Raw genomic sequence first — 55,961 nt, 5'->3', positions numbered from 1 at the left:
AGGGCGGCGTGGACGGCGCGGCCTGCGACGGGATCGCCGACCGCGATGCGGGCGCTACCGTCGGGGTAGGCCTTTGCCTTGATACCGGCGCGGCGCAGGGCGGTGGCGACGCCGGGACCGGGCAGGTAGAGGAAGTTCGCGTAGCTGCGGGGAACATCGATTCCGCAGGCACGCAATGTCATTCGCAGGAGTTCTCGTTCGCGGTTGATGTGGTCGACACGGTCGCGGAGTTCGGTGCCCGCCGCGTAGGCGGCGCGCACCGCGGCGATGGAGGTGGTGGGGATGCCGAAGGGCAACTGCTGGTGGCGGATTCGTTCGATCAGCTTGCCGCGGCCGAGGCAGTAGCCGATCCGCAGCCCGGCCAATCCGTACGCCTTGGAGAAGGTGCGCAGGATCAGCAGGTTCGGGTGCTGGTGCAGCAGGGTGTGGATGTCGAGACGGTCAGCCGGATCGAGGAATTCGACGTAGGCCTCGTCGAGGAGTACTGGCACACGGCGGGGGATCGCGGCGAGGAAGGATCGGACCGCCGCCGCGTCGAGGACGGTTCCGGTGGGGTTGTGCGGTCGGCACAGCACGACCAGGCCGGTGCGCCGGTTCACCGAGCGGCGCATGGCGGTCAGGTCCTGATTGCCGCCGGTGTCGAGCGGGACCGGGACCAGCGTCATCCCGGCCATGTCGGCCATGATCGGGTAGCCGTCGAAAGTTGGTGTACTGGTCAGGAGTTCACCACCGCCGAGCGCCCGCATCACCTGCATCGCGACACCGGTGGCCCCCGCACCGACCACCACGTCGTCGGGCGAGACGCCGAGATGATCGGCGATGACCCGCGGCAATTCCTCGGGAAGGAATTCCGGATACCGGTTGGCTTGGGTCAGTGCGGTATTCACGGCTACCAGAATGGAAGGTAGTGGCGGGAAAGGGTTCTCACTGAGACCGAGGTCGAACAGCGTGGGTGTCGCCGTGGTGTGGAACCGACGGGAAGGAATAGTCGGTTCCACCAGCCGCACAGTCATCGCGCCGCGCCCCAGCGAATGGCCGCCGCACCGGCGAAATCGCCCGCGTGCGCGAACGCCGACAGCAGCACCACCGACCCGTTGCGCAACCGGCCTGCCTGGTTCTCCGCGTCGAGCGTCACGGGAATGCCTGCGGCGAACAGGTTTCCGCACTGATCGAAGGTATCGGGATGACGTTCGGCGGGGAGCTCCAGCGCGTCGTGCCAGTTGCGCAGGAACAGCCGGTTCGGCTGATTGGTGACGAAAGTGTCGATATCGCTGCTCTTCACCCCGATCCGCTTGCATACCTCCAGCGCCACCTCGGGCACCAGCCGATTGCCACGTGCGAACACCTTGGTGATCTTGGATTCGGAGAAGCTCACGCAGCCCTGACCCTCGCCCGGCTCCCAGTACTTGCGCGGACCATTCGTGGAGAAGTCCATATCACCGGCGAATTCGGGATAGGTCCGGGTTTCGATATCGAGAATCGGGCCCGAATCATCCTTGCGCAGCAAGCCGATTCCGCACCCGTCGCCGGGCACCGGCGCCTGTGCCAGTTTCCGGATGTCGGGCTGGGTGAACACCGGTCCCGCGCAATTCTGCGCGGCGACGATCAGCGCCGTCTTCGCGTCGCTGGTGGCCATCATCATCCGGGCGATCGCCATCATCTGGACGAACGCCGCGCAACCACTGTTGTGCACGTCGAGCACCTGCGACGGTTTCGCGCCGAGCCGGCGAGCCAGCTCGGGGCCTGCGCCGAGCACCGGATTATCGGGCAGCTGGGTGTGGGTGATGATGATGTCGATCTCGGCGGCGAGGTCGGCGCCGTGGCGTTCGCGCAGCACGGCGAAGGCCTGCTCGGCCATGTCGACGGCGGTTTCGTCGCGGCCGATGTGGTGGCGACCGGTCGGCGAACGGAACATCACGTTCTTCGCCATCCGCTCCGAACGCGAGAACTGGGTGAAGTAGTCGGTCGGGACGGGGTCACCGGGCAGATAGCTCGCGACATCGACCAGACTCACCTGCGGCATATTCACTGCATCCACTCCGGCTTGATCGGCAGCCCATTGGCCGCGCGGTATTCACAAATGGCTTTGAGGTTGTCGAGCTCGAGCTGGTGTCCGGCGGAGAACATCTCCCAGAAATCGCCGACCCAGACCGGGCGCTTCGGCGGAGCTGTTTCGGGATAACCGTTTTCGTCGTAGAAGGGGTGCTTGCAGTTGACCCACGTCACCACCGAGCCGGGCTTGTTGAACACCACCTCGGCGTCGATCACCCGCATCAGATAGATCATCCAGAGGTGCTCGGACTGGTCCCACGCGCAGTGATAGTCGACGGTCATCGCGTCGGGATGGGCGACGGTGCGGGTGAAACATTTGGTCGCGTCACCGAGACGGTCGTAGGACAGCCACAGGCCGGGCTCGTCGGTTTCGGTGAATCCGCGCAGGCTGTAGGTCCACTCCTCCAGCGAGCGAGTGTCGGCGAGGTATTCGTAGACCTCCCGTGGCGGGGCCGCGATGTAGGTCTGCACGGGGCAGTAATCGCCGAAGATCTGGTCGTGCGGATACACCGAACGCAGCATGTCCATGATGATCGGCGTGGTGGTCTCCCGGTCGGAGTTCTCGATTCTGATCACGCCGGGCACCACCTCCTCGGGGATGTCGGACAGGGCAGGCAGGGCGCTGGTCGTCACGGGGTGCTCCTGGATGATTCGAGGGCGGACAAGAAGGGCAGAAATGGCGGGACTTCGTCGGGGTCACAGAGGATTTCGAGAAACGAGGGTCCGGTGGCGGTGAAGCTGTGGTCCAGTGCGTCGGGCAACCGGTGGGCGTCGGAGACGGTGCGGGCGGGTAGCCCCGGGAACATGGCCGCGATGCCTGCTCCCAGATGGGACGATTGAAAGCGGTTGAAGCTGTAGCGATCCCGGTAATAGAGCTGTTCGCGGGTGACGCACATGGCGTGCGCGTTGTTGTTGAACACCACGAAGGTGATGGGCAGGTCGTGTTCGATCGCGGTGTGCATCTCCATGCCGTGCATGAAGAACGAGCCGTCACCCGCGATGACGACGGTGCGGTGCGGGCCGTCGGGCGCGGCGCGGCGGGCGAACGCGGAACCGATACCCGCGCCGAAGGCGTAACCCATTCCGCCCATCCCGAGTGCGACCGTGAAACGTCCGCGCTCGGGTACCCGTAGGTAATGCACCACCGAGGCGCCGGTGTTACCCGCGTCGGCGAAAACATCGGCGCCATCGGGCAGCGCGCGCTCGATGGCCTCGACGACGGTGCGATAGCGCAGGCCGGGCCCCGCGGCTTCGGGGACGGTCATCGCGGTGATCCCGGTGGAGCGCGCGCTCGTGACCGGCGCCGCGCCGAGGCCTGCCAGCAGGGTGGTGATGGTTTCCGCGAGATCCGCACTGGTGGTGTGGGTTGTCGCCAGGTAGGGCGGTAATGCGCCGACGCTGAGTACCGGCAGGTCGGCGAGGGCGGCATCGAGGCCGGCGCGCGCGGTGACCGGCAGGCGGGTGCCGATCAGCAGGCAGGCGCTCGCCGCCGCCAAAGCCTCGACCAGCTCGGCGTGGCCCATAGTGCCCGCGACACCGCAGTAGCCGGGGCCGGTGTTGGAGTACACGTCCTTGGCATCGGGGGCTAGGCCGATGGAGGCGTCGAGCGCGGCGACCAGTTCGGCGAGTTCGTCGCGGGCATTGTCGCGCGCGATCTGATCACCGGCGATGATCACCACCTTTCCGATGCGGCGGGCGTCGGCGAGTTCGGCCGCGAAGCTGCGCGCGGAGATGCCGGGCGCCAGTGGGGACATCGAGGAGTCCCGGCCCGCCTCGGCAGTCGGCACGGCTGAGATATCCGGCATCGCCTGTTGCTGAACATCTTTCGGAATCAGCAGCACCGCGGGTCCACCGCCCTCGGCCGCGGCGATCGCCGCCTCGAGCTGGGCGGGTAGCTCGGCCGGATCGGTCACGCGGGCGCAGTATCGGCTCACCGCGGCGAACAGTGCTGCCGCATCGATGGATTCGGCCAGGCCGCTCGAATCCTGAAATGCGCCGATCCCTTCGAGGTTGGTGGGAGCCTGTCCGACCAAGGCCAGTACCGGTACTCGCGAAGTGAACGACTCGGCAAGTCCGGCAACGAGATTCATGGCGCCGCCGCCCGAAGTGGCAGCCACGACTCCCATTCCGCCGGTGCTGCGCGCGTACCCGTCAGCCATGGTGGCCGCGGAGAACTCGTGCTTGGCGACGATTCCGGCAGGCGAACCGCCCGCGTCGAAGATCGCGTCGTACAGGTCCTCGATATTGGCGCCGTCGACGCCGAAGATCTGGGTGATTCCCCGGTCGGCTACCGTTCGTACCAGGTAGTCGACCACTCTGTCCGGCATCGGCCCTCCTTCTCCGCGACGAAATGTGACGCCGCTGTGCACCGCGTCTGCCTGGATTACGAGGCGCACCGGGTGGGGGTTCAGAGGGTGGGCGAAAACTAACCCTTGTGTGTACGTACACATATACGTATAGTGAGTTCATGCCCAACAAGACCATCTACGTATCCGACGACGATCTCCCCGTGTTCCAGCGGGCGCAGGAGCTCGTCGGCGGCAACCTCTCCAGCACGGTGGTCAGCGCGCTGCGCAGGCTGATCGAGCTGGAAGAAGGCCGCGAGGCCGGCTTCGAGGAGGTCGTCTTGCAGGTGGGTCGCGACGGTGTCCGGCAGGTGCGCTTCCAGGGCGTGCTGCTGGGCGAATGGCGCGATGTCGGCGATAAGCGGGTGCTGCACCAGCAGGTTTACCGCAGCCGCAAGGGCAAGCTCGTGCTCCACACGCACTCGGCGCTGTGGTCGGACTATCCGACCGGGGACGCTGCGGGCGACCTGAAGGACTGGAAATACTGGCGCCGCATGTTCGGCATCGGTGACCGGCCGTGGGACTGGGGCGACTACGAGTACGAGATCCTCGACGACCTGAAAGACCTGAAGGATCGCGTGCCCGACAAGCTCTATCGCAAGGTCGAAGACATCACCGCGCACCCGCAGATCGAGGAACTCGACATCTAACTCCTCGACCACAACCACACACCGAACACCCGAACCGCAGCCCCTGGGGGCTGTGTGGATAACTCATGCATTTATTCGCACCATTGAATGTAATCCTCTGGAAAGGGACGACCATGGTCAACTCGGCCATCACCGCACGCGGCCTGCACAAGGCCTACGGCGACAAAACAGTTCTCGACGGCATCGACATCACCGTCGCCGAGGGCACTGTTTTCTCCCTGCTCGGCCCCAACGGCGCGGGCAAGACCACCACCGTGCAGATCCTCACCACGCTGATCGCAGGCGATGCGGGGGAGTGCACGGTGGGCGGCCACGATGTGGTGACCGACCGTGGCGGGGTGCGCGAGCTGATCGGCGTCACCGGGCAGTTCGCCGCGGTCGACGAGCTACTGACCGGCCGGGAGAACCTGCACATGATGGGCGACCTCAACCATCTACCGCGCCGCGAAACCCGCACTCTGGCAGCGGAACTGCTGGAACGCTTCGACCTGGTCGAGGCCGCCGACAAGCCCGCGAGCACCTACTCCGGCGGCATGACCCGCAGGCTCGATCTGGCGATGACGCTGGTCGGCAATCCGCGGGTGATCTTCCTCGACGAACCGACCACCGGCCTCGACCCGCGCAGTCGCCGCTCCATCTGGGAGATCATCCGCGGCCTGGTCGACGATCTCGGCGTCACCGTCTTCCTCACCACCCAGTACCTCGAGGAGGCCGACCACCTGGCCGATCGCATCGCGGTGCTCGACAACGGCCGAATCGTCGCCGAAGGCACCGCGGCAGAACTGAAGCGACTGATTCCCGGCGGCCATATCCGCATAGATTTCACCGATCAGCCCGACGTGGTCGCCGCCCAGCGGGCGTTCGGCTCGACGGCGAAGGTGGTCGAGGGCGCCGACGGGCTCACTCTCGCCGTGCCGAGCGACGGCGGTGTGCGTTCGCTGCGCGCCGTACTCGACCTGCTCGATGCCGAGAACATCGAAGCGGGTGGCATTTCCGTGCACACCCCGAATCTCGACGACGTCTTCCTCACCCTCACCGGCATGAGCGGTCAGCGGCCGGAGGCGGAAGCGGAGCGTGACCACGCGGGCCGCCCGCGCATGACCGATGTCAAAAGCCACGCCACCATCGAGCAGGAGTCACTGCGATGAGCACTCTGACCAAGTCCAAGTCCTATGTTTTCGCCGACACGATGACGATGTTGCGGCGCAACATGATTCACGTCAAGCGCTACCCGAGCATGACATTCAGCATCATCATCATGCCGATCGTGCTGATGCTCGTGTTCAAGTACGTCTTCGGTGGGGCGCTCGAGAAGTCCTCGGGCGGTAGCTATATCGACTATCTGGCACCGGGCATGATGTTGCTGTTGCCCGCCTATCTGACGGTGTCGGTAGCGGTCTCGATCGCCACCGACGCGAGCAAGGGGATCGTGAATCGCTTTCGGGTGATGGCGATTTCGCAGTCCTCGGTGCTCACCGGGCACGTGCTCGGAGCGCTCATCCAGGCGATGGCGGGTGTTGTCGTGATGACCGCCGTCGCGGTGCTGGTCGGCTTCCGGCCGAACGCGAACGTCGTCGAGTGGGTCGGCGCGTTCGGGCTGCTCGCACTGGTGACGTTCGCCTTCACCTGGCTCGCCATCGCGCTCGGCCTGCTCTCGCCCACTCCCGAAAGTGCCAGCAACGCACCATTTCCCATCGTGCTGCTGCCCTTCCTCGGCAGTGGCCTCGTCGCCACCGACACGATGCCGGTCGGGATGCGCCAGTTCGCCGAATACCAGCCCTTCACGCCCATCACCGAGACGCTGCGTGGGCTGCTGATGGGCACCGAGATCGGCGCCAACGGCTGGATCTCGCTGGCCTGGTGCGCGGTCATCGCAGGCGGCGGCTTCCTGTGGTCAACCCGCCTCTCCGCGAATTACAGCCGGACTCACGCGGGCGGCTAGTCAGGTAGGCGGCCGCCGGTCGAGAACGTGGGGGCTTACCCCGTACCCGGTGAGTTACCCATGTTCTCGCTAAATCTGTTGAACGGTCCCGGATTGCGATCCGGGACCGTTCTGTGTTCAGACCTGGGCGACCAGGACGGTCCGGCCGGAATCGATGGAGGTGATCTCCACCTTGCTGATCGAATCCGGCGGGGCGTCGATGGTGCGATCCACCGTCAGTTCGGTGCCGGGGCCCGCGGGCCACTGATCGAGTTCGAACCGCTGCTCACCCGCGGTGACCACCAGCCCGTACGTTTGGGTGTAGCTGGAGCCGTAGGCGCTCGGCGCATAGCGGCAGGTCATTACCAGGCGCGTGCGGTCACCATCACGGACCAGCTTCACCTGCGCGCTCACCGGTGTCTGCTCCACCGCCTGCATCTGCTGCTCCGCGACGATCTGTTCGGTCGAAGTCTGCGAGCGCGTCACGGTGAACGTCACCGGAATCGCGATCGCCACCGCGGCCGCGGCAGCGGCCACCGCGCTCCCGGCACTCACCCAGCGCCGCCGCTTCCTGCGTCGTTCGGCGGCCGCGGCCAGCGCCGGGATCAGGTCGGGGACCTGCGGGGCAATCGACTCCGGCGATTCGATCATCGACAGCGCGGTATCGCGGTCGACCAGACCGAGCATGCCCGGCATCCCGGACAGTTCGGCGACCGCCTGCCGGCAGTGCGCGCAATCGAGCAGGTGCGTCTCGTATTCGCGCCGCTCAGCGGCACCGAGCGAACCGAGGACATAGGCAGCGTCCCAGGTGCTGTACTCGTCGGCGAGGTCGGTCATCGGTTCGTCACCCCCATCTCCTGTAGCGCCAGCCGCATGGCGCGCATGCCGTAATGCAGGCGCGATTTCACCGTCCCCGGTGGGATGCCCAGTTCGTCGGCGATCTGGGCCATGCCGAGGCCGCGATAGTAGGCCCGCACGATCACCTCGCGATGGTCCGGGCTCAGCGTGCTCAGTGCGTCGGCGACCAGCCAACCGTCGAGTGCCCGATCCGATTGGTCGGGGCTCACCTGCTCCGGCGGGGTGTCGGTGCCGAACTCGCGGCGGTGCCTCGCGCTGCGATGTTCGTCGACCGCGAGATTACGAGCCACGGTGAACAACCATGCGCGCGGCGAGGTTTCGGTTTGTTCCAGGACGGCGGGGCGCTGCCAGGCGCGCAGCAGCGTCTCCTGCACGATGTCCTCGGCCCGGCCGGGATCGCGCACCAGCCCGAGGGTGAAACGCCACAGTGCGGGTGCGTGCTCGGCGTAGAGCGCGCGCATCAATTCGTCGCGACCATCGTTCATCGGCGGCCCTGGTCACTGCTCGTCGTAATTCATGAGTCACTCCTGCTCGTCGAAGGAGTAACGGTGTCAGTTGCGTTCGAGTTCAATCGGGTGTGTCGCCAGCAGTGCCAGCGGCAACGGCTGACGCCGCAATACCGCGGCCCACAGGTCATGGCGGTCGGTGGCGATCGGGTCCGAGGGCAGCGCCGAGACCACGATCCAGTCGTCGTTGTCGAGTTCGCCGTCGAGCTGGCCCATCGACCAGCCCGCGTACCCGGCGAAGATCCGGATCTGCTCGATGAGCGGGCCGATCTCGGCGGGGTCGGCGTCCAGATCGACCAGCACCACCCGGCCGTCGACCCGGCGCAGCCCGCGGATATCGGAAATGTCGGCGCCCGCGCGCAGCACCCCCAGGCACAGCGCCGCATCGCGTTTGACCGGGCCGCCGATGTAGAGGTCGGTCGGGGCGGCGGCCAGGTCGGCCCAGGCGGGCAGCACATCGACGACCGGGGTCTCGCTCGGCCGGTTCAGCACCACGCCGAGGCTGCCCGCGTCGTTGTGCTCGATCACGTACACCACGGTGCGCCGGAAAGTAGGTTCCACCAGGTCGATCGCGGACACCAGCAGGTTGCCCGCCCGCACGTTCACCGCGGGCTGACCGCGCCGCCGATCGTCGCCGTGCCCGTCGCGAGTCCGGCGCTCGTCCGGGTCGTCTCCGCCTGCCACCGAGCCATCATCGCATTGGAGCGGCGGTACGCGCTTCCCGCGGACCGGATCGGAACCGGAATTTCTTCCCGCGCGGGCCCGTGGGATCGCCCGGTAGGGTCGCGCTATGCATTTGCCCGAGGTCCTGCTCGACGACAGCGACGCCGTGTACGACTACTACCTGCGGCATCAGCAGAACAGGTGGAAGGCGCTGGCCTCGTACGCGGTGCTGGCCCGGCGGTTCCGGCCGCGCGTGATGTTCGCCGATGGCGCGAAACAGCAGCTGAAAGCGCTGGTCCGCAGTGGCCGTCCGGTGATCTTCGCGATCAACCATCTGTCCACCAGCGACCCGTACACGATCGCGGCGACGGCGTGGCGCTCACCGTTGCGCTCGAAGATCGGGCGGATTCGGGTGCTGGCCAAGGACGAGCTCTTCATCGATCCCGAGCAGCGGCGCAAGGTGGACATGATGGGCGGGATTCCGGTGTTCCGCGGCAAGGACCATGGGATTCGGGCGGTCAACGCCGCAGGTCAGCGCATGATGGATGTGTGCGCGCAGCGGTTGGCCGCCGGTGATCACCTCGCGATTTTCCCCGAGGGGACCTGCAATGAGGTAGATCACACCATGGTGCAGGCGGTCGGTAGCGGGATCGGCCATATCGCGTTCCGGGCGGCCAAACTGGCTGCCGCGCCCGCGCTGGTCGCCATCGGGATGAACTACGGGAACCGTGACGCTACCGTGGCAACGACCGCTGCCGAGGCGGTGTCCGGGGTCGCGTACTTCCGGGCGCCGATTCTCGAATTGCCGCAGCGGCCCGCCGACATCGCCAGGCTCGTCAAAGAAGAGCTGCAACTGGCTGTCGACGGGGCCGTCGCGCACTACTGAGGTAGGCCGAACAACTCTCTGGCTCGCTGCGGGACGTAGGCGATGTAATCGGGGTGGGTGGTGATGAAATGCAGAACCACCGGGCACATCGGCAACACGCTGAAGCCTTGGTCGCGGCTGGCGTCGAGTGCGGACTCGACCAGGATGTTCGCCAAGCCGCGGCCTTCGAATCGGGGGTAGATCTCGGTGTGGACGAGCGCGCGTTCGTCGCCGGTGTCCTGGTATTCGATGTAGCCGGCGGGTTGACCGTCGGCGGTGAGTTCGAACCGCTCGAGCGCGGTGTTGTTGCGGACCTCGGTCGCCATAGGTTGACGCTACCGTGTTGGCTGGTTTCGGCCCTTATTGTTCGGTGGTCATTGTTCGGTGGTCCTGGGCGTTGAGGGATGACCGGGGTTTGGTAGTCCCAGGCAGGTTTGACGCTGTGTTTATTGGAGCGCTGGCGCGCTCGAGTCCGCGGCCCGAGGGGCCGCCGATCAGGCGCCGCGGAATCGCTCCTTCGTCGCATCTCCGCGGCGCCTGATCGGCGACCCGCCGCGGACCGGCCACTTCGTGGCCGCCGCTCCCCAGGGGTCGCGGGTGTGGGTTGGGAGTGCGGTCATGGCGGTTTTGGGGTGTGCGGTGTGGGTTGGGAGTGCGGTCATGGCGGTTTTGGGGTGTGCGGTGTGGGGTGGGAGTGCGGTCATGGCGGTTTTAGGGTGAACGGTGTGGCTGGAACTGCGGGGATGCGGGTTTTGGTCTCAGGGCGGAAGATGTCGGGATGACTCGTGGACCGCTCGTTGTGCTTGCACCGGACAAGTTCAAGGGTTCGCTGTCGGCACCTGAGGTCGCGCAGGCGTTGGGGCGGGGGATTGCTCGGCGGGCGCCGCAGGCGCAGGTGCGGTGTGTGCCGGTGGCCGATGGCGGCGATGGGATGGTCGACGCTTTCGTGGCGTCGGGGTGGCAGCGCGTGGAGCTCGCCGCGCCCGGGCCGACCGGGGAGGTCTCGACGGCGGTGTACGCGGTGCGCGGCGATACCGCGGTGGTGGAGTTGGCGGCTGCCGTGGGGCTGGTGAAATTGCCGGGTGGGCGGCTGGATCCGCTGCGGTCCGACACGTTCGGGTTGGGGGTGGCTATCGCGCACGCGCTCGACGCGGGGGCTCGCGAGATCGTGCTCGGGCTCGGTGGGAGTGCATCGACCGATGGCGGGGCGGGATTGTTGCGGGCGCTCGGATTGCGGCTGCTCGATCGGGAGGGCCGGGAATTGGCCGGGGTCGCGGATGTGGCCGTGATGCTCGAGCAGGTTGCCTCGGTGGATCGAGGCGGGCTGCATCCGGCGGTCGCGACGGCTCAGTTCACGCTTGCCTGCGATGTGGACAATCCGTTGCTCGGACCCGCCGGGGCGGTGGCGGTGTACGCGCCCCAGAAGGGTGCCGATCCTCGACAGATGCTGAAACTCGAAGCAGGACTTACCAATTGGGCCGCGGTCCTGGGTACGGGCTACGCCGAGATCGGTGGGGCAGGCGCGGCGGGTGGTACCGGATTCGGGGTGCTCGCGGTGCTCGGGGCGCAGGTGCGCAGCGGGATCGATGTGCTGCTCGAGCTGCTGGAATTCACGACGCTGATCGACGGGGCCACACTGGTTGTCACCGGTGAGGGCTCGCTGGATCATCAGAGCATGCACGGGAAGGCGCCGGTCGGGGTCGCGGCCGCGGCCAAGAAGGCCGGCGTGCCGGTGGTCGCGGCGGTGGGCCGAACTCTGTTGTCGCCCGGCGAGATTCGCGCCGCGGGGTTCGCCGCTTGCTACCCGCTCAGCGACCTGGAGCCCGATCCCGCGCGCTCGATGATGGCCGCGGCGAACCTGCTCGAGCGCATCGGCGAGCGAATCGCCGTGGAACACTTGCTATGACGCGCTGATATTCACCGCGCGATTCGCCGAGGGCGCAGGGTTGGACGTATGGGCGGCGGCACTCAACGCCGCGCGGTGCTCATCGCCCCAGGATTCGAGCGGCTCCAATGCGAGGCGAAGGGTCTCGCCCAGCTGGGTGAGCGAGTACTCCACCCGCGGGGGGATCTCGGGGAAGATCTCGCGGTGCACCACGCCGGCGCTCTCCAGATGACGCAGGTTCTCGGCGAGCACCTTCTCGCTCACGCCGTCGAGCAGCCGCCGGATCTGGCCGAACCGCTGCGGCCCGGCGCCGAGCACCCACATCAGGTGCAGTTTCCATTTACCGCCGACGACATCGATGGCCAGGCTCATGCCACACACAGTGTGATCTGCATCACTACTCATCTTCGGCGCACCCTTCTGACCGTATTTCGAACCTCTAGGTAAGCAACCACACCCGAACGTTCGGTCTTCCCGACGATACCCGCGCCGACCACCATGGAAAGCGGCGCCGAACCGTCCAGTTCCGAGTATCGAAGGGCCTCACTATGTCCCAGCACACCGCATCCATTTCCGTTCTCGGCCTCGGCCCGATGGGTCAGGCCATGGTCAAGGCCTTCCTCGAAGCAGGCGTCGAGGTAACGGTATGGAATCGCAGCACCGCCAAGGTCGACGCGATGGTGGCGCTGGGTGCCAAGCGCGCAGGCACCGTCGCCGAGGCGCTCGCCGCCAACGAGGTCTGCGTGCTCAGCCTGACCCACTACGACGCCATGTACGACGTGCTCGGTCAGGCCGTCGACCAGCTGCCCGGCAAGGTCATCGCCAACCTGTCCTCCGATTCACCGGACAAGGCGCGGGCGGGCGCGAAGTGGGTTCGTGAGCGCGGCGCCGAATTCATCTCCGGCGGCGTGATGTCGGCCGGCGACAATATCGTCCATCCCTCGTCCTACATCTTCTACAGCGGCCCGAAGGCGGTCTTCGACGCGCACGCCGAACTGCTGCGCCCGCTCAGCCCGCAGGAATACCTCGGCGCGGACGACGGCTTGGCCCAGATCTTCTACCAGGCACTGTTGATCACCTTCCACCCCTGGTTGCTGGCGTTCGACCAGGCATCGGCGATGATCGCGAACTCCGGCCACAGCATCGACCAGTTCGTACCGTTCGCCGTCCGCTCCGCCGGCGCCTACCCGTTCTTCATCGAACAGTTCGCCGAGGCGAACAAGGCGGGCGGGTTCGTGGAGCTCGCGCACCTGAAGATGATGGATGCGGGCGCCCAGCACATCATCGACGCCAGCGAAGAGGCAGGCGTCGACGCGAGCTTGTCCCACCTCGCACAGTCGTTCTGGCGCAAGGCTGTCGCAGCCTCCGAGGCGACCGGCAAGCAGATCTCGCCGTACGCCCTGTTCCGCGGCGAGGCGTCCTGATGCTGACCTCGGGCCGGGCGCCCGCGCCCGAATCGACGTTCCCGGTATTTCGCGGATGACACACCGAAACCGTTCGGCGCGGTGCCGAACGGTTTCGGGTGTTCACGCGGTCTCGGCGCCTGATCCCAATCTCGGGAACGGCTCGGTGGAGAACACCACTTCCACCGCTACCTCGAAATAGGCCGCGAGTCGCAGGGCGAGGTGCAGGCTTGGGCTGTATTCGCCGCGTTCGAGATAGCCGACGGTTTGGTAGTGCACGCCGAGCGCTTCGGCCAGGTCCCGCCGCGAGATGCCGCGCTCGGCGCGCAGCATCGCGATGCGGTTGTAGATGACTTCAGAAGGCACGCTGCATCGCCTTGTCCCTTCGCTGTGCCATCACGGACCCGGACTCGTTGTTCGCCATGCGCCGCAGGATGAACGGTGCGATCATCAGGCCGACAATTGCCCAAAGGCCCAGCACCCCAATGGTTTCCAGGTGCCGCCACGACTGGTCGAGTTCGATCGTGACCGCGTCGGCGGGCAGCAGTGCCGAACGCATTCCGAGGCCGAGCCAGTAGATCGGAAACACCTGGGCGAGTCCCTGCAACCAGCCGGGCATGGCGGTGATCGGGTAGAAGATGCCGGAGATGGCGATAATGCCCATCAGCGGCATGGTCAGCAGGAAGCCGGTGCGCGCGTCAAGGACGCTGCCGAGTATCGCGCCGAACGGCAACACCGCGAGCAGACCGAGCGCGACCACCCACGCGAAGGTCGCCACCGCGCCCGGGCCACTCAGTGAGAAGCCACCGATGATCACCATGCTCACGCCGAGCACGATAGCCAGCTGCACGATGACAGCGCCCGCCGTGGTCACGATCTTGCCGACGAAGTAGCCGGCCATCCCCTTGGGGACCGCCTTGGCGCGCAACAACGTGCCGTCTTCGCGATCCAGTACCAGCACGTTGAGCAGGGCATACATGCCGTTGAACGAGATGATGGTCGAGAGCATGCCCGGCACGGCCAACTCGGCGATCGAAAGCCCGCTGTCGCCGTAGGTCTTGTTTCGAAGCAGGAACAGCACGCCGAGGGTGATGGCGGGCGTGAGGAACTGGCCGATCAGATCGACGGGGTTGGTGTAGGCCTGGCGCAGTTCGATGAGACCGCGGCTGATGCCTGCCCGGGTGCCGCTCATTCGGTGACCTCCGCGAGAGTGTGGACGGCAGCGGTTTCCTCGCCGGATTCCGCGCGCCGAACCAGGGTCATATAGGTGTCTTCGAGCGAGGCTCGACGTACCTCCAGATCACCGATGGAGTCGCCGTGCTGCTTGAACAGTTCGTGCACGAACTTGGTGGACTCGGTGGTGGTGTGCACGAAGAGCTGGTCATCGATAGACCAGCTGACCTGGGCTTCGCCCGCGATCGACCGGGACAGTTCGTCGGGGGACCCGTCGGCGATTATTCGCCCGCCCGCCAGGATCAGTATCCGGTCGGCGAGTTTCTCGGCCTCGTCGAGGTCGTGCGTGGTGAGTAGGACGGTGGTTTCGTCGAGATCGGCCAAACGGTGCACCAGGTCGTGGAAGTCGCGTCGGGCTGCCGGGTCGAAACCGGCGGTCGGTTCGTCCATGAACAGCAGTTCGGGCTTTCCGACGATGCCGATCGCCACGTCCAACCGTCGGCGTTGACCACCCGACAGTGTCGAGATCTTGGTGTCGGCCTGGTCGGTCAGTCCGACCAGATCGATGAGTTCGCCTGTGTCCCAAGGCCGTTGAACTCGATCCGTGGCGTACGGGGCGTAGTAGGTGCCGAGGTGCCGAAGTAGTTCGGCCACTCGCCATTTCGCGTGGTCACGCCAGGATTGGAGCACCACACCGATGCGGGCGCGCCAGAGTTCGTCACCGTGTTCGGGATCGGTCCCCAGCACGTCGACCCGGCCGGCCGACTTCCTGCGGAACCCCTCGAGGATCTCGATCGTGGTGGTTTTGCCCGCGCCGTTCGGCCCGAGCATGACGAGCACTTCCCCGCGCTTCGCTTGAAATGTCACATCGTGCAGGACGTCGGTCTCGTCGTATCGCATCCGTAGTTGCGCGACATCGAGAACGACGTTGTTGTTCGAAGCCATGAGTCCTCCCAGTCATCGACCTTCGATGACATGTAGCATACGTACTACATTCTATCGCGGCAATACTTCGCCGAAACGGAGGCAACTCGAAACTGGGAGCACTGCTCTTGACTTGAAGTCCCGCTTCGCGCATGCTTGTACTCAACAGAGAGCAGTGCTCACGGTTACAGGAGTGATCAACATGGACAACGCGACCCGCCACCTCCCCCCGACCGGCATCGACCCGATCGTCAACAAGATCGCCAACCTGCTGCCCAAGCTGGGGATCAGCATCATGGGTTCGCGGCTGCTGGCCGTGCGCGGCCGCAAGAGCGGTGAATGGCGCACCACCATGGTCAACGTGATGACGGCCGCCGACGGCGAGCGCTACCTGGTCGCGCCGCGCGGGCACGTCCAGTGGGTGCGCAATCTGCGGGTGGCGGGCGACGGCGAACTGCGCCTCGGCCGCAAAACCGAACAGTTCACCGCCACCGAGGTCGCCGACGCCGACAAGGTGCCGCTGCTCCGGCTGTACCTGGAGAAGTGGGGCTGGGAAGTCGGGAAGTTCTTCGACGGCGTCACCAAGGACGCGACCGATGCCGAATTGATCGCCATCGCGCCGGGTTTCCCCGTTTTCCGACTCTCCTAGGGCTTGCTCAAGAACTCGATCGCGGCGGCATAGCCGTGGATTCCCAGCCCCGCGATGACCGCGGTGGCGATCGGGGAGACGAACGAGTGGTGCCGGAACTCCTCGCGCGCGTGCACATTGCTGATGTGCACCTCGACGATCGGCACCTCCGGGATCACCAGGGCGTCGCGCAGCGCGACCGAGGTGTGGGTGAGGCCGCCGGGGTTGATGACGATGGCCGACACCTCGCCGCGGGCCTGCTGGATCCGATCGATCAGCGCGCCTTCGTGATTGGACTGGAACGTGATGACCTTGCGGCCGAATCGGGTGGCGGTCTGTTCGCACAGTGCGACGACATCGTCGAGGGTGTCGGCGCCGTAGACCTCGGGCTGACGGGTGCCGAGCATGTTGAGGTTCGGTCCGTTGATGATCAGGATCGGACCAGTGGCCTGCTCGGTTTCCATGCATGCCAGTGTATCTAGGTGTACCCGCACCGGTGTATCTAGGTGTACCCGCACCGGTGTATCTAGGTGTACCCGCACCGGGTCGTATTGTGGCTGTGTTTTTGGAGCGCTGGCGCGCTCGAGCGGGGCCCTGGAGGCCCCGATCTTCCCTCCCTCCGGGCACTCCTTCGTCGCACCCTCCGGTCAGTCCAGATCGGGGCGGGCCCCTTTGGGTAGGGACATACAGGGTGTGCCCGGCCGGTTGGGTTACAGGCCGGTGGGTTACAGGCCGGTTGGGTTACAGGCCGGTGGGTTACAGGCCGGTTGGGTTACAGGCCGGTGGGTTACAGGCCGGTTGGGTTACAGGCCGGTGGGTTACAGGCCGGTTGGGTTACAGGCCGGTGGGTTACAGGCCGGTTGGGTTACAGGCCGGTTGGTCCCTCCGAGCGCAGGTCGTCGACCTTGCGCATGGCTTCGCGGAGTTCGGCCAGCCAGGTTTCTGCGTGTTTGCCCGCGAGTTTGACCGTCCAGGCCAGTGCGTCGGCGCGGGAGCGGGCTACGCCTGCGTCGATGAGGGTGTCGAGGACCTGGCGTTCGGGCTGGCGTAGGCGGGTCATCACGGGGACGGCCAAGTGGGTGAAGATGATTCGCTCGCCGTCTACTTTCACCCCCCAGGCGACGCTGCGGCCATAACGGCGCTGGGCCTCGTCGGCGATCTGCATGCGCGCGGGGCGGGTCGACTCGCGGAAGCGGGCGAGTGCGCCTTCTTTGGTGGCTGCTGGGGTGCTCGCGTCGCCGGAGACGGGCAGTTCGCCGACCACGACGATCTCGTCGCGGTCGATCTCGATCTCCACCGGGCCGGTGAACCAGTCGGCGGGCAATCGTCCGGCGAACCAGTCGGGGGCGTCGGCGGGATCGGGAAGGTCGGCTTGCTGCCAACCGCCGGGTCGGCCGAATCCGCGTCCGCGTCGGTCGTTCCGCATGGAAATCACCTGCTATCTCTGTTGCGCACTTTGCGTTGATTACAAGATTACGCCGATATCAGCGTGTTGGATTTCACTCTGCGTGAACGGGTGCGCACCGGCCCGGCACGGCCGACGCCCTGCGGTTGGACGAAGATGGCCTGGGTACCCTCGCGTTGAATCGCCGGACAAATGCGAGATCCGCACCACGCGGCGCGGCTGTCGGTACGGTTGACACAGCAGTTGTTGCCGCTTACAGGGCGAGGTTGGAAAACGGACCTTCATTCGGGCGAGATTTCCGGCACAATCGAGGCGTCGAGGTCGGGCAGTGGCCCGGCGTACCGGGGCATTGGAGACGGGTCAACTTCGGGTACGGTGGATTTGTTACCGGAGTGGCAAGAGTGAAGAGTGGGCGATATGGATGTGTGGGGATCCCGCCGCTTTCGCGTCCGGGGCGCAATGGCGATCGCGGGGGTTGCGACCCTCGCCATCGCACTGTGCTCGTGCGGAGTGGGTGGGAAGACGAGTGAGTCGGAGACGGTGGTCCAGCGGTTCACCGAGCTTCTCGATGTGCAGGACTACGGCAAGGCCGCCGACCTGACCTCCTACCCCGCTGCCGCATCGGCAACCATGAAGCAAATGTTCGAGGGCCTGCAATCGGGCACCGTCGACTACGAGGCATCACAGGTCATCGACCTCGACAAGCAATCGGCGATCTTCAGCATGGAGGTCGCCTGGAACTTCGGCGAGAATAAGGACTGGACCTACACACTGCAGGGCACCGTCCGCAAGCTCGCCATCGGCTGGCGGATCTCCTGGGAGCCCGCGGTGGTGATGCCGCAGCTGGAGAACAATCGCACCGTCAAGCTCGTGCGCACGACCGCGAAGCCGCCGCCGAAGGTTGTCGACCTGCCGGGTGAGGCGCTGATGACCGAGCAGACACTCAACGTCATCAAGATCGACCCGAGCCGTACCGGCGATCTCGTCGGCACCACCAACGCGCTCGCCGACGCCATCGAACCGGTCGCGCCGCTGATCACCGGGCCGTCCCTGATGCAGCAGCTGGCGGGCTCGCAGGGCAAGCCGATCGTCGCGGTGAATCTGCGCGAGGGGGATTTCGCGATCCTGGAACCGCGGATGGCCAGGGTGCCGGGCGTGGTGATGGAGAAGCAGCCCAAACTGATCTCGGCCGACCGGCGCACGCGCTCGCCGATGCTCGACGCGTTGCGCAAGGTGTGGCAGGACAGTCTCGAGGCCACCTCGGGCTGGGGCGTGCAGATCTTCGAGGCCGACGGCAGGTTCGTCAACCAGGTGGCCGGATATCAGGGGCCCGCCGGGCCGGATATCGCCGCGACCATGGATCAGCGGTTACAGCGTGCCGCCGAGGACGCGGTGGTGAGCGCGGGGACCCCGGCCACGGTCGTGGCCATCCAGCCCTCGACCGGCGCGGTTGTCGCGGTGGCGCAGAACTCCTACGCCACCGAGAAGGGTCCGATCGCCTTCACCGGGCTGTTCCCGGCGGGCGGCACGATGGAGCTGTTCCGCGCCGTCGCCGCGGCGACCAAGAACAAGCCGCCGCAGGACGTCACGGTGCAGGAAGCGGCCGAGGCGGCCACCGCGCTCGGCGTCGGCGTCGACTTCAAGGTGGCCGGGCTCGACGAGGTGACCGGGCGGATCAGCGCGCCCGGCCGCAGCACCGAACAGGTGCGCCAGGGCGCGGGTGCCGATGCGGTGCAGGTCAGCCCCTTCGGCATGGCTATCGCGGCTGCCGCGATTTGGCGTGGCTCGGTGGTGCCGCCGATGATCGTGGCGGGCAATCCGGGCACAACCGATACGCCCGCTCCCGCGCTGCCCCAGCCCGCGGTGGACCGGTTGCGCGCGATGATGCACGAGGGCATCGGTAAGCCGGAAACGGCTGCGCTGCGTGGATTCCGCGACATCACCGCGTTCGCCGCCACCGGCGACACCGACGGGTGGCTGCTGGCCACGATGGGCGATCTGGTCTTCGCGGTGCACATCGCCGACGTCGACAGTAGCGACGCCACGTCACGACTGGCGGCCGTCTTGCTGAAATCGCTGTCGACGCCGGAGCCGTAGGCGCGGGGTCAGCACTGCTCAGTGGGCACGAACCCGGTCTCGAAGGCGATCTCGAGCGGTTACGCTACGTCCGTGAAAAGGTACGCGCCGTTCGGTATCGATGCTCTCTTGGTGATCGTCTTCTGCGCGATCGGGAGGCGCAGTCACGACGAGGCTGTCCTCGCCGGTCTGCTGAAAACGGTGTGGCCCTTCGGTTTAGGGCTGATCCTCGGCTGGGGGTTAGCTGTGCTCGTCGCGCGGAGTACACGGTTCGACGCAACGGCGTTGTGGCCGAGCGGAATCCTGATCTGGGCAGGCACCTTCGCCGGCGGGATGGTCTTTCGCACCATCAGCGGACAGGGTGTCGCGCTGAGTTTCATGATCGTCGCGGCGAGCGTGCTCGCGCTGTTCCTCTTGGGCTGGCGCGCCGCGATACGCGCGCTGCGGTGACACCGATGGATAGTCAGTACATGGGTAACTCACCGGGTACGGGCTAACCGGACTCCATTGTTCCGCCGGCCGCGTCCCCGGATTCCCCGCGCCTACGTCTGGCCTGAATACGCGGAGAGGCGGAATAGAATTCCTGCTCGTACTCTTCGTCGTCGGCCTGGGGCGTGCGGAACAGGAACGCGAAGACGATCCAGCCGACGACGGCGACCAGAATGAAGCTGACCAGCCGGTAGACGAACGCGGCCGCGACGGCCTGCGCGGCAGGCAAGCCAGCGCCGACCGTGAGACCGTAGATCAGCGTCGCATCCACGTAGACGATGCCGCCCGGCGCGAACGGAATAGACCCCACCGCCTTGCCCGCCGCGAACGCGATGAGCAGCCCGGACAGCTTGGGATCGGCACCCACCGCGAAACAGGCGGCGCCGAGACACGCCACATCGGCGAACCGGTGCACCAGCGCCCACGCCCCGACGAGCGCCGCGTCCTTCTTCCCCAGATCGACCGACTCGAGCTGCGCCCGGATCTCGGCCAGGTTGGCGATGCCGTGATCGGCGGGCTTCTTCCGCAGGCGGTTGACCAGCCCGAGCACCCGGCGCAGCATGGCCTCGAGCGTGCCGGGATGGCGGGCGAGATAGTTGCCGATGAACACGACCAGCCCGAGCACCACCAGCGAGACGACGAATTTGAACCCGATCCCCTGCCCGACCAGCGCGGCGCCGCCGATTCCGAGCAGCGCCAGCCCGGCGGCGGCGACCACACCCGAGAAGACCAGCTGCCAGGAGGCGACGATCGGGCTCGCGCCCCAGCGGCGGGTCTGGCGGTAGGTGAACGCGGTGGAGAAGACCTGGCCCGCGGGCAGCGTCAGCGACATCGCGGTCGCGCCGTAGACCACCGAGACCGATTTTCCCTGGCTGACATCCACCCCGCCCGCGTGCAGCAGTTGCTTCTGCACGCGCCCGAAACCGCTCATCGACATCGCCTGCAAGACGATGCACAGCACCAGCCACCCCCAGTGGATCTCGGTGAGCGTGCGCCAGGATTCGTGCAGGCGGGGCCACAGATACACGCCTTCGCCGACGAGCAGCGCGAGGATCACCGCGCCGAGCACCCACTTGACCCACCTGAACCGGCGGCGGCGCTCGGCCGGTGCCCCTGTTAGGTCGCCGTCGGCCGTCACGGTCTCAGCCTAACGAACGCATCTGTTCTCCCTCGTCCTCGCGCGGCGCGGCGATCGCGGACTTCGGCCAGGCCAGGCGGGTTTTTCTGCGTCTGCCGCGCAATTGGACCTCGTCTCCGGTTATCCAATGTTCTTGCTCGCTTTCGTCGGCGAAGTAGAGCGCGCTGCCCGAAGCGAGAACGCGGCCGGGATGATCTTTGGCCAATTCGGTGAGCCGCGACGCCTCGTTGACGGGGTCGCCGATCACGGTGTACTCGAAACGATTCGCGGCACCGATGTTTCCGGCGACCGCCAGGCCCGCCGAGACGCCGATGCCGATGTCGAGGCTGGTCACCTCGCGCAGGGCCTCGCGCAGATCGCGGGCCGCGGCGAGTGCGGCACTCGGTGCGTCGGGGCGATCCAGCGGGGCGCCGAAGATGGCCAGCGCCGCGTCGCCGACGAACTTGTTGACGAACCCGTGATGGCTGTCGATCACGTCGACCACCACCCGGAAGAACTCGTTGAGCAGGCTGACCACCTCGGTCGGCGGGCGTTCGGCCGCGGCGGCGGTGGAGCCGACCATGTCCACGAACAGCACCGCCACGAATCGGGTCTCACCGCCGAGTTCGGTGCCGTAGTCCAGTGCCCGTTGCGCCACGTCCTCACCCACGTGCTGGCCGAACAGCTCTTGCAGCTTGCGCCGCTTGGCCGCCTCGTCCATCATCCGGTTGAAGCCGACCTGCAACAGCCCGATCTCGCTGCCGTCGTAGACCTCCACCTGCACATCACGCGAGCCGCCCTGCACCTTGTTGATGGCTTGGGACAACTGGCGCACCGGGTCCGAGATCGACGAACCGGTCAGCATCGACAGCGCCAGCGCCTGCAGGATCACCACGCCACACAGCAGCAGGATCGAGATCGCCAGGGACTTCGCCGAGAACTTCACATCCGAGGAGATCTGGGTCACGCACAGCAGCACGATCGCGATGGTCGGCGCGAAGGTGCCCATGCCCCAGGTCATCGCCATGCGCGTGCCGACGCCGGGCGTCAGCGTGTGGTCGAAGGAGCCCTCGGTCAGCGCCTCGGCGGCGACCGGGCGCAGGATGCGTTCGCCGAGCATGTAGGTGAAACCGAACACGATGGTGGCGGCCATACACTCGGTGACGATCACCGCGCCCGCCAGCTCGGGCGATTCGGTGATGATCATTGCGGCCAGGATCCCACCGCCGATGATCCACAGCACCAGGTGCACGATCGACTGCCGCAGCGGCACGTGCAGCGCCGCCATCTGCTCGCGTCGGCTCGGCGGCCCGCCGCGCATCTGCCAGCGCATCACCGGCCGCAGCATGAGCGCGGCGGCGCCGATGCTCAGCACCGCGGCGACACCGAAAACGAGCAGGGGAGCGAGCAGACCGGTCTGGCGCACCCCACCCGGATCGCCTTCGGGAACCGGCAGGCCGTATTGGATGAACGCCCACACCAGCACCGCGCCGAAGGCATTGGCCAACAGCACCGACGTCAGATACAGCGGCCAGCGCGTTCGCATGGTCTGTTTGACCGCTTCCAAGGGCGCCGACACGACCACCAATCTAGCGTTCGGACCGATAGGCTCTGTCGGGTGACCGACCAGAAGGTAGTTTCGGGGCCCACGTCATTGCCGTGGAGCGCGGATGCCGAGGCAGTTCATCCCCTGGTCCGTAAAGCCGCGGCATGGAGCTGGCGGCTGCTGATCATCTTCGGCGCGTTGCTCGCGGTGGGGATGCTTGTGCAGAAGTTCGCCACGGTGGTGATCCCGCTGGCGATCGCGTTGCTCGCTGCGGCGCTGCTCGCGCCGCTGGTCGATTGGATGCAGCGGGTCGGGATCCCGCGTTCGCTCGGCGTGTTCGTCGCGCTGCTCGGGTCGATCGGGCTGCTCGCGGGGGTGCTGACCTTTGTCGTCGAACAGTTCGTCGACGGTGTGCCCGGTCTGTCCAACGAGGTCACCAACAGCGTGCACAAGGTGCAGGACTGGTTGATCAACGGTCCGCCGCACCTGAGCGATCAGCAGATCCGCAGCGCGGGCGACACCATCGTGCGCACCATTCAGGACAACCGCGAGAGCCTGACCAGCGGCGCGCTGACCACCGCCACCGCCATCGGCCACATTCTCACCGGCGCGTTCCTGATCTTGTTCATCCTCATCTTCTTCCTCTACGGCGGGGATCAGATCTGGAACTTCATCACCCGGATCATCCCCACCGTGCACCGCGAAAAGGTCCGCACCGCAGGCGAATTGGGTTTCGGGACGTTGGTCGGGTTCGTGCGTGCCACCGTCGTGGTGGCGGCGGTCGACGCGATCGGTATAGGAGCCGGGCTGGCGATTCTGCATGTGCCACTCGCGCTGCCGCTGGCCTCGCTGGTGTTCATCAGTGCGTTCATCCCGATCATCGGCGCGTTCTTCGCCGGGTTCGTCGCGGTGTTCATCGCGCTGGTCACCAAGGGTTTGGTGACCGCGCTGATCGTGCTCGGCATCATCATCGCGGTGATGCAGCTGGAAGGCCATGTGCTGCAACCGCTGCTGCTCGGCCGGGCCGTGAGCATCCATCCGCTGGCCGTGGTGCTGGCCATCACCGCCGGTTTGGTCGTGGGCGGGATCGCGGGGGCGCTGCTCGCGGTGCCGTTGATCGCGGTGGGCAACACCGCGATTCGGTACCTGCTCGCCGACAGCCCGGCGGAGGCCTTCGGGGAACTGGTCGCCACCGAAGAACGAAAACGGTTCACCGCCGAGCCCGACAAACCGGAGCCCCCAGGTCGCTTCGACGTGGCGAAGCGGCTGCGCAAGGAAGAAGCCGAGTCCGGCGATGCGGACCCACACAGCTGAGCTGAGCTCGGCCGATGCCGCGACCGCGCCGCTGTGGCGGGCCGCGCAGGCGTTTCGGCTGGTCACGCTGCTGTACGCGATCGGGCAGCAGATCGCTTCGGTGTCGTATTACGAGCATCCGCGACTGAGCTGGATGCTGATCGCGGTGATGGCGATCTGGTCGGGAAGTTCCGCGCTGCTGTTGTCGCAGTGGTACTTCCCGGAAGCGACCGGGAAGATCCGTGGCTGGGTGGTGTTCGGCGATCAGGTGGTGACGATCGCGCTGATCGCCTCGACTCGGCTTGTCGCGGATTACGATTGGTACCACGGGCATCAGACCCTGCCGACGACGTTGTGGATCGCGAACTCGGTGATCTCGATGGCGATTCTGCGCGGTCCGGTCGCGGGTGTCGTTGCCGGACTTGCCATGTCGGCTGTGGTGGTGACCGTGCGGGATCAGTGGGGGCAGGACGTGTGGGGCGATGCGACCGCGCCGGTACTCGTTTCGGTGGGGTTGGCGCTCGGGCTTGCGGCCAACACCGCCCGGCGGGCGCAGGGACAGCTGGAGCGGGCATTGCGGATCACGGCGGCGGCGCAGGAGCGCGAGCGGTTGGCGCGCGAGGTGCACGACGGGGTGTTGCAGGTGCTCGCGTTCATCAAGCGGCGCGGTGGCGAGATAGGCGGGCCCGCACAGGAACTCGCGCAGCGGGCGGGGGAGCAGGAGGTGGCGTTGCGGGTGCTGTTGTCCGAACAGGCGCAGCTGCCCGACTCCGGTTCGGGGGAAGTGGATCTGCGTCCGCTGCTCACCGCGCGTGCTACGCCGACGGTGTCGGTGGCCACGCCGGGCGATCCGGTGCGCGTCGGACGGGTGGTCGCGCAGGAGATCGCGGCGGCGGTGACCACCGCGCTGTCGAATGTCTCGCTGCATGCCGGTCCCGACGCGAAAGCCTATGTGCTGCTGGAAGACACCGGCGACGTGCTGGTGGTGAGTGTGCGTGACGACGGTGTGGGGATCGCGGCGGGCCGCCTGCAAGCGGCCGAAGCCGAAGGGCGGATGGGGGTTTCGCGGTCGATCGTCGGGCGCGTCGAGGCGCTGGGCGGTAGTGCCGAGTTGCTCACCGAGGGCGAGGACCTCGGTACCGAGTGGGAATTCCGGATTCCGCGCCACCCGGCGCGCTGAGAAGAGGAGCTGGGCGATGCCGGTCATTACGGTGATGGTGGTCGACGACCATCCGATGTGGCGTGAGGGAGTATCCCGCGATCTCGCCGAAGCCGGTTTCGAGGTGCTGGCCACCGCCGACGGCGTCGGGACGGCTGCTCGGCGCGCCGCGGCCGTGCAGCCGGATGTGGTGCTGATGGATATGCAGCTCACCGACGGGAACGGGGCCGCGGCGACCGCCGAGGTGTTGCGGGTTTCGCCGCACAGCCGGGTGCTGGTGCTGTCGGCTTCGGCAGAGCGCGACGATGTGCTCGACGCGATCAAGGCCGGGGCCAGCGGGTACCTGGTGAAGAGCGCTTCAGCCGCCGAGTTGATCGATGCTGTCAAGGCTACCGCCGCAGGTCAGCCGGTGTTCACGCCCGGGCTGGCCGGGTTGGTGCTCGGGGAGTATCGGCGGATGGCGACCGCGCCGGTGGCCGCCGATCAGCCGCATCGGCCGTCGTTGACCGAGCGGGAGACGGAGGTTCTGCGGATGGTGGCCAAGGGCTTGTCGGCCAAACAGATCGCTACTCGGTTGAACCTCTCGCATCGGACGGTGGAGAACCATGTGCAGGCCACGTTGCGCAAGTTGCAGCTCGCGAATCGGGTCGAGCTCACGCGCTATGCGATCGAGCAGGGGCTCGAGTAGCGGTTCTCGGCGCGCCTTCGCCGATGGACTGACTGGAGGGTGCGACGAAGGAGTACCCGGAGGGAGGGAAGAGGTGGAGTTCGGCGCCGAGAACCCGCGGCGCCAGCCGCAAAAAATACGGGTTTGCCCTGATGTGCTGAACGGGTCCGTCTGGTTACCCTCGATGACATGGGCGGTCCTGAATCCCTCTTCGTACCCGGCGCCGCTACGGCAGGCCCCGTCGGTGATCGTGAGCTGCGTGTCTCCGATGCCGAACGGGAGCATGTCGGTCAGTTGCTCCAGCGTGCCGTCGGGCTCGGCATGCTCTCGCTCGGGGAGTTCACCGAGCGGATGGATACCGCGCTGGCCGCCAAAACTCGGGGTGAGCTCAACGCCGTGCTGGTCGACCTGCCAGGGATGCGGGTGGCGGGTACGCCGCAGCCCGCGGCTATGCCCCGCCCACGACACATCCCGGTCCCGGCCGGTGGTTCCAATCCGAGTGCGATCCGTAGCCGGTTGTCGGGGGTCCATCGACGGGGACCGTGGCAGGTGCCGCCGGTGCTGCATCTCAACAACCTGATGTCCGGGGTGACCTTGGACTTCACCGAGGCGGTCATGCAGACGCAGATCGTCGAGATTCAGGTCGACGATTACTGCACGAGTCTGACGTTGCTTGTTCCGGCGGCCGCAACTGTCGACCTCAATGGTCTGGATCTGGTGGGGTCTTCGGCCAATAACAAGGTCCGCACGGGGCCGCCGATCGGGCCGTTGCATCTTGTTGTGCACGGGCGTATTCGGTTCGGGTCGGTGACCGCGAAGTATCCGTTGATGGTTCAGTGGAGACGGTTCCTGGGTTCGTAAGCGGGGTTCACCGGGCGGGGCGCGGTCGGGACACACCAGGATTCAGGGCTACCGGCTCGGGCGGTATTGCGGCTGTTCGGGGTGTGAGGTTTGAATTCGGGTAAGAACAGTGGGTAGGGCAGGGGTTTCTACTCATGTTCGGCGTTCCTTGCGCGCCGACTATGGGGTTATGAGTACTGCTATCGATCCCGCGCTGGTTGCGCGACTATCGGGGGAGTTCACCGCGCTCGGCGCCCGGATGGGGCAGTTGGCGGGCGATCTGGATCTGTTGTCCGCGCAGTTGCGGGTGGAGGTGTCGCGCGCGGGGGGTGCGGTCGCTATGTCGTCGGCCGCTGAGCGGCCTGACTCGGATTCGGATGCTGTTTCCGGGGCGCCTGAGATCGGTGTGGGCGAGAGCGGGGGGCGAGCCGAGGTGCCGACTGTCGCGGGTGGGGCTCCTGGCGATGGAGGCGCGCAAAGTATTGCGCGGCAGGCAGTTCCAGGTGCAGGTCGTGGGTATGTGGGTCCGGTTGGGGGCGTGGCGTACGGGCCCGCGGGATGGTCGGCGGGTGTGCGGCATGGCGGGCCGGTGGGTGTTGGGCCGTACGGGCCGAGTGGGGTGCCTGCGAATTGGGTGGGTCCGGCTGGGCCGCACGGTGGCCGTGCCGCGCCGTACGGGTCGGGAGGGGCGCCTACGAGTTGGGTGAGCTCGACTGGGCCGCATGCTGCGCCATACGGGCAGGTAGGGCAGCCGACCGGTTGGCCGGCCGGCCGGCCTGGTGCTGCGGGGCGAGTTGGGCCGACGCGGGCGGCCCGGGTGCCGTGGTGGCAGCGGGAAGGGGTGATTTCTCGGGTGCTTGCGGTGGCCGGGGTCGGGGTGACCTTGGTCGGGGTGGTGATGCTGTTGGTGTTGGCCGCGCAGGCGGGGTTCTTCGGGCCGGTATCGAGAGTTGTTGCCGGAGCCGGACTGTCGGTGGTGTTGGTCGGACTCGGCTGGCGGGTGTTCGGGCGGCCGGGTGGTCGCGTTGGTGGAATTGCCTTGGTGGCCACCGGTATTGCCGGGTTGTATCTGGATGTTGTCGCGGTCACCGGGTATTACCGGTGGATTCCGGGTGTTGTCGGGCTTGCGGTGGCACTGGTGGTGGCGTTGGCCGGGGTGGGGATCGCGGTGCGGTGGCAGTCTCAGCCGTTGGCGGTGGGAGTGGTGTTGGGGGCGGCGGTGTTGTCACCGGCGTTGACCACCGAATTGATGTTGCTCGGGTTCCTGGTGGTGTTGCAGGCGGCGGGGGTTCCGGTGCAGATGCGCAGGGATTGGCCGGTGCTGCACGTGGCGCGCACCTTGCCGGTGGTGCTCGCCGTGCTGGGGATGGTGGCGCTGCGCGGGATCGAAGGGGCGATCTCCGGCGCGGCGGCGGAGCAGCGGCAGGGGCTGCTGCTTGCCGCGATCGCCGGTGCGGTGGTCGGGCTGGTCGGTGCGCTGCTCGCCGTGCGGCGCAGGCCCGGCGACATCACCGCGAGCATCACGGTCGCGCTGACCGCACTTGCGGTACTCGCCGCCGCCGTGCTGTTCGACCGCGTGGTGAGCGCCTCGATCACCGCAGTACTGGCCACCGTCCTACTCTGCCTCGCGGCCACCGCGCTGACCCCGCGCCTTTCGGCTGAGATCCGTAGGCACGCGCAGTCTCCAGGAGTCCCCGCGACAGTTCCCGGTCCCGTGAATGCCGCGGGAGTTCCTGGTCCCGTGAATGCCGCGGGAGTTCCTGGTCCCGTGAATGCCGCGGGAGTTCCTGGTCCCGTGAATGCCGCGGGAGTTCCTGGTCCCGTGAATGCCGCGGGAGTTCCTGGTCCCGTGAATGCCGCGGGAGTTCCTGGTCCCGTGAATGCCGCGGGAGTTCCTGGTCCCGTGAATGCCGCGGGAGTTCCTGGTCCCGCGATTGCCGCGGGAGTTCCTGGTCCCGTGAATGTCGCGGGAGTTCCCGGCTACACGGCTGCCGATGGACTTCCCGGCCCCGCGAATGCTGCGGCACTTGTCGACCTCGCGAGGGCCGCAGTAGTTCCTGGTCTCGAGGGTCCTGGGATTGTCGGACCGTTGCGGATTGCGCGGCACACAGCGTTGGTGGCGGGATTGACCGGCGCCGTTGCCCTGTTGCAGACCTGCACCATCGCGGCGGGCGGTCACCCTCGACTGCTCCCGACCATGCTGTTCGCGGTCGGCCTCGCCTTCCTCGCGGTTGCCGCGGCGACTCGCACGCGGGTGGCCGCTGGGTTCGGTATCGCGTTCGCGTTGCTGGGCGGTCTGGTGATGCTCGCGATCGCTACACCGGAAACACTTGCACTGCAGCGACTTGCGGACGCGAAACTCGATGTCTCGACGGCGGTGGCCGCGGTGCTCGGGTTGGGCGTGGCGGCGATGGTGGCGTGGACCGTGCCGAGGTTGCCACGGTGCGACGAGCCCGCACTCGTCACCGGAGTATGGATCGCGGTGAGCATCGCCGGGCTGTACTACGTGCTGGTCGCCGCGGTGTCGCTCGGCGTATCCCTAGGCGGCGCAGACGGTTTCATTATCGGCCACAGTCTTGCCACCATCGTGTGGATGGTCGCGGCGACCGGCTCGCTGTTCTACGGTTTGCGCCGTCTGTCGAGTTCACCCGCGGTCGCGAAGGTCTGCCTGGTCTCCGGCCTACTTGTCGCCGCCGCCGCACTGGCGAAACTGTTCCTGTTCGACCTCGCGACCCTGTCCGGCCTGATCCGCGTCACGGCCTTCCTTGCGGTCGGAATCCTGTTGCTACTCACCGGAACCCGTTACGCCCGCGCCTTCGCCGACGCCACCCCCCCGCGCCCTTGAGAAGCCACTAGGGCTACCGCGAACCCGACCCGGCCCGCGACCCTGATGTGCGCCCTACCGAACTCCGTGCACAGCCTGGGCCGGGCGACCATTCGTCCACCGGCGAAACCCGATGCTCCCCAAACCCTCAGTCGTCCTCGCGCCGACGCAGAAGTTCGTTCACGCTGACAGTCCGGCCCTCATTGCCATGATGGCGACCCCCGTCCGCGGGTGTACCGCGGCGAGACGAGCGCAACTGAGCCATCCAGTTCTCGATCTCATTGCGGGTATCCGCCTGGGGTTCGCCGGATTCCGGTCCGGTGGAATCGGTTTCGGCCGAGTCCGACGGGGCGGAAGGCTCCGAGGGTGATGCGGCGGGAGTCGGGACGGCGGTGAAACCGGAAGGCGCCTGCCACTGACCGGGCGTGCCTGCCTCCTCAGCCGGTATCTCGTCGGCAGCTTCCCGGCCTGTGGCCGGTGTTACCAGTGAATCCGGCTGCCGGGGCGAAGGCGCGGTTTCGCGCGGGACCTCGGTGAATCCCGGTGGCGCCACCTGCGGACGCACCACGCCTGCCCGGCGAGTCGAATCCGGCTGGGCGCTGGATGGATTCGATGCATCGGCGAAGTCGGCCGGGTGCTCGACGGCGGGACGGGCACGGTCGCCCGCGCTGTCCACCGAGGAGGGCGTAACCGGCGAGAACCGTGGTCCGCTGTCCTGGTCGGGCGTGTTGAAACCGCGTGGCGTGCCTGGGCTCGTCATGCCGTTGTTCCACGGGGTACTCGGCTGCGGTTCGACGGGCGCCGCAGTGCCGAAAACGCTCTGCGGCGGGATCGGCGAATCGGGTTGCGTCTGCGCGCGAGCCGCGTCGCCGGGGTAGGACTCGGCACGATGCGCGCCGGGTGCCGCTGAGAGGTCGGGGCTCGGTGGCTCGAATCCGTGCGGGCGCGAATCCGTGTCGCGCACTGCGGCATCAGCGCCGTCGGACGGGCGGCTCGGCTCGGCCGGGGTGCCCGAATCGGGTGCGGGAGAGTCGGGCGCGACCGGCCGGAGATTCGACGCGGTCACGGGGCTGAACCCGTTGAAGGCTCCGCTCGGCGGGGTATCGCCCGCGCGAGGTGCCGGTGTCGCCTGGGTCGGCGGCGTGTTGACGATCCTCGGCGCCTGCGGTGGCACGATCCCGCGGGGCGGCGGGGTCACCATGCTCGGCCTGGCCGGGGGGACGATGCTCGGCCGTGGCGGCAAATCCACTGGGGGCGTATCGAATCCGGCGCCATCGCCGGTCTCGTTGGGCGTCGGCACCCGAGGCGCCGGTGGCGGAGTTTCGCCGATCACACCGGGGGTGTACCCCGCAGGTGGCTGCACGCGTGCGGAGCCTCGCGGCGTGACACCGCTGACGATGCCGGGCAGGTCGAGTCCGGACCCGCTGTCGACCGGGCTGGGACGGGAAATCGAAGGGCCACCGGGGTTTTCGGCGCTACCGAAGTCGGCGTCCGGCGCCGCGGCGGGTCCGAAGCGGGAATCGGGACCGAAGCTCGGCCCTGTGACGCCGGCATTGCCCGGCGCCGCGAAGTCGGTGTCGCCGAACGGTGAGCTGCCGCTGGGCGATTCGGCGGTGCCGTTCGTTTGCCGGAGCCCGTTGGTGGGGCGAGTGGCGCCGCCGGGGCCGGTTTCGGGGTCGCCGAGGTCGATGGGAGGTGTGCCGAAGCTCGGTCCCGAATAGCCACGGTCTTCGTTCGCGGCAGTGTCTGGGGTCGAATCCTCGTGTCCCTGTATGGGATCCGGAGTGTTCGGCGTCATGATCGGGAGAACCTGGGTCGGCTCGCCGGACACGTACTTCGGCAGGTCGAGACCGGATTCCTCCTGCTTCGCCGCATCTTCCTGATCGGCCTTCGCGGGGGTACTCGGCTTGACCACCGGCAATTCCCGCGTCGGCTCACCCGAGGACAACATCGAGGCGCGGGGGCGCGTCGGATCGGGCGACATCGGCTGGCGCACACGCGCGGATTCGGCGGATTCGGCATCGGTGATCTTGTCGATGCGCTGGGTCGGGGCCTCGGCCTCGATCTCGGCGACCGTGCGCGGCCTGCGGGGGGTACGGGCCAGCTTGGAGTCGGGGACCGCCGTCATCTGCATGGTCGGCGGGTCGGTGATCGGGGTGGTCTTCACCAGGTCGACCACGCCACCGTGTTCCGGGCGCTCGTCGTCGAGGATGGGTTCGCCGAGGCCGATCTTCTCCTGGATGCGCTTCATCCACTTCGGCGCCCACCAGCAGTCGTCGCCGAGCAGTTTCATGATCGCGGGGACAAGCAGCATGCGCAGAATAGTGGCGTCGATGAACAGCGCCGCGATCATGCCGTAGGCGATGTACTGCATCATCACCATGTCGGAGAACGCGAACGCGCCGGTCACCACGAGCAGGATCAGCGCAGCGGCGGTGATGATGCGCCCGGTCTGGGCGGTGCCGATCCGCACGGCTTCGGTGGTCGACGCACCCTGGGCCCGCGCTTCCACCATGCGGGAGAGCAGGAAGACCTCATAGTCGGTCGACAAGCCGTAGATGATCGCGATGATCAGCATCAAGACCGGCGCACTGATCGGCTGTGGTGTGAAGTTCAGTAGTCCGGCGCCGTTGCCGTCGACGAAGATCCACGTGAGGATGCCGAGGGTCGCACCGAGACCGAGCGCACTCATCAACGCGGCCTTGATCGGCAGCACCAGCGAGCCGAACGTCAAGAACATCAGCACGGTGGTGGTGACCAGCACGAGCAAGATCATCCACGGCATCAGTTCCAGCAGCGTGTCGATGCTGTCGGCCATGAGCGCGGGCTGACCGGTGACGTACATCGTGACGCCGTCGGGTACTTCGATCGAACGGAGGTAGTCGATCGTCGGCTCGGCGCCGCCGGTGGGGTCGACCAGAGTCGCCGAGGTGCGGAACACCTCGGGGTTGGTCGGCGACTTGACCGGAACCTCGAACGGGCCGACCAACCCCGGCGCCTGGTTGGCCTCTTTCCAGACCTTGCCGATCGCGTTCGTATTGTCCGAGACGAAGACCAACTGGATCGGGTCGGTCTTCTTCAAGGGGAAGACTTCGTAGAAGTGTTCGAGCGAGGAGCGGGTCGGGTTGTCCGGCGGGAGGTACTTCTCGTTGATGCCGCCGAACGCCAGATCCTTGACCGGGATGATCAGCAGCAGCAGACCGATGGTGATCGGGATTGCGATCTTGAGCGGATGACGCATCACCCAGCGGGTCAGGATGCCCCAGAAACCGTTCTCGACCTGCTCGGCCGTCTTGGTCTTGCGGAACCGCTTGAGGCCGAGCGCATCGACGCGAGGGCCGAGGATGCCCAGCATCGCGGGCAGGATCGTGATCGCGGTCAGCGCCGCCAGCGAGACGGCCGCGATGGTGCCGTAGGCGACTGAACGCAGGAAGCCCTGAGGGAAGATCAGGACGCCGCCGAGGCTGGCGATGATCATCGTCGCGGAGAACACCACTGTTCGTCCAGCGGTCATCACCGACCGCCGGACGGCGGCGGGGGTCGAGTAACCCTCAGCCAATTCCTCGCGGAAGCGGCTGACGATGAACAGGCCATAGTCGATCGCCAGGCCGAGACCGATCATCGAGACGACACCGGTGACGAACGAGTTGACCTCGGCGAAGTTGGTGAGCACCATGACGATGCCGGTGGCGCCGACGATCGTCAGACCACCGATGATCAGCGGCAGCGCGGCAGCGATGATGCCGCCGAAGATGAAGAACAGCAGGATCGCCACCGCGGGGAAGGCCAGTACTTCCATCCGCTTGGAGTCGTGGTCGATGGTGTCGGTCAGGGTGACCGCGATGGGCTGTAGGCCCGAGACCTCCACGTCGACACCGGGAATCGTGAACACGTCAGCCACGGCGCGGTAGTTGGCCATCATGACGGTGTCGTTGTCACCGGCAATGGCGATCGAGGCGAATGCGTGCTTCTTGTCTTTGGACCCGAACGTAGACGGCACCGAGGGTGCGTCGCCCACCTTCCAGTATGTGCCGTTGATCTTCCCGATCTGATCGGGATGTTCGGCGACAACCTTGGTCAGGCTGGCGACGACCTTCTGCTGGAACTCCGGGTCATCGATCGTTTTGCCCTCGGGGGCGTTGTACATGACGATGACATCGGCTTGGTGGTCGCGACCGTAGGACCCGTCGGCGATCTGCGCGCCCTGCACCGACTCCGAGCCCGGATCGAACCAGCCGCTCTGGGTCAGCCGAGGACCGAGCCCCATCCCGTAGGCACCCAACGCCAACATCGCCCCACCGACAACCACGATGACGGCGAAGCGGAACCGGTAGACCAGATCGCCCCAGCGGGTGAACACTTAAGCGACTCCTTGACCAGGGCGAGAAGTGAGTAGTGCCGACAGCGGCCGGAAAGGCTGCAGCCAGGCACCCTCGTCGGGTAGCGACTCGAGACTCACCCGCGGTAGCGGTTCCCGGAACACGCCCGGGATGTCCTCGAGGTCGACGAACCCGAGGGTATCCGAAGTGACCGCCCAACTCGCGTGCTCACGGAATCCGAGCACCTGAGCTGGGATTCCCTTGGCCGCGATGGCTTCCAGCGGTTCACGGAACGCTTGACCATCGGCCGAGGCGACCATGATTCCGGCTAAACCACCGTCGCGTTGACGGGCCGCGATGTGCGCGAGCATGTCGGCGTCGACATCGGAGTCTTCGTCGATCTTGGGCTTGGCGAACACCGCGAAACCGACATTGCGCAGCGCTTCCACCCAGGGGCGGACCACGTCGGCGGTGCCGGGCGCGATATTGGTGAAAACGGTGGCCTCGGCCTCGATGCGCCCCTTGGAGGCGACCGAGATCTCGGCGGTGCGGGCCAGCAACCAGCGGCCGAGCGCGTCGAAACGGGGGCGATAAGCGGCGGTGGGACGTCCACCGAGGATGGCGCCGAGCCCCATGTCGAGGTTCGGCGCGTCCCAGACCAGCAGGACACGTCGAACATCGGAACCGCTCAACGCCTCGGAACCGGGGCCTGCCTGGGCGGGCACCGGCATCTCGGGGGCGATCTCACTCACGCTCATCTGTCGATCTTCCCCCATATGAACTCGTTGATGGCGCTACCGGCGCGCAGGCCTTTGCCCTCGAACTTGGTGACGGGCCGTTCGAAACCGATCGGCGCGGTAGTGCGGTTGGCGGCACTGTCGCCACCGGTGGTGTCGTTCAGGCCGGTGAACAGCGGTTCCTTGGAGCCTACTTCGAGAATATGCTCGGCGTAATCCGCGTGGTCGGTAGCCACGTGCAGCACGCCGCCCGGCTGGAGTCTGCTGGCGATCAGGGCGAAGGTCGGCGCCTGCAGCAGCCTGCGCTTGTGGTGGCGGGCCTTCGGCCACGGGTCAGGGAAGAACACCCGAACGCCGATCAGCGATTCCGGGGCAACCATGTTCTCCAGTACGTCGACGGCGTCGCCGCGCAGCAACCGGATGTTCTCGATCTCCTCGCGCTCGATCTGCTGAACCAGCTGGGCCAGACCCGGCTGATACACCTCGATGCCGATGAGGTTCAGGTGCGGTTCGGCCTTGGCCATGGCGGCCGTCGCGGTGCCGGTACCGGTGCCGATCTCGATCACCAGCGGGGCCTGGCGGCCGAACCACGCGTCGGCCTCGACGGGATCGTTGGACACATCGCGCCCGATCACCGGCCAGGTGCGGTCCCACGAGGTCTGCTGGTTCGGCGTCAGCGCGCCCCGCCGGGAGCGGAAGCTCGTGACGCGCGGGTACAGCCGGGAGCCGGTGAGCGAGCGTCGGCCCGCGTCGTTCGGCATCTCCGACAGCTTGTGGCTGGTCGGCTCGGCGTGGTCGGCGGCGTCGTTCACGTCGCCCATTGTCCAGCATGCGCGCAGCTGCGTCGCAGGCGAGTTCGTGGGACCGCTGATCCGCCCAGGTCGGCAGAAGGTTCGCCCGGCCCCGGCTCGGCGCGGATCTGACACAATGCCCACCGAAAAGACCTCCGATATCGCTAAGAGTCAAGCTGCAACGGGTTCGATGGGTTCAGGGGTGAACGTGATGGGTCCGGCGAAGGCCTTGAGCGTGTCGAACGGCTCGCCGGATTGGAGGCAGTGGTGCAGCTGACCGAGCATCTTGTTGAACAGATGCCGCAGCGCCGCAGCGTGACGGTCTCCGCGTGCTCGCCGTGCGAGATAGTGCTCTCGGGGCGGGCCCGGATGAGTCATGGCAGTGAAGGCCCAGATCCATCCGACGGCGGCAAGACGGTCGTTCTTGACCTTCCGGAAGGTGATCGAGGTGGTTCGCCCGGACGCGCGGGTGACGGGAGCGGATCCGGCGTAGGCCTTCAACGCCCGGCCATCGGCGAACCGACACCGGTCGTCACCGATCTCGGCCAGGACTCGCGCGCCGGACAGGTCGGCCAGTCCGGGGAAGCTGGTGATGATCGCGAAGTCGGGGTGTTTGCGGAATTCCTCGGCCGCAGCCTGTTCCAGGTCGTCGGCGCCGACGCAGGCTGCCTCGAGCGCACCCAGCAACGCCAGCGCCTGGCGGCCCATCGCCTTCTCGACGAGCTCAGGCTGTCGCAGGCCCTGTTGTCGCAGACCTTCGACGATCTCAGCAGCGAACTCGTCAATGCCGCGCTTGCGTCCGGCCCGGCGAAGGGCCGCAGCGACGCGGGTCTTAGTCAGCTTCGCGGCCGCCGCTGGTGTCGGCGCGATGGCCAGGACCGCGCGGATTTCGGGTTTGGCGAGGTTGGTCGCGGACTTGCTGGCGAAGGTTGCCAGGAACGCCGGGTGGTATTCGCGCAGCAGGCACCGCAGTTCGTTGCTCGCTTTGGTCCGGCGCCAGACCGCGTCTTGTTGGGCGCGGGCCAGGACCGCGATGGCCTGGACGAGTTCGGTGTCGGCGGGGATGGTGCGGTGCATGTGGGCATCGACGCGCAGGATGTTGGCCAGGGTCATCGCGTCGGCGTGGTCGGACTTCGCCCGCGCCATCGAGTGGCGTTCGCGGTAGCGCGCAACAGACATCGGGTTGATCGCGTAGACAGCTCGGCCGGTGGCACGGATCGCGGCGACCATCAACCCGCGCGGGGTTTCGATCGCGACCGGGATCGGGTCCTCGGCGGTGTCGCCGGCCGCGGTCAGCAGCTCGGTCAGGGCGGTGAAACCGGCTGGATCGTCACCGATCCGTTTCTTCGACACCAGGGTGCCGTCTTGGTCGACGATGGCGATGTCGTGATGGCCTTCGGCCCAATCGATCCCGCAATAGCGGCTCATCCATCCTCCAATTTTTCGGTTGTTTCCGCAGGTCACAAGACCCAGGCAGGAACGCGCGACGCCCTACTTACGAGCCTCTATGGGCTGGCCTCCGATGAGTTGTTCGCGCTCCCAGCGCACCCGCACGACACCTGTCTTCCTCAGAGCTCGAAGCTCGCGTGTAGCGAGGTGTTCGGTCGTGTAGGCGGGCTCGGACCACGATCAATGAAACGCCCGATAGTGGCTGAGCCGCACCGGAATCGGTGTACCTCGGCCACTGTCGGTTGCCGCTGGCGCTCACGGTCTGGCATGTGGCCTCTCGGGCCCGATGTCCGTGAGAAGTCGTCGACGAGTTCGGGTGTGGTTCGGCCACGGACTCGCTCGCTGCCTTTTCGGAGGGCTCGAAGGTCCCGGGGGTGTGCGGGAGTCGAACCCGCGGCCGAACCACCGAACGATCAATCACAGTGCCACCGCGCGGCCTCCACAGAGGCCTTGTCGGCCAAGGGGTTGAGTGGGCGTATGGCGCTGCTCAACTTAACCGTTCACAACTAAGTAGTAGGGGGTGTGCGCCATGCCGACAGTCACCGAATTCGCACAGACACGGCCCGCGGACCAGCTCGACGAGCTGATCTCGGTTCTCAGTGCAGGTCGCGGGGGTGATCCGGGGATCGCCGAACAGGCCGCTGCCGCCGCAGCGCGCCGTCGCCGTCCGCTGCACATCCAGATCACAGGACGTGCGCTCAGCGGGCGGACGACTGTGCTGGCCGCGCTGGCGTTGTTGTCGGCGCAGGAGACCGCGCCGGTCGATCAACCCGAGCTGCCCGACCCGGTGCTCGACGGCGATCTGGTCATCTATGTGCTGGCCGGTGCGCCGCAGGCCGCCGACTATCGCCTGCTCGCCACCGTGCCGCAGGGTCGCGGCGTGGTGGTACTCAACAAGGCCGACGCGGTGGGCGCGCGCTGGGGCGAGGCCGTGGCCGCCGCGCAGCGGCACGCGCAGCAACTTGGGCTGCCGATCGTGCCGATCGTCGCCTCGGTCGCCGCCAGGACCAGGGCCGGAGCGGTCAGCGCCGACGATCTGAGCGACCTGCGCAGGCTCGCGATCGGCCCCGATGTGCCCTCGGTGCTGGCGGCCGATCTGTTCATCGGCAGCGGCTCCGACCAGCAAGCGCGCAGGCGGCTGATCGCCAACTGGGATCTCTACGGCGTGGACTGCGCGCTGTCGGCCCTGCGCGCCGACCCCGACCTGCCCCCGTCGGCGATCATCCAGATCCTGCACTCCGCGAGCGGGATCGATCCGCTGCACAAGCTGGTTCACCGCCGGTACGAGCAGGTGGAAGCGGTGCGCGGCGGCGAACTGCTCGACGAGCTCACCCGGCTGGCCGCCCGCGCGGTCCCCGGCGACGGTGGCCGCGCCCGCGAACTGATCGAGCACTATCTCGCCGGTGACGAAGCGCTCTGGGCCGGATTGTGTGCCGGATTGGCCTGCCCGCAGGTCTCGCATCTGGCCGCCGGCTACCCGTCGCCCGCGCCCGCCGACGCCGACGAGGCGCTCGCCCGCGCCACCCGCTGGCGTGCCGTCGTGTCCAGCGATATGCCGCCCGCGGCCCGGCGCGCCGCGCTGCGCGTCCACAACGGCTATGTCAGAGCCTGGGAGCGGATGTCCAGTGCCGGGCTCTGAGGTCCCGCCCGATCAAGGATCGACCGTCGACGGGCGTGGCAGCGGAATCGGCGATCCGCATGCCTCGCCGGATCCGGCGTCCGCCGACGAGCCGGGCGCCCTACCCGCGGCGGTAGATGCGGTGATCGACCGGTGGAATCCGCAGGGCAGCGCGCTGCTGCGGGCGATGGCCGCCGCGGGAGAGGGCAGCAGCGTCGCCTTCTACGCCCCCGACGACGCCAACACCACCCTGCTGCGCACCGAACTCGCCCGCTTCGAACCCCATATCGATCTCGCCGATCCGTCCGACCCCACCCCGGGCAACGACCCGGCCGCCGCTCTCATCCTCTTCGACGCGGGCAGCGTCCTCGGCGCAGGCATGTTCGCCCTGATCGACCGTCTCCGCGCCACCGACCAGCGAATTCTGCTCGCCATGAACGGCTTTCACGCCTATCAGGACTGGCGCGCGACCCGCGACCGCAACCTCGAACTGCTCGCCGCGCGCGGCATCACCGACCTCGACATCGTCGCCGTCTCGGCCAGGCTCGCCGCCGCCGCCCGCACCACCGACGACTCTGCCCTGCTCGATCGCTCCGGGGTGGCCGGACTGCACGCCACCCTCGCCGCCGCCACCGCGAAAGGACCGGCCGACGGTACCGAGCGCCGCACCGCCGTCCGCGCCCGGGTACTCGCCGACACCAGGGCGAGGATCGACGAACAGATCACCGCACTGCGTTCCGGTACGGATACCGCGCGGATCAGGGAGGAACGCATCGGACTGGTCGCCGAGCGCGACGGCGGCCGTCAGACCGGCCTGGCCGCCGTGCGTAGCCAGGTCCAGCTCGCCCGCGTCGACCTGACCACCGAACTCGGCGCCATGGTGCGCGCACTGCACACCCGGTGCCGCGCCGAGCTCGACCGCTGCGACCGCGCCGAACTGCGCGTCTACCCCCAGCGACTGCAACAGGCGGCCGGTGAACTATCGGTCGCGGTCGACGCCGTCATCGACGAACGGGTCATCGAAGCCGCCCGCCGGATCGGCACCGCCGCGCCGACCACCCGGCGCCGCGATCCGGCGCCGCGGGGCGGTCCCGATCCCGGCAAGAGACACCGTGGTGTCGAAGATCACCTCATGATCGCGCTCGGCGCGTCGGCCGGTGTCGGACTCGGCCGATTGATCGTGGCGCCGCTGTCGCTGGTCCCGACACTCGACGTGGCGAGCGTCCCGGTGACGCTGCTGCTCGGCGCGGGCGCGGCCGCCTGGGTCGTGCGCGCCCGCGGCCAGCTCGCCGAACGCAATCACATGGCCCAGTGGGTCGCCGAGGCGCTGGTGAATATCAAAGCCCAGCTCGAACAGCGTGTCGCCGCGGTGCTGGTGGATATCGAGGCCGAGCTGGCCGAGCATGTGGTGCGGGAATCGACCGCTCGGGCGGTGGCCGTGGATCGGCGTGTCACCGAGCTCGACGCGCTCGCGCGCAGGCTCGTCGCGGAGCGTCCCGCGCAGCTGACCGCGTGTGAGCGTGACATCGTCACGCTCGATCAACTGTGAGCGTGGGATTGACCGATACACCTGTGGGTACCTGTTAGGGAGCCCGATGCCGTATCGGTCGTCATATCGCGTTAACCTTTAGGCAGGAACCTGGGCGTCCGCTCTTGCCAGTCGATGCGCGGCCACCGTCCGTGTACGGCCTTCCTAGCCGTCTATCGGGGTTGTGCGACGGTTGGTCACTGCGGACGCCTTACCCGCCCATGGTGGCGATCGATGGATCGAACAACCGCCCATCTCAGGAGAGTTTTCATGACCTCAGCGACCATTCCTGGTCTTCGTGGATCCGACGGCAAGGCGCCGACCGAGCACAGTGAACTGCTCGCCTGGGTACAGGAAGTCGCAGAGCTCACTCAGCCCGCTCGCGTGGTCTGGGCCGACGGCTCCGACGCGGAATGGGATCGCCTGACCACCCAGCTGGTCGAGGCAGGCACCTTCAAGCAGCTCGACGAGAAGAAGAAGCCCAACTCCTTCCTCGCGCTGTCCGATCCCTCCGATGTGGCCCGCGTCGAATCGCGCACCTACATCTGTTCGGCCACCGAAGCCGAAGCCGGTCCGACCAACAACTGGGTCGACCCCGCCGAGATGCGCGCCACCATGACCGAGCTGTACCGCGGCTCGATGAAGGGCCGCACCATGTACGTGGTGCCGTTCTGCATGGGCCCGCTCGGCGCCGAGGACCCCAAGCTGGGCGTGGAGATCACCGACTCCGAGTACGTGGTCGTCTCGATGCGCGTGATGACCCGCATGGGTGCCGCCGCGCTGGACAAGCTGGGCACCGACCGCCCGTTCGTGAAGGCACTGCACTCCGTCGGCGCGCCGCTGGCCGATGGCCAGGCCGATGTGGCGTGGCCGTGCAGCGACACCAAGTACATCACCCACTTCCCCGAGGACCGCGAGATCTGGTCCTTCGGTTCCGGCTACGGCGGCAACGCGCTGCTCGGCAAGAAGTGCTACTCGCTGCGCATCGCCTCGGCGATGGCCCACGACGAGGGCTGGCTGGCCGAGCACATGCTGATCCTCAAGCTGATCTCGCCCGAGAACAAGAACTACTACGTCGCCGCCGCGTTCCCGAGCGCCTGTGGCAAGACCAACCTCGCGATGATCCAGCCGACCATCCCCGGCTGGCGCGCGGAGACCCTTGGCGACGACATCGCCTGGATGCGTTTCGGCAAGGACGGTCAGCTCTACGCCGTGAACCCGGAGTTCGGCTTCTTCGGCGTCGCGCCGGGCACCAACAACAGCTCCAACCCCAACGCGATGGCCACCATCGACGCGGGCAACACCGTGTACACCAACGTCGCCCAGACCGACGACAACGATGTGTGGTGGGAGGGTCTCGAAGGCGACCCGCAGCACCTGATCGACTGGAAGGGCAACGACTGGACCCCCGAGTCCGAGGGCCACGCCGCGCACCCGAACTCGCGCTACTGCACCCCGATGTCGCAGTGCCCGATCCTGGCGCCGGAGTGGGACGACCCGCAGGGCGTGCCGATCTCGGCCATCCTGTTCGGCGGTCGCCGCAAGACCACCGTCCCGCTGGTGACCGAGTCGTTCGGCTGGGAGCACGGCGTGTTCATGGGCGCCACTATGGGCTCCGAGCAGACTGCCGCCGCCGAGGGCAAGGTCGGCACCGTGCGCCGCGACCCGATGGCGATGCTGCCGTTCCTCGGCTACCACGTGGGCGACTACCTCAACCACTGGATCGACCTCGGCAAGAACGCCGACTCGAACAAGCTGCCGAAGATCTTCTACGTCAACTGGTTCCGTCGTGGCGACGACGGCCGCTTCCTGTGGCCCGGATTCGGTGAGAACTCCCGCGTGCTGGAGTGGATCGTCGGCCGCATCGAGGGCCGCTCGGGCGCCACGGCCACCGCGGTCGGCAACGTGCCAACGGCTGCCGATCTCGACCTGGACGGCCTCGACGTGGTCGCCGCCGACGTCGACGAGGCGCTCGCGGTGAACGCCGACGAGTGGCGCAACGAGATCCCGTCGATCGAGGAATGGTTCGAGTTCGTCGGCGACAAGCTGCCTTCGGGCGTGCGCGACGAGTTCGAGGCACTCAAGGAGCGCTTGGGCTAGTCGCTCGAGCAGTCCCGAATGCGCACGCACACCAACGCGTGCGCATCACACTGCTGATCCCCCGGCAGAACAACACGCCGCCCGCACCGAATTCGGTGCGGGCGGCGTTGTTTCGAGCGGTCAGTCCAGTCCGAGGTAACGAATGACGGCTCGGTCGAGGGCAGTGAGTTCCTCGCGTGTCAGGTAGGCCACGGGATCGCCCTTCAGGTAGTCGACATCCAATGAGCGGATTTGATCGACGAGCATCAGCGTCGCGCAGCCGTCGAAGATGATCTGCGGCCGAAACCGCGACGGCTGGGCGCTAGTCGAGGTAGGTACCACGGTCGCCATGCTCCAGTCGGTTCGCGATAGGACCACACCGTATCGTCGCCCCCGCTGTTCGTGGCCGCGGTCGGCGTCACCGAGATCTATGCGGTAGATCGCGCCCCGGATCACCAGGCATCCGGCTCGTCACCGAGGTTTTCCCCGGCAGCCACGATGCGGTCGGCGTCAGCCTGGGCTTCGACATGCCAGCGTTCCCGGTCGAGCACGCGTAAAGCACGGCGAAGGACGTCGGACGCGGTTTCTCCGTCGCGGCTGAGCCGTTCGACGAGTTCCTTGTCTGCCTCAGTGGCGCGGAAGGCAATCGTGCTCATACCAGCCAGTTTAACACTTGTTAAACGCTGGCGGCAGTACAATTACTCGTATGGGCGGTGCTGTCTGTCCACAGTTCATCGGACGATTTCCGCGGACTCGTTATGGGTACATCCGTAAATGTCAGAGAGTCGCTGGTGGCCTCAGCGGCGATGTCGCTTATATTGCCTCTCGAGCTGAAACTCCTGCGAGACTCCTGCACCGCCACGCGGTCAACGACGAGATCGACGCTGAGAGGTGGTTTGACGCATGACCGATCTGGTGACCGGATCCGAGTCCGACACCTATTCGAGCACGCCCCTACTGCGCGTGGCGGGCCGCCTGGAGCGGGTCCTGCCCCCGGGCTGGCGGGTCGAAGTCGTCGACCTACCTGCCCGGGGTGAGGTGGCTGCCCAGCCGGTACTCCGGGTCCATATGCCGGAGAACTAGTGGGCTAGGTCCACCACAGTGATGCGCACGCGTGGTTCGGGTGTGCGTACCGGACTATTCGGCGGTCCAACCCATCGGCATGAGCACGGACTTCTGTTCGCAGAACGCGTCGAGGCCTTCCGGGCCGTTCTCGCGGCCGATGCCCGAGTTCTTGTAGCCGCCGAACGGCGCGGTCGGGTCGAAGGCGTACCAGTTGATCGCGAAGGTGCCGGTGCGGATCCGGGCCGCCACCTCGACGCCGTGCTCGATATCGGTGGTCCACACCGAACCGGCGAGACCGTAATCGGAGTCGTTGGCGATGGCGATGGCCTCGTCCTCGGTCTCGTACGGGATCACCGAGAGCACCGGGCCGAAGATCTCCTCCTGGGCGATGGTGCTCGCGTTGTCGACGTCGGCGAAGATCGTCGGCTCGACGAACCAGCCGCGCTCCACGCCGTCGGGCCTGCCACCACCGAGCACCAGTCGCGCGCCCTCGGCCTTGCCCTTGGCGATGTAGCTCTCCACGCGGTCGCGCTGCTTTTCGCTGATCAGGGGGCCGAGCTGGGTCGCGGGATCGGTCGGATCACCGGTCGGCATGGTCTTGACGTGCGCGACCAACGCTTCCACGATCTCGTCATAGCGGCTGCGCGGCGCGAGAATTCGCGTCTGCGCGACGCAGCCCTGCCCACTGTTCATCAGCCCGGAGAACGCGAGCACGGGAATGCTCGCGGCCAGGTCGACATCGGGCAGCACGATCGCGGCCGACTTACCGCCGAGCTCCAGCGAGACGGTCTTGAGCTGCTCACCGGCCAGCGCGGCCAGCTTCCTGCCGACGGGGGTACTGCCGGTGAAGGTCACCTTGTCGACGCCGGGGTGGCCGGCGAGGTACTCACTGGCCTCGGCCTCGGCGGGCAGTACCGAGAGCACGCCGTCGGGCAGGCCCGCCTCGGTGAAGATGTCGGCGAGGATGTTGGCGGTCAGCGGAGTCAGCGGCGACGGCTTGAGCACCACGGTGCAGCCGGCCAGCAAGGCGGGTCCGAGCTTGTTCGCGGCGAGGAACAACGGGACATTCCAGGCGGTGATCGCGGCGACGACACCGCGCGGTTCCCGTGAGACACGCGAGGTTCCGAACAGGCCGACCCGAGTCTCGTTCCAGGCGAAGGTCTTCGCGAGCTCGACGAGCGCGTCCAAGGCCGCGACGGCGGGAATCTGGTTGAGCGTCAAGGCCGCTAACGTCGTCGCACCCATCTCAGCGGTGAGTGCGGCGAGCAATTCCGGCGAACGCTGCTCGATCAGCCGGGCAACTTTGCTGAGTACCTCGGCTCGTTCCAATGGGGGCGTCGATGGCCACGGCCCGCTGTCGAACGCGTCGCGCGCCGCGGCGACGGCCGCGTCGACATCGGCGTTCGTTACCGCGGGCACGCTGCCTACGGTCTCCTCCGTTGCAGGGGAGACCACAGAAATGCGGTCACTACCGGCCGGGGTGGTCCACTTCCCGCCGATGAACAGACTGTCGTAGTGCATGAGAACACGTTACAGTTTTGCGGGCGAATTGTCTGCAACCTGTTCTAATTCGCTGCGGCGCAACGACTGTGAAGATTGTGAATTCCAACCTGTCGGTTCGCTTTTCGGGGAAACGCACTATTGCGTTCCGGTGGTGAAAAGGGGATGCTTTAGCTACTGATCAGCTCGCTCGATTCATTCCGGCATTAACAGCGAATTGGGGAGACCGACTCATGGCTGTGCAAGTGATCGGCCGATCGTTGATGACCAGCGACCAGACCGACCATCAAGCGAAAAGTGTGGGTAGTGGTGGATGGGTTGTCTCATTCCTGCCCGGCCGCACGCTCACGATCGAGCAGGCGACTGCCGCTATCCAGGCCGCTGAGGCGGTCGCGATGGTCGGCGCGCTGGCCGATCAGGTCGGCCTGACCACGTTGGAGACCGTAGGCCTGGCGATTCAGGAATCGCCGTGGGTCAGGGTGTTGCCCGAGCCGATACGGAGGTCACGCCGCTTGAGCTGGCTGGCGTGATCACGCTTTGGTGGCAACCACTACCAAGTTGCTGACCAGTAGCTCCCGGATCACCGGAACTCGGACGAGCCACCAGGCCCAGCGTGGGTGATAACGCGGAAAGATTGTCCGCACATCAGCTGAAGTCGTTGCCGCCCAGTGCAACCCATCCGCCGCCGATACCGCGAACAGTGATCGCCCGAACCTGTTCTTCGGTTCGTGGCCGTGCTTGCGCCGGTATCGGCGGGCCGCGAACTCGCCACCGAGGTAATGCCAGAGGCCGGTCTCGTGACCACCGAAAGGTCCGTGCCACACCGTGTACGAGTACACGATGAGGCCGCCGGGCTTGGTCACCCGCACCATCTCGTCCGCCATCAGCCACGGCTGCGGCACGTGCTCGGCGACGTTGGAGGAGAAGCAGACGTCGAAGGCGTTGTCGCGGAACGGCAATGCCATCCCCGACCCGCGCACCGAACCCGACACCCGCAGCCCTGCCGCGTGCATCTCCGACGGGTCCGGCTCCACCGAGACGTAGCGTGCGCCCACCGCGGTGAACTCTTCGGCGAAGTAGCCGGGGCCACCGCCGACGTCGAGGACCACGGTGCCTGCGAGGTCGCGGCCGGTGATGTCGGCGTAGAAGTCGCCGATCAGCGCGGCGCTGTCGGTGGCGATGCCGCCGTAGAAGCGGGCCGGGTCGGACTGCTCGAAGCGGAAGCTGGTGAGCAGGCGCAGCGAGCGGCGCAGGCTGGCTCGGCGCGCGAACCTGGATCGGTCCCGTCGCGCGACGGGCTGCTCGGTTCTCGGCTTGGTGGCGGTCGACACGGGCAGGAGTGTATTGGGAGCCCGTTCGGATGCGGCAGGTGTGGGGTGCGTTGGGGGCATGATCACGCGGTCTGGGCGGACACTGTCGATACAACCGTGTTGCGCAGACCACACCCGCTAGTGTGGGGCCCGACGTTTGTCCACCACCGAACCGATTGCGAGCCCCGACCGTGCGTGAAGTCCTCCTACTCTGCTGGCGTGACACCGGGCACCCACAGGGTGGCGGCAGCGAGCGGTATCTGGAGCAGGTCGGCGCGCAGCTGGCCGCGCGTGGCATCAAGGTCACCCTGCGTACGGCCGGTTATCCCGGTGCGCCCAAGCGCGAGCGGATCGACGGGATCGACATCAGTCGCGCGGGCGGGCGCTTCACCGTGTATCCCCGTGCGCTGGCCGCCATCATGGCTGGTCGGCTCGGTTTCGGCCCGCTGCGCGGCCTGCGCCCCGACGTCGTGATCGACACCCAGAACGGCATCCCCTTCTTCGCCACCGCCACCGGCGTGCCCTCGGTGGTGCTGGTGCATCACGGCCACCGCGAGCAGTGGCCGGTCGCCGGTCGCCTGGTCGGGCGGATCGGCTGGTGGATCGAATCCACGCTGTCTCCGCGCGTGCACCGCGACAACCAGTACCTCACCGTGTCGCTACCCTCCGCCGAGGAGCTGTCGGTGCTCGGTGTGGACCGTGAGCGCATCGCCGTGGTCCGCAACGGTGCCGAACCGGTCCCCGCCGAGGTCGTCCCCGGCGACGATGGCACCCGCGCCACCCACCCGCGCATCGCGGTGCTGTCGCGCCTTGTCCCGCACAAGCAGATCGAAGACGCCCTCACCGCCGTCGCCCACCTGCGCGAACGCTTCCCCCACGTGCACCTCGACGTCATCGGCGACGGCTGGTGGGCCCCCAACCTGCGCGCCAGTGCCGACTCGCTCGGTATCGCCGACGCGGTCACCTTCCACGGCCACGTCGACGAGCGCCGCAAACACGAGATCCTCGCCACCGCCTGGGTCCACGTGATGCCATCGCGCAAGGAAGGCTGGGGCCTGGCCGTCATCGAGGCCGCCCAGCACGGCGTGCCGACCATCGGCTACCGCAGCTCCCGAGGCCTCACCGACTCCATCGTCGACGGCGTCACCGGCCTGCTCGTCGACGACGCCCCCGCCCTCGCCTCGGCAGCCGCCGACCTACTCGCCGACCCCGAGACCCGGCTGGTGATGGGCGAAAAGGCCCGAGCCCGAGCCAACGAGTTCTCCTGGGAGCAGACCGGCGCAGGGGTGCACACGGTCCTCGCCGCCGCGGCTTGCGGAGAACGGGTCTCCGGGTTGGTGGCCTCGCGCGACTGAGCGCTCAATCAGCGAACAGGTCGTCGACGTCCGTCGCGGCGATCGCCCGGTCGAGCCAGTCAGCGAGTTGGTCCCGATCATGGCATGAGGTGATCCTGGTTTCCGCCGTAGCGGAAACGGTCACGCCGCGACGAGCCAGGACGCGCAGAATACTGTCAGCCACTCCCTGATCACGGCCCTCTTCGCGTCCTTGTTCGAGGCCTTTCTCTAGGCCCTTCTCGCGGCCTTCCTCGCGAAGGCGCTGTGAGGTCTCGGAGCGGAAGAACGACAAGTCCACAGACATCAGTTTCCTCCACAGTTGGGCGCCTCGCGTATTACCGAGGCCTAGTTCGACAAGTTCGGTGTAGATCTGCGCGTCGTCGCGGTCACCCGCCAGAAGCAGTGCCGAGGCCAACGCCTCCAGTCGCCTCATGCTGTGAGAACAACTCTAGATCGGTAATGGGAATTTTGTTCTATTTACCGGCCTGTCAGGCGACACGCGGTTGACTCGCCGGACGACACTCCGGTGGCGTGCGGTGCGGGCGTAGTGCTGCGGCGATCAGTCCTGCGAGTAGGGCGGCGGCCCAGAGGAGGTGGGCCGCGGTGGAGGTTCGGCGTTGGGAGGGAGTGGCGGTGTCCAGAAGGGTGGGGGAGGGGATGCGGTAGAGGGCTAGATCTTGGTCCTGATACTTCAATTCGGCTGTGGCGAGGGTGGTTTCGGAGGTGCCGAGGGGGCCGGGGGTGGTTCGTTCGATGAGGATCCAGCCGACGCCCATGGCTGCGAGTTCGGTGGCCGGGGCGCCGCGCAGTAGTGCTTCCTCGACGGTGCGGGCGCGGTTGCCTTCGCCGGTTACCGCGTAGCCGCGGACTCGGAGTTCGCCGGTTTGCAGGACGTCGTTGGGGAGGATGCGGGGAGCGGGGTCGAGGACGGGAGCTGTTCCGCTGTAGGGGAATCGGCGGAACATTCCGGCGGGGAGTACGGCTATGTCGCCGGGCGCGTCGATGTGATCGACCACCTGTTGCCAGCCTGCGGGGTAGTGGGCGGGACGCATGGCGCCGCCGACTCCCCAGGCCAGGTCGGCCAGGGGGAGAGTGATGAGCAGAATGAAAAGGGCTGCGGTGGCTCGTATTCCGGAGGTATGTGGGTGGGGCGTCGCGTGTGCGCCGGATATCGGCAACTCGATGGCTGTATTCGGCACCTGGCGTGCGGGATTCGAGCCCTGGTCGTGCGCTGCGTCCGGCTCGTTGGCGTGATCGCCTCCGGTGTCTGCTGAATCCGCATCCGAAGGGCTCCCTGGCTGAACTTCGGTGAGCAGTCGGCGACTTGCCGTAGTGACGGTCCGGCACGCGGCCGCGGCGCACAGCGCGTACGCGGGCATCGCCAATGCGACGTACTTCTGCGTATCCCGCAGCAGCCCGGCACCGGGAACATGCACCATCAACCATTCCCCGGCCGCCAGCCCCCAGCTGGTCGCGCCGAGGGCGGGCAGCACGATCGCCACCGCCGCGATCACCAGCAGTGCCCGCCCGTTACGGCCGAGCGCCCATACCGCCCGCACCCCGAAGGCGACCATGCCGAGCAGCAACAGCGTGCCGACCAGGGCGAGCGGGGTCGTTCGGCTCGCTGGTACCGCTTCGCCGTTCCAGATCCCGCCCAGCCCGGCGAGGCTGCCGAGCGTGCCGAGCCACGGTTCGGCGCGTGCCGCGAACGCCGAGACCCCGGCCGGGTCCGACGGCTCGGCCCCCGATCCGAGCGCGGTCGCGGTCAGCCACGGCGCGCAGGTCGCGATCCAGACAACGATGGCAGGGAGAAAGGCTCGCCGCCCGACCAGCGCGAGCCCGATGACGGCGGCCAGCAACGAGCCGGTCGGCGTCAACCCGGCGGCGGCGAAGCTCGCGGTCAGCGCGGCCCACCCGCCGAGCGATCCGCTGCGGGCGGCAAACCCGAAGCGTCGGGGTTCTGTTCCGCCCGTGGCTGTTCGGATGCGCGCGGCGGCGAGGGCGGTCCATGGAAGGGCGGCGTATCCGGCGAGCAGGCTCCAATGCCCCTGCAGAAGTCGTTCCGCGACATAGGGATTCCACAACGCGAGGGTTGCGGCGACCAATTGCGCTCCGGTGGAAGCGGAGACGAATCGTCGTGCGAGTACCGCCGCGCCGTACCCGGCCGACCACAGCGCGACGATGAGGATCGCCTTCACCAGAATCCCGCCGTCGATGACCGGCGAGAGCACCGCGAGTAGGGCGTCCTGCGGAACGGCGCGAGGGGCGGCGGCGCCCAAGCCGAGTGCTGAATCGGTGAGGTACGCGCGCGGGGTGCTCACCGCGTCCCGCAGCAGTAGGTAGCCCGATCCCGCCAGCGGTCCGACGATGATCATCGTGAGCAGCGCGCAGTATCCGGCGACCAAGGCCCTTGCTCGCGCGCTACTCGTCACGTCCACGCACCTTACGTCCCGTCGGGCGTGGCCGTGGGCGGGGTCGAATAGGCGCTGTTCGGGGCGCACTCGCTCGAGGTGAGTCCGCTCGGACTCACATTTTCGGGGTGGGCGTGATGGCGAACACAGTGGGGTGCGACGATGAGGCGTGTCCTCAGTCCGCCGCCCGCCCGTTGTCGCCGATCTGACCTGGGTGACGGCTGGCGCGATGACCGCCAACGTCGCCGGCTACCTGCTGCAGTTGCTGGCCGCGAGCTGGCTGGGGGTCGAGGGGTACAGCGAGTTCGCGAGTCTGCTCGCGGTGCAGTTGTTGTGCGCGGTCCCCGCCCTGGCCATGCAGAACGTGGTGGCCCGAGAAGTGGTACGCGGCTCGTCGCCGCGGGCCGTGCGGGCGATGATGTGGCGGTGTGCCGCGTTGGTCGCCGCGGTCGCTGTAGTGCTGATTCCGGTGGTGGCCGGCGTGCTGAACGTAGGCGTGTGGGCTGCAGCCGCCGCGCTCGGTGCGGCGCCCGCGTTGGTGATCCTCTCCGGCGAACAGGGAATCTTGCAGGGCAGCAACCATTTCCGCGCGCTCGCGACGGTGCTCGCGATGGCGGGTACGGCACGGGTGGTGCCCGCGCTGCTCGCGCTCGCGCTGGGCGGCGGTGCTGCCGGTGCGCTGTGGGCGGGCGCGGTGGGCATCGTCGGCGCGGCGATCGTCGCCGGTCGAATCGCTCGCTCGACGACCGCGGCAACGGATCTGCCGATCGATGCCGGCAGCGGTGCCGGGGACAGTCGAGAACCGGCGGCCGGTACGAAAGTCGGGGCAACGGCCACCGACCGGGAGCCGGAATCCATGACGAAATCTGTCGGCGTGATGCCGGTGCTGCGCGCTGTTCAGGTGCAAGCTGCGCTGATGGCACTGTCCTCGGTCGACCTGATCGTGGTCCGCATCGTGCTCGACGAGGTCGACGCGAGCCGCTACTCGCTGGGCACCATCGCCACCAAGATCGCGTTCTGGCTGCCGCAAGCGGTCGGCGTTGTGCTGTATCCCCGCATGGCCCAGCCCACCCATTCGGCCCGCGCGATCCGCGACGCCCTCGCGGTGCTCTCGGTGATCGGCGTCGTCGCGGTGCTCGGCGCCGCGCTGGCCGCTCCCTTGGCCCCCCTGTTCGCCGGCGCCGACTACGCACCCATTCAGGGCATGCTGTGGCTGTTCGCCCTGCACGGCGCGATTCTGGCGGTCCTCCAGGGCGCCCTGCTCTCAGCGATCGCCGTCGAACGCACCGCCCTGGCCGCCGTCACCTGGATAGGCCTGGCCGTCGAGATAACCCTGATGCTCACCTTCGCCCGCACCATCGAATCCCTGATCAGCACCGCCGTCTCCATAGCCGCCGTCACCACCACAATCGTCGCCGTCGTCGTCCTCCGAACAGCCCGCACCACACCCAGACCCCACGCAATACCCGATGTGCCCCTCTCCGGTGGCGCCTGCCCTGACCTGGACTGACCGAAGTCGTGTCCCCCCGGACCGGGTAATCCTGATGTGCCCCTCTCCGGTGGCGCCTGCCCTGACCTGGACTGACCGAAGTCGTGTCCCCCCGGACCGGGTAATCCTGATGTGTCCCTACCCGGAGGGGCCCGCCCCGATCTGGACTGACCGGAGGGTGCGACGAAGGAGTACCCGGAGGGAGGGAAGATCGGGGGCCCGAAGGGCCCCGACTCGAGCGCGTCAGCGCTCCAACAAACACAGCAAGGTCTACCGCCCGGGGCTCGGTTTTGCCTGAGCAGCAAGGTCCACCGCCCCAGACCCGGTAAAACCCGACATGTCCCCAAAAACACGACGGCCCCGGTCAATGACCAGGGCCGTCGATCAGCATCAGTACTCAGGGACGCTTGTCGATATCAATCTGCTCAGTAGGAGCGTCATAGTCCCCACGAGGGAACTGCGTAGTCGGCGCGTCATCGCCGTCCCACCGACGAGCAGTGTCATCAGGCGCAGCGGTAGGCGCAGGGGTCGGACGCGAGCGCCGAGGACTCGCATGAGCCGGAGTGCCACCACCGCGAAGCCCGAGGAACAACCCGGCCAGCAGCGCCAGCACGCCGAGCACACCGAACACGATCGGCACCACGCGCCCGAACAGCGACAGCTTGTCGGTGTTCTCCTTGGCGATGGCGATCTGCGACTCGACGGTCGCCTCGTCGAACACCAGGTGCGACTTCAGCGCGGTGACCTCGGGCTTGTCGCCGGATCGCGCGTAGAACAGGTGGATCGACTCCCCACCCTTGATCACGGTGCCGGTCTGCGGCTCGACCCACAGGTCACGCACGTTGGTGTAGTAGCGCGTCATGGTGACGGGGGTGTCGCCACCCTCGACGCCCCACTTGGCGGCGGGCAGGGTGAGCCGGTTGGTGGGCGACTGCACGACGTCCCAGGTGCTGGTGACCGGCGCGGTCATCTGGAACCGGTACACCTTCATGTTGTTGATCTCGGTCTCTTCGATGAAGTTCGCGTCGAAGGACTTGCGCACGTTGATGTCGAAGTACGGGTAGGTCTTCTTCTCGGTGCCGATCGGGAAGCGGTAGCCGATGCCGGTGTGCTGCACCGGCTCCATGACGCTGCCCTCCTTGTTCACGGTCACCGCGATCGACCCGTTGGGGTCGGTATCCACCGGCATGCCAGTGGTGCGCGAGATGGTGACGCGGTCGATGACGGCGCTGAGCAGGCCGGTGTCGCCCTGCACGTCGGTGCGCCGCAGCGTCTGACCTGCCTGCAGCGTCATCTCGTCGGCGTCGGAGGGCTCCTCGACGGTGACGAAACGCTGGGAGATCAGCGGCACATCCTTGTTCACCACGGCGGCACCGTCACCGGAGGTCAGCGATTTGGAGTCGAGAACGAGGCTTTCCTCGCCCGGCTGATTCTCCGCGATCGTGGTGATCTCGAGATCGAGTGGAGTCTTGGCTACTTTGCTCACCGTGTAGGTGGGGATCATCAGCGCGGCGACGAGTAATGCCGCGCCCAGACCCACGAGCACACAGGCGACCGTTCTTCTGGTACCGGCACTCAGTGCCATGCAAACTCTCCTCGTCGTTCGAACACGGATGGCCCGGTGGTCTGGTATTGCGCCACAGGCACTCGTGAGCCCCGACACTAACAGCCCAGGCTCCGAAGGTGCGGTGCTGTGCCATGGAAATCGCCGACACGGCAGACTGGACATCGATGACGACCGCTACCGCCCCTGTTTCGGCCCCGCGCGCCTTCATTCCCGCCCTCGAAGGGATGCGCGGGATGGCGGCGCTCGGTGTGCTGGTCACGCACGTCGCGTTCCAGACCGGAACGAGTCGGATGCCGGTCCTCGGCCCGATCCTGGAACGCTTCGATATGGCGGTCGCGGTGTTCTTCGCGCTGTCGGGTTTCCTGCTGTGGCGTCCGCACGCGGCGGCCGCGCACGGTCTCGGCCGCGCGCCGAGGACCTCGCGCTACCTGTTGCACCGGGTGGCCAGGGTCATGCCCGCGTACTGGGTCGTCGTGGTGTTCGTCTTGCTGTTGCTGCCCGGCGCGGTGCATTCGGCGAACCTGCGGGTGTGGCTGTCGAATCTGAACCTGCTGCAGGTGTTCGTACCGCTGACGTTGACCGATGGGCTCACCCAGATGTGGAGTCTGTCGGTGGAGATGGCGTTCTACCTGGTCTTGCCGCTGCTGGCATGGCTGGTCGTGCGACTGCGCGGCCCCGCGGCCCGGTGGCGGGTGCCGGTGCTGTGCGGGCTGGTCGCGGTGTGTCTGACCTGGAACCTGTGGCCGATCCCCACGCCGGACGCGATCCACGCCGACAACTGGCTGCCCGCCTACCTGCCGTGGTTCGCGGCGGGCATGCTCCTGGCGGAGCTGATCCACCTCGTGCGCCCTGATGTCCGGTGGGCCCGGATCCTGTCGAGTCAGCCGTTGATGTGGGCGCTCGCGCTCGCGGCGTTCCTGCTCTCGGCGACGGAGTTCGGCGGCCCGGCCGGTCTGGAACGCGCGCAACCGTGGCAGTACGCGATGAAGATGGTGCTCGGCATGATCCTCGGCTTCTGCCTGCTCGCGCCCCTGGTGGTGCGCCGGGCCGACGCCCCGCACCGCTGGCTGGAATCGCGAACCGCCGCGATCCTGGGCCGCTGGTCCTACGGCATCTTCCTGTGGCACCTAGTGGTTCTCACCGTGGTCTTCCCGGTCTTCGGCATCATGCCCTTCCACGGCCACTTCCTGTACGTGCTCATCCTGACCACCGCCCTCACCCTCCCGCTGGCCGCCGCGAGCTTCGCGCTGATCGAAGAACCGTCGCGCCGCTGGGCGGCCCGCTGGGATCGGCGGACCGCGTCCGCGCGCGCCGAACGCGGGTCGGAATCGGTCGGGAGTTCGGCGGTGCGCTGACTCGCGGTCAGCGGCGGCGTGGGAGTGCCGCGACCCCGACGGCGACGACCGCGATGACGGCCGGTGCCTGGGCCCACAGCGAGCCACCCATGTATTCGGTGCCGGAGCGCCAGGTCCCGGTCGACAGGGCCGCCGCCGAGACAAGTGTCCCGACGCCGGCGATCCAGGGCAGGGTCGGGGCCGTCACCGCGGGCCGGAAGTAGCTGCAGCCCAACGCGATCAGCGTGAATGCCGCACCGATCGGTCCCGAGATGACGGCGATCATGCCGGTCAGCCCGATCGCCGAGATCCAGTTGACGCCCCAGGTGGTCGGTGCGGGTCCGGCATCGGCAACCGCACGTCGGCGCGGAATCGCGAGCAGTGCAAGGGGAATCAGCAGCAGGAGCCCGCCGAAGATCGCCAGTCGATACCAGCGGTCCGCCGGGAACGACACCGTGATCTCCCCGGTGGTTTCTGGCGGAACGAGCCATGCCTGCTGCCAACCGTCGACAACGATGGGCGAGAGTTCCCGCCCGTCGGCGGTGTGCGCCTGCCAGCCGACATTGGTGCTCAGCGGCAGAACCAGCAGCTGAGTACCCGGAGCCGAATTTCCGGGATCGGCGCGGTCTTCTGGTGTGGCCTCGATGGGCGCGGCCGTGGTCTCGCTGAGATCTGCGGGGCTTTCCGGTGTGGCATCGGGAGGCGCTGCCGTGGTCTCGCTGAGATCGGCGGGGTTTTCCGGTGTGGCATCGGGAGGCGCTGCCGTGGTCTCGCTGAGGTCGGCAGGGGTTTCTGGGGTGGCGTCGGTCTGGGTTTTGCCGGGGTAGGGGTCGGTGCGGGGCAGGCGTAGCCGGTCGACGGTGAACAGTTCGGTGGGGGCGACGGTGAGGTCGGGGTGGCCGGGGAGTAGTTCGATGCCGGCTGCGTCCTGCGGGCACGGTTTCGCGGAAACCGGAGCGCCAGAGCGGAGTTCGTCGGCGGTGGCGGTGATCGTCGTGTGGACGGCGCGCCCACCGATGGCGATCACCGGCCCCGCGTCGCAGCCGATGGTGACGAGCCGGTCGCCGGGGGCATGCGCGGGGTACTCGGGGCCGAGCACTTCGACTTCGGCCAGGCCGGCGGGCTGGGTGAGGATGAAGCCGAGTGCGGTGCGGTCGAGGACCTCGTTCCAGCTCTGGATGCTGATCTCGACGCGATCGGTCTCGGTGGGGTACAGCGAGATTCGGGCCGGTTCGCCGTGCTCGCGGTCGGGCAGCTCGCGGATCTGCGGGCCGTTGCCCAGGTTCACCGCGACAGCGGTGGCTGTCGCGGGCAGTCCGCCCAGTGCGGTGGTGATGTCGAGTCCGGTCACCGTTGCCGGTTCCGGAAGTTCCAGTACCAGTGTGGGTTTGCCGCCCGCGAGGCCGCGCACGGTGGACTCCGGTGCGGTCCAGGTGGTCTTCGGGTCGCCATCGGTGGCGGCGAAGGCGGCACCGCGCAGGTCGGCGACGTCGGCCTTGCCACGTGCCACCGGCCGGGTCGGGTCGGTGAGCAACGCCTCGAGCGCGGGCCCGGGTCGGGTGCGCACGGTGAGGTCGGTGCCGACGGTGAGTGGCTCCGGCACCGAGAGCGTGCGGCCGAAGACACCGGGCTCTTCGGCGGGCAGACCGAGTCCCTTGCTGCAGTGCACGCGGTCGGGACCGTCGAAACAATTACCGCGACCGGGGAATTCCTGTCCGAGATCCCACCCGCTGACAATCGTGCCCGCGGCGACATCGGGCAGCACGATCCGGTGCCGGATGTCGACGCGCACCGGCGCTTCCCGATTCGAGTAGTCGTCGAGCGTGAGCTCACTGATCCCGAATTGCCCACCACGCGTGCCGGTTTCGGTGCGGGCCGCGGAGATCATCACCCAGTCGGATGTGCCCGCGGGCAGCGCGACCGACACGGGCTCGCCGGGTTCGGTGATCCGCGCCGACACCGTCCCGCGTGCGGTGCGGACCTCGACCCACTTCACCGGATCACCCAGCGCCGCCGCCGTGGTGGTGAAGCGCAGCGAGCCGTTGGCGATCGGCTTGTCCAGATCGAGTCGAATCCATTGCCCGAGAGCCGATTCGGACCCGTTGCTGATCCACGCGGTACTCGGATCGCCGTCCACGGCG

General features: G+C 67.3%; 50 protein-coding genes (2 of these 50 running past the window's edge). 22 read left to right on the top strand and 28 right to left on the bottom strand.

Annotated features, from left to right (window positions below):
* From ACTWPB_RS28695 to ACTWPB_RS28680, 4 genes are all read right to left on the bottom strand, one after another.
* Positions 1-887, bottom strand: partial view of a pyridoxal phosphate-dependent aminotransferase gene (locus tag ACTWPB_RS28695; protein ID WP_446223576.1) — the 5' portion only. It extends 16 nt beyond the left edge of the window; 887 of the gene's 903 nt are visible here — the first part of the coding sequence; its start codon is at positions 885-887; its stop codon lies off the left edge, out of view.
* 122 nt (positions 888-1,009) lie between these two features.
* A complete protein-coding gene (locus ACTWPB_RS28690; protein WP_446226520.1) occupies positions 1,010-2,023 on the bottom strand; it encodes a 3-oxoacyl-ACP synthase III family protein in 1,014 nt (337 codons plus the stop codon).
* A 2-nt stretch (positions 2,024-2,025) separates the two neighbouring features.
* A complete protein-coding gene (locus tag ACTWPB_RS28685) occupies positions 2,026-2,685 on the bottom strand; it encodes an SRPBCC family protein (protein ID WP_446223575.1) in 660 nt (219 codons plus the stop codon).
* A complete protein-coding gene (locus ACTWPB_RS28680) occupies positions 2,682-4,379 on the bottom strand; it encodes a thiamine pyrophosphate-binding protein (protein ID WP_446223574.1) in 1,698 nt (565 codons plus the stop codon). The genes ACTWPB_RS28685 and ACTWPB_RS28680 overlap by 4 nt, the downstream gene beginning before the upstream one ends.
* A gap of 140 nt (positions 4,380-4,519) precedes the next feature.
* On the opposite strand from ACTWPB_RS28680, the gene ACTWPB_RS28675 reads away from it, so the two are divergent.
* The 3 genes from ACTWPB_RS28675 to ACTWPB_RS28665 all read left to right on the top strand — a co-directional run bounded on the left by ACTWPB_RS28675 (position 4,520) and on the right by ACTWPB_RS28665 (position 6,989).
* Positions 4,520-5,047 carry an EXLDI protein gene (locus tag ACTWPB_RS28675; RefSeq protein ID WP_446223573.1) on the top strand — a complete coding sequence of 176 codons (528 nt, stop codon included), beginning with the start codon at positions 4,520-4,522 and terminating at the stop codon, positions 5,045-5,047.
* A 113-nt stretch (positions 5,048-5,160) separates the two neighbouring features.
* Positions 5,161-6,195: an ATP-binding cassette domain-containing protein gene (locus tag ACTWPB_RS28670; RefSeq protein WP_446223572.1), complete on the top strand. Its 1,035-nt coding sequence runs from the start codon at positions 5,161-5,163 to the stop codon at positions 6,193-6,195.
* Positions 6,192-6,989, top strand: coding sequence for an ABC transporter permease (locus ACTWPB_RS28665; protein WP_446223571.1), 798 nt, complete (start codon positions 6,192-6,194; stop codon positions 6,987-6,989). The genes ACTWPB_RS28670 and ACTWPB_RS28665 overlap by 4 nt, the downstream gene beginning before the upstream one ends.
* 117 nt (positions 6,990-7,106) lie before the next feature.
* Here ACTWPB_RS28665 and ACTWPB_RS28660 read toward each other — a convergent pair whose 3' ends face one another.
* From ACTWPB_RS28660 to ACTWPB_RS28650, 3 genes are all read right to left on the bottom strand, one after another.
* Complete coding sequence (locus ACTWPB_RS28660) at positions 7,107-7,805, bottom strand: zf-HC2 domain-containing protein (RefSeq protein ID WP_446223570.1); 699 nt, start codon at positions 7,803-7,805, stop codon at positions 7,107-7,109.
* Complete coding sequence (locus tag ACTWPB_RS28655; protein WP_378904606.1) at positions 7,802-8,311, bottom strand: sigma-70 family RNA polymerase sigma factor; 510 nt, start codon at positions 8,309-8,311, stop codon at positions 7,802-7,804. Before ACTWPB_RS28655 ends, ACTWPB_RS28660 begins: the two co-directional genes overlap by 4 nt.
* 66 nt (positions 8,312-8,377) lie before the next feature.
* Positions 8,378-9,016: a YqgE/AlgH family protein gene (locus ACTWPB_RS28650; RefSeq protein ID WP_446223569.1), complete on the bottom strand. Its 639-nt coding sequence runs from the start codon at positions 9,014-9,016 to the stop codon at positions 8,378-8,380.
* A 106-nt stretch (positions 9,017-9,122) separates the two neighbouring features.
* On the opposite strand from ACTWPB_RS28650, the gene ACTWPB_RS28645 reads away from it, so the two are divergent.
* On the top strand, positions 9,123-9,881 hold the full coding sequence (locus ACTWPB_RS28645; protein ID WP_446223568.1) for a lysophospholipid acyltransferase family protein: 759 nt from the start codon (positions 9,123-9,125) through the stop codon (positions 9,879-9,881).
* Here ACTWPB_RS28645 and ACTWPB_RS28640 read toward each other — a convergent pair.
* Positions 9,875-10,186: a GNAT family N-acetyltransferase gene (locus ACTWPB_RS28640; RefSeq protein ID WP_446223567.1), complete on the bottom strand. Its 312-nt coding sequence runs from the start codon at positions 10,184-10,186 to the stop codon at positions 9,875-9,877. The two genes, ACTWPB_RS28645 and ACTWPB_RS28640, sit on opposite strands and share 7 nt — an antisense overlap.
* A 452-nt stretch (positions 10,187-10,638) precedes the next feature.
* Here ACTWPB_RS28640 and ACTWPB_RS28635 point away from each other — a divergent pair, with 452 nt between their 5' ends.
* Positions 10,639-11,766: a glycerate kinase gene (locus ACTWPB_RS28635; protein ID WP_446223566.1), complete on the top strand. Its 1,128-nt coding sequence runs from the start codon at positions 10,639-10,641 to the stop codon at positions 11,764-11,766.
* Here the strand turns inward: ACTWPB_RS28635 and ACTWPB_RS28630 are convergent.
* Positions 11,761-12,150, bottom strand: coding sequence for a winged helix-turn-helix transcriptional regulator (locus tag ACTWPB_RS28630; RefSeq protein ID WP_446223565.1), 390 nt, complete (start codon positions 12,148-12,150; stop codon positions 11,761-11,763). The two genes, ACTWPB_RS28635 and ACTWPB_RS28630, sit on opposite strands and share 6 nt — an antisense overlap.
* A 143-nt stretch (positions 12,151-12,293) precedes the next feature.
* Between ACTWPB_RS28630 and ACTWPB_RS28625 the strand changes: the two genes are divergently transcribed.
* Complete coding sequence (locus ACTWPB_RS28625; RefSeq protein ID WP_446223564.1) at positions 12,294-13,169, top strand: NAD(P)-dependent oxidoreductase; 876 nt, start codon at positions 12,294-12,296, stop codon at positions 13,167-13,169.
* 102 nt (positions 13,170-13,271) lie between these two features.
* Here ACTWPB_RS28625 and ACTWPB_RS28620 read toward each other — a convergent pair whose 3' ends face one another.
* The 3 genes from ACTWPB_RS28620 to ACTWPB_RS28610 are packed head-to-tail and all read right to left on the bottom strand — an operon-like array spanning position 13,272 to position 15,266.
* Positions 13,272-13,514 carry a helix-turn-helix transcriptional regulator gene (locus ACTWPB_RS28620; protein WP_056823747.1) on the bottom strand — a complete coding sequence of 81 codons (243 nt, stop codon included), beginning with the start codon at positions 13,512-13,514 and terminating at the stop codon, positions 13,272-13,274.
* Positions 13,504-14,340, bottom strand: a complete 837-nt coding sequence (locus tag ACTWPB_RS28615) for an ABC transporter permease (RefSeq protein WP_446223563.1) — start codon at positions 14,338-14,340, stop codon at positions 13,504-13,506. The genes ACTWPB_RS28620 and ACTWPB_RS28615 overlap by 11 nt, the downstream gene beginning before the upstream one ends.
* Positions 14,337-15,266 carry an ABC transporter ATP-binding protein gene (locus ACTWPB_RS28610; protein WP_446223562.1) on the bottom strand — a complete coding sequence of 310 codons (930 nt, stop codon included), beginning with the start codon at positions 15,264-15,266 and terminating at the stop codon, positions 14,337-14,339. Before ACTWPB_RS28610 ends, ACTWPB_RS28615 begins: the two co-directional genes overlap by 4 nt.
* A 181-nt stretch (positions 15,267-15,447) precedes the next feature.
* Between ACTWPB_RS28610 and ACTWPB_RS28605 the strand changes: the two genes are divergently transcribed.
* The gene (locus ACTWPB_RS28605; RefSeq protein ID WP_446223561.1) at positions 15,448-15,894 is read left to right on the top strand and encodes a nitroreductase/quinone reductase family protein; all 447 of its coding nucleotides are present in this window, start codon (positions 15,448-15,450) and stop codon (positions 15,892-15,894) included.
* Here the strand turns inward: ACTWPB_RS28605 and aroQ are convergent.
* Complete coding sequence (aroQ, locus tag ACTWPB_RS28600; RefSeq protein WP_446223560.1) at positions 15,891-16,337, bottom strand: type II 3-dehydroquinate dehydratase; 447 nt, start codon at positions 16,335-16,337, stop codon at positions 15,891-15,893. The genes ACTWPB_RS28605 and aroQ overlap by 4 nt on opposite strands.
* Before the next feature lie 401 nt (positions 16,338-16,738).
* The gene (locus tag ACTWPB_RS28595; protein WP_446223559.1) at positions 16,739-17,299 is read right to left on the bottom strand and encodes a hypothetical protein; all 561 of its coding nucleotides are present in this window, start codon (positions 17,297-17,299) and stop codon (positions 16,739-16,741) included.
* Between the two features lie 489 nt (positions 17,300-17,788).
* Between ACTWPB_RS28595 and ACTWPB_RS28590 the strand changes: the two genes are divergently transcribed.
* Together ACTWPB_RS28590 and ACTWPB_RS28585 are read left to right on the top strand one after the other, a co-directional pair.
* Positions 17,789-19,375: an NTF2-like N-terminal transpeptidase domain-containing protein gene (locus ACTWPB_RS28590; protein ID WP_446223558.1), complete on the top strand. Its 1,587-nt coding sequence runs from the start codon at positions 17,789-17,791 to the stop codon at positions 19,373-19,375.
* 72 nt (positions 19,376-19,447) lie between these two features.
* Complete coding sequence (locus tag ACTWPB_RS28585; RefSeq protein WP_446223557.1) at positions 19,448-19,804, top strand: DUF3054 domain-containing protein; 357 nt, start codon at positions 19,448-19,450, stop codon at positions 19,802-19,804.
* Between the two features lie 43 nt (positions 19,805-19,847).
* Here the strand turns inward: ACTWPB_RS28585 and ACTWPB_RS28580 are convergent, their stop codons facing one another.
* Positions 19,848-20,981 (bottom strand): lysylphosphatidylglycerol synthase transmembrane domain-containing protein, encoded by a 1,134-nt coding sequence (locus ACTWPB_RS28580; RefSeq protein ID WP_446223556.1) that lies wholly within the window; start codon positions 20,979-20,981, stop codon positions 19,848-19,850.
* A gap of 4 nt (positions 20,982-20,985) precedes the next feature.
* Positions 20,986-22,539, bottom strand: a complete 1,554-nt coding sequence (locus ACTWPB_RS28575) for an adenylate/guanylate cyclase domain-containing protein (RefSeq protein WP_446223555.1) — start codon at positions 22,537-22,539, stop codon at positions 20,986-20,988.
* 39 nt (positions 22,540-22,578) lie between these two features.
* Here ACTWPB_RS28575 and ACTWPB_RS28570 point away from each other — a divergent pair, with 39 nt between their 5' ends.
* The 5 genes from ACTWPB_RS28570 to ACTWPB_RS28550 all read left to right on the top strand — a co-directional run bounded on the left by ACTWPB_RS28570 (position 22,579) and on the right by ACTWPB_RS28550 (position 29,310).
* Positions 22,579-23,820 (top strand): AI-2E family transporter, encoded by a 1,242-nt coding sequence (locus ACTWPB_RS28570; protein WP_446223554.1) that lies wholly within the window; start codon positions 22,579-22,581, stop codon positions 23,818-23,820.
* Positions 23,801-24,979 carry a MacS family sensor histidine kinase gene (macS, locus tag ACTWPB_RS28565; RefSeq protein ID WP_446223553.1) on the top strand — a complete coding sequence of 393 codons (1,179 nt, stop codon included), beginning with the start codon at positions 23,801-23,803 and terminating at the stop codon, positions 24,977-24,979. Before ACTWPB_RS28570 ends, macS begins: the two co-directional genes overlap by 20 nt.
* A gap of 16 nt (positions 24,980-24,995) precedes the next feature.
* Positions 24,996-25,646 carry a response regulator gene (locus tag ACTWPB_RS28560; protein ID WP_446223552.1) on the top strand — a complete coding sequence of 217 codons (651 nt, stop codon included), beginning with the start codon at positions 24,996-24,998 and terminating at the stop codon, positions 25,644-25,646.
* Positions 25,647-25,814: 168 nt separating this feature from the next.
* Positions 25,815-26,486 carry a DUF1707 SHOCT-like domain-containing protein gene (locus ACTWPB_RS28555; RefSeq protein WP_378653837.1) on the top strand — a complete coding sequence of 224 codons (672 nt, stop codon included), beginning with the start codon at positions 25,815-25,817 and terminating at the stop codon, positions 26,484-26,486.
* An 820-nt stretch (positions 26,487-27,306) separates the two neighbouring features.
* Entirely contained in the window at positions 27,307-29,310 is a 2,004-nt protein-coding gene (locus ACTWPB_RS28550; RefSeq protein WP_446223551.1) for a DUF2339 domain-containing protein, read from the top strand.
* A gap of 127 nt (positions 29,311-29,437) precedes the next feature.
* Here the strand turns inward: ACTWPB_RS28550 and ACTWPB_RS28545 are convergent, their stop codons facing one another.
* From ACTWPB_RS28545 to ACTWPB_RS28530, 4 genes are all read right to left on the bottom strand, one after another.
* Positions 29,438-33,649: an MMPL family transporter gene (locus tag ACTWPB_RS28545; RefSeq protein ID WP_446223550.1), complete on the bottom strand. Its 4,212-nt coding sequence runs from the start codon at positions 33,647-33,649 to the stop codon at positions 29,438-29,440.
* Positions 33,650-34,366, bottom strand: coding sequence for an NYN domain-containing protein (locus ACTWPB_RS28540; RefSeq protein ID WP_446223549.1), 717 nt, complete (start codon positions 34,364-34,366; stop codon positions 33,650-33,652).
* The gene (trmB, locus tag ACTWPB_RS28535) at positions 34,363-35,166 is read right to left on the bottom strand and encodes a tRNA (guanosine(46)-N7)-methyltransferase TrmB (protein ID WP_446223548.1); all 804 of its coding nucleotides are present in this window, start codon (positions 35,164-35,166) and stop codon (positions 34,363-34,365) included. Before trmB ends, ACTWPB_RS28540 begins: the two co-directional genes overlap by 4 nt.
* 141 nt (positions 35,167-35,307) lie before the next feature.
* Positions 35,308-36,564, bottom strand: a complete 1,257-nt coding sequence (locus ACTWPB_RS28530) for an IS110 family transposase (protein WP_446223547.1) — start codon at positions 36,562-36,564, stop codon at positions 35,308-35,310.
* Positions 36,565-37,114: 550 nt separating this feature from the next.
* Here ACTWPB_RS28530 and ACTWPB_RS28525 point away from each other — a divergent pair.
* From ACTWPB_RS28525 to ACTWPB_RS28515, 3 genes are all read left to right on the top strand, one after another.
* The gene (locus ACTWPB_RS28525) at positions 37,115-38,224 is read left to right on the top strand and encodes a hypothetical protein (protein WP_446223546.1); all 1,110 of its coding nucleotides are present in this window, start codon (positions 37,115-37,117) and stop codon (positions 38,222-38,224) included.
* Positions 38,211-39,752: a hypothetical protein gene (locus ACTWPB_RS28520; RefSeq protein WP_446223545.1), complete on the top strand. Its 1,542-nt coding sequence runs from the start codon at positions 38,211-38,213 to the stop codon at positions 39,750-39,752. Before ACTWPB_RS28525 ends, ACTWPB_RS28520 begins: the two co-directional genes overlap by 14 nt.
* Before the next feature lie 249 nt (positions 39,753-40,001).
* Positions 40,002-41,831, top strand: coding sequence for a phosphoenolpyruvate carboxykinase (GTP) (locus ACTWPB_RS28515; protein WP_446223544.1), 1,830 nt, complete (start codon positions 40,002-40,004; stop codon positions 41,829-41,831).
* A gap of 120 nt (positions 41,832-41,951) precedes the next feature.
* Here ACTWPB_RS28515 and ACTWPB_RS28510 read toward each other — a convergent pair whose 3' ends face one another.
* Together ACTWPB_RS28510 and ACTWPB_RS28505 are read right to left on the bottom strand one after the other, a co-directional pair.
* Complete coding sequence (locus ACTWPB_RS28510) at positions 41,952-42,266, bottom strand: type II toxin-antitoxin system PemK/MazF family toxin (protein ID WP_446223543.1); 315 nt, start codon at positions 42,264-42,266, stop codon at positions 41,952-41,954.
* The gene (locus tag ACTWPB_RS28505) at positions 42,263-42,466 is read right to left on the bottom strand and encodes a hypothetical protein (RefSeq protein WP_446223542.1); all 204 of its coding nucleotides are present in this window, start codon (positions 42,464-42,466) and stop codon (positions 42,263-42,265) included. The genes ACTWPB_RS28510 and ACTWPB_RS28505 overlap by 4 nt, the downstream gene beginning before the upstream one ends.
* A 247-nt stretch (positions 42,467-42,713) precedes the next feature.
* Here ACTWPB_RS28505 and ACTWPB_RS28500 point away from each other — a divergent pair, with 247 nt between their 5' ends.
* Positions 42,714-42,893: a hypothetical protein gene (locus tag ACTWPB_RS28500; protein ID WP_378920439.1), complete on the top strand. Its 180-nt coding sequence runs from the start codon at positions 42,714-42,716 to the stop codon at positions 42,891-42,893.
* A gap of 54 nt (positions 42,894-42,947) precedes the next feature.
* Here ACTWPB_RS28500 and ACTWPB_RS28495 read toward each other — a convergent pair whose 3' ends face one another.
* On the bottom strand, positions 42,948-44,396 hold the full coding sequence (locus ACTWPB_RS28495; protein ID WP_446223541.1) for an aldehyde dehydrogenase: 1,449 nt from the start codon (positions 44,394-44,396) through the stop codon (positions 42,948-42,950).
* Positions 44,397-44,608: 212 nt separating this feature from the next.
* Between ACTWPB_RS28495 and ACTWPB_RS28490 the strand changes: the two genes are divergently transcribed.
* Entirely contained in the window at positions 44,609-44,905 is a 297-nt protein-coding gene (locus ACTWPB_RS28490) for a hypothetical protein (protein ID WP_378920435.1), read from the top strand.
* On the opposite strand, the gene ACTWPB_RS28485 is transcribed toward ACTWPB_RS28490, so the two are convergent.
* Entirely contained in the window at positions 44,906-45,706 is an 801-nt protein-coding gene (locus ACTWPB_RS28485; protein ID WP_446223540.1) for a class I SAM-dependent methyltransferase, read from the bottom strand.
* 170 nt (positions 45,707-45,876) lie between these two features.
* Between ACTWPB_RS28485 and ACTWPB_RS28480 the strand changes: the two genes are divergently transcribed.
* Positions 45,877-47,040: a glycosyltransferase family 4 protein gene (locus tag ACTWPB_RS28480; RefSeq protein ID WP_446223539.1), complete on the top strand. Its 1,164-nt coding sequence runs from the start codon at positions 45,877-45,879 to the stop codon at positions 47,038-47,040.
* 4 nt (positions 47,041-47,044) lie between these two features.
* Here ACTWPB_RS28480 and ACTWPB_RS28475 read toward each other — a convergent pair whose 3' ends face one another.
* Positions 47,045-47,434, bottom strand: coding sequence for a hypothetical protein (locus tag ACTWPB_RS28475; protein WP_446223538.1), 390 nt, complete (start codon positions 47,432-47,434; stop codon positions 47,045-47,047).
* A gap of 73 nt (positions 47,435-47,507) precedes the next feature.
* Positions 47,508-49,451 carry a hypothetical protein gene (locus ACTWPB_RS28470; protein ID WP_446223537.1) on the bottom strand — a complete coding sequence of 648 codons (1,944 nt, stop codon included), beginning with the start codon at positions 49,449-49,451 and terminating at the stop codon, positions 47,508-47,510.
* Positions 49,452-49,659: 208 nt separating this feature from the next.
* On the opposite strand from ACTWPB_RS28470, the gene ACTWPB_RS28465 reads away from it, so the two are divergent.
* A complete protein-coding gene (locus ACTWPB_RS28465) occupies positions 49,660-50,940 on the top strand; it encodes a polysaccharide biosynthesis protein (RefSeq protein ID WP_446226519.1) in 1,281 nt (426 codons plus the stop codon).
* Between the two features lie 376 nt (positions 50,941-51,316).
* Here ACTWPB_RS28465 and ACTWPB_RS28460 read toward each other — a convergent pair whose 3' ends face one another.
* Positions 51,317-52,504, bottom strand: a complete 1,188-nt coding sequence (locus ACTWPB_RS28460; RefSeq protein WP_446223536.1) for a DUF3068 domain-containing protein — start codon at positions 52,502-52,504, stop codon at positions 51,317-51,319.
* Positions 52,505-52,650: 146 nt separating this feature from the next.
* Here ACTWPB_RS28460 and ACTWPB_RS28455 point away from each other — a divergent pair, with 146 nt between their 5' ends.
* A complete protein-coding gene (locus ACTWPB_RS28455) occupies positions 52,651-53,841 on the top strand; it encodes an acyltransferase family protein (RefSeq protein ID WP_446223535.1) in 1,191 nt (396 codons plus the stop codon).
* Between the two features lie 7 nt (positions 53,842-53,848).
* Here ACTWPB_RS28455 and ACTWPB_RS28450 read toward each other — a convergent pair whose 3' ends face one another.
* Positions 53,849-55,961, bottom strand: partial view of an alpha-(1->3)-arabinofuranosyltransferase domain-containing protein gene (locus tag ACTWPB_RS28450; RefSeq protein WP_446226518.1) — the final stretch only. It continues 2,366 nt past the right edge of the window; the window shows 2,113 of its 4,479 coding nt (coding positions 2,367-4,479); the start codon falls outside the window, past its right edge; it ends in the stop codon at positions 53,849-53,851.

The sequence above is a fragment of the Nocardia sp. IBHARD005 genome, assembly GCF_052814245.1.
The sequence above is the reverse complement of the archived record's forward strand: the minus strand, read 5'-3'. Positions and strand labels throughout refer to the sequence as shown.

What these genes read in the sequence shown, in the direction of transcription:
- ACTWPB_RS28690 (WP_446226520.1), bottom strand. Translation starts at nt 2,023, where the DNA reads ATGCCGCAGGTGAGTCTGGTCGATGTCGCGAGCTATCTGCCCGGTGAC.
- ACTWPB_RS28680 (WP_446223574.1), bottom strand. Translation starts at nt 4,379, where the DNA reads ATGCCGGACAGAGTGGTCGACTACCTGGTACGAACGGTAGCCGACCGG.
- ACTWPB_RS28675 (WP_446223573.1), top strand. Translation starts at nt 4,520, where the DNA reads ATGCCCAACAAGACCATCTACGTATCCGACGACGATCTCCCCGTGTTC.
- ACTWPB_RS28670 (WP_446223572.1), top strand. Translation starts at nt 5,161, where the DNA reads ATGGTCAACTCGGCCATCACCGCACGCGGCCTGCACAAGGCCTACGGC.
- ACTWPB_RS28665 (WP_446223571.1), top strand. Translation starts at nt 6,192, where the DNA reads ATGAGCACTCTGACCAAGTCCAAGTCCTATGTTTTCGCCGACACGATG.
- ACTWPB_RS28660 (WP_446223570.1), bottom strand. Translation starts at nt 7,805, where the DNA reads ATGACCGACCTCGCCGACGAGTACAGCACCTGGGACGCTGCCTATGTC.
- ACTWPB_RS28655 (WP_378904606.1), bottom strand. Translation starts at nt 8,311, where the DNA reads ATGAACGATGGTCGCGACGAATTGATGCGCGCGCTCTACGCCGAGCAC.
- ACTWPB_RS28645 (WP_446223568.1), top strand. Translation starts at nt 9,123, where the DNA reads ATGCATTTGCCCGAGGTCCTGCTCGACGACAGCGACGCCGTGTACGAC.
- ACTWPB_RS28640 (WP_446223567.1), bottom strand. Translation starts at nt 10,186, where the DNA reads ATGGCGACCGAGGTCCGCAACAACACCGCGCTCGAGCGGTTCGAACTC.
- ACTWPB_RS28635 (WP_446223566.1), top strand. Translation starts at nt 10,639, where the DNA reads ATGACTCGTGGACCGCTCGTTGTGCTTGCACCGGACAAGTTCAAGGGT.
- ACTWPB_RS28630 (WP_446223565.1), bottom strand. Translation starts at nt 12,150, where the DNA reads ATGAGTAGTGATGCAGATCACACTGTGTGTGGCATGAGCCTGGCCATC.
- ACTWPB_RS28625 (WP_446223564.1), top strand. Translation starts at nt 12,294, where the DNA reads ATGTCCCAGCACACCGCATCCATTTCCGTTCTCGGCCTCGGCCCGATG.
- ACTWPB_RS28615 (WP_446223563.1), bottom strand. Translation starts at nt 14,340, where the DNA reads ATGAGCGGCACCCGGGCAGGCATCAGCCGCGGTCTCATCGAACTGCGC.
- ACTWPB_RS28610 (WP_446223562.1), bottom strand. Translation starts at nt 15,266, where the DNA reads ATGGCTTCGAACAACAACGTCGTTCTCGATGTCGCGCAACTACGGATG.
- ACTWPB_RS28605 (WP_446223561.1), top strand. Translation starts at nt 15,448, where the DNA reads ATGGACAACGCGACCCGCCACCTCCCCCCGACCGGCATCGACCCGATC.
- aroQ (WP_446223560.1), bottom strand. Translation starts at nt 16,337, where the DNA reads ATGGAAACCGAGCAGGCCACTGGTCCGATCCTGATCATCAACGGACCG.
- ACTWPB_RS28595 (WP_446223559.1), bottom strand. Translation starts at nt 17,299, where the DNA reads ATGCGGAACGACCGACGCGGACGCGGATTCGGCCGACCCGGCGGTTGG.
- macS (WP_446223553.1), top strand. Translation starts at nt 23,801, where the DNA reads ATGCGGACCCACACAGCTGAGCTGAGCTCGGCCGATGCCGCGACCGCG.
- ACTWPB_RS28560 (WP_446223552.1), top strand. Translation starts at nt 24,996, where the DNA reads ATGCCGGTCATTACGGTGATGGTGGTCGACGACCATCCGATGTGGCGT.
- ACTWPB_RS28555 (WP_378653837.1), top strand. Translation starts at nt 25,815, where the DNA reads ATGGGCGGTCCTGAATCCCTCTTCGTACCCGGCGCCGCTACGGCAGGC.
- ACTWPB_RS28540 (WP_446223549.1), bottom strand. Translation starts at nt 34,366, where the DNA reads ATGAGCGTGAGTGAGATCGCCCCCGAGATGCCGGTGCCCGCCCAGGCA.
- trmB (WP_446223548.1), bottom strand. Translation starts at nt 35,166, where the DNA reads ATGGGCGACGTGAACGACGCCGCCGACCACGCCGAGCCGACCAGCCAC.
- ACTWPB_RS28530 (WP_446223547.1), bottom strand. Translation starts at nt 36,564, where the DNA reads ATGAGCCGCTATTGCGGGATCGATTGGGCCGAAGGCCATCACGACATC.
- ACTWPB_RS28525 (WP_446223546.1), top strand. Translation starts at nt 37,115, where the DNA reads ATGCCGACAGTCACCGAATTCGCACAGACACGGCCCGCGGACCAGCTC.
- ACTWPB_RS28515 (WP_446223544.1), top strand. Translation starts at nt 40,002, where the DNA reads ATGACCTCAGCGACCATTCCTGGTCTTCGTGGATCCGACGGCAAGGCG.
- ACTWPB_RS28505 (WP_446223542.1), bottom strand. Translation starts at nt 42,466, where the DNA reads ATGAGCACGATTGCCTTCCGCGCCACTGAGGCAGACAAGGAACTCGTC.
- ACTWPB_RS28500 (WP_378920439.1), top strand. Translation starts at nt 42,714, where the DNA reads ATGACCGATCTGGTGACCGGATCCGAGTCCGACACCTATTCGAGCACG.
- ACTWPB_RS28495 (WP_446223541.1), bottom strand. Translation starts at nt 44,396, where the DNA reads ATGCACTACGACAGTCTGTTCATCGGCGGGAAGTGGACCACCCCGGCC.
- ACTWPB_RS28490 (WP_378920435.1), top strand. Translation starts at nt 44,609, where the DNA reads ATGGCTGTGCAAGTGATCGGCCGATCGTTGATGACCAGCGACCAGACC.
- ACTWPB_RS28465 (WP_446226519.1), top strand. Translation starts at nt 49,660, where the DNA reads ATGACCGCCAACGTCGCCGGCTACCTGCTGCAGTTGCTGGCCGCGAGC.
- ACTWPB_RS28460 (WP_446223536.1), bottom strand. Translation starts at nt 52,504, where the DNA reads ATGGCACTGAGTGCCGGTACCAGAAGAACGGTCGCCTGTGTGCTCGTG.
- ACTWPB_RS28455 (WP_446223535.1), top strand. Translation starts at nt 52,651, where the DNA reads ATGACGACCGCTACCGCCCCTGTTTCGGCCCCGCGCGCCTTCATTCCC.